Source organism: Pseudarthrobacter sp. TAF60_1 (assembly GCF_052113505.1).
GTDB lineage: Bacteria > Actinomycetota > Actinomycetes > Actinomycetales > Micrococcaceae > Arthrobacter.
This window is the reverse complement of record NZ_JBFRDI010000006.1, coordinates 1-57,671: the sequence shown is the minus strand read 5'-3', so window position 1 is coordinate 57,671 and position 57,671 is coordinate 1. Positions and strand designations below refer to the sequence as shown.

Here is a 57,671-nt window from a genome sequence, read left to right as displayed (position 1 = left end):
GACAGTTTGCCCGGCATGCCGAAGGACTCCAGCGGGCTCTTGCGGCGGGCATTGTCGCGGGCCTTGCGGGCGGCCATCCGGGCCTGGGCGGCGGATATGGCTTTGCGGATCACGTCGCGGGCGGGGCCGGGGTTGCGTTCCAACCAGTCTCCCAGGCCGTCGGTGACGACGCGCTGCACAAAGCCCTTGACCTCGGAGTTGCCGAGCTTGGTTTTGGTCTGGCCCTCGAACTGCGGCTCGGCCAGTTTCACCGAGATGACTGCCGTCAGGCCTTCACGGATGTCATCACCGGTGAGGTTGTCATCCTTTTCCTTGATGATGCCTTTCTCCCGCGCGTAGCGGTTGACGAGCGATGTCATGGCTGCCCGGAAACCCTCTTCGTGGGTGCCGCCCTCATGGGTGTTGATGGTGTTGGCGTACGTGTGGACGCTTTCGGAGTACGCGCTGGTCCACTGCATTGCCATTTCCAGGGCAATCTTGCGGTCCTTGTCCTCGGTTTCAAAGGAAATGACATCCTCATGGACAACATCAACCTTTTTGCCCGAGTTCAGGTACTTTACGTAGTCGAGGAGACCGTCGTTGTACTGATACACCACCGTGCGGTGATCGGCGGTGACTTCCCCTTCGGTGGCAACGGCGTCGAGATCGAGGTCGTCCTCGGAGTCGGACTTCACGGCCACGGGGCGCTCGTCTGTCAGGGTGATACGCAAACCCTTGTTCAGGAAGGCCATTTGCTGGAAACGTGCCCGGAGCGTCTCGAAATCAAAGTCCGTTGATTCGAAAATGTCTGCGTCGGGGTAGAACGTCTGAGTGGTGCCGGTCTGGGTGGTTTCCTCACCCTGGACCAGGCTGCCCTGGGGTTTGCCGCCGTCGGCGAAGGACATCCGCCAGACGTTGCCCTGGCGGCGGACCTCCGTGTCCACGCGGCTGGAGAGGGCGTTCACTACGGAAATACCCACGCCGTGGAGGCCGCCGGAGACCGCGTATCCGCCGCCGCCGAACTTTCCGCCGGCGTGGAGGATGGTCATGACCACTTCAACAGTGGGCTTGTGCTCGGTGGGGTGCATGTCCACGGGGATTCCGCGGCCATCGTCTACAACCTTCACGCCGCCGTCGGCCTGCAAGACAACCTCGATGTGCGTGCAGTAGCCGGCCAATGCCTCATCGACCGAGTTGTCCACCACTTCATAGACGAGGTGGTGCAGGCCGCGGGGCCCGGTGGATCCGATGTACATGCCGGGGCGTTTCCGGACCGCCTCCAGGCCTTCAAGTACGGTAATATCGCTTGCGCCGTATTCCCGGGGTGTCGCAGCTTCCGCCGGCGTATCAGGGATGTCCGCCACTGCGCGTTCCACTGCCTGGGTATCTGTATTGTCGTTAGCCACAGGTGCTGTCGACTCCTCTTTTTCGATGATGGCCGGCGGCCGTCTTTCCCAGGGAAAAGCGGCCGCCAACAGGCACAAGCTGATGGCACTGACGAGTAGGTCGACCTGCAGAACCGATGTCCGCCTGCTGTGTGCGCGCGGAAAACGGACACAGTCAACGTTTTCGCCGGCGCCCAGTTATCTGTTGTGATTCTACCGTGAAATTGGCCGCAAACCCGCATTCAGGAGGCCATGCCGACCCCCGATGTGCCCGTGTGAGGCCGTTGACCGCGGCTAGGGCGCCCTCGCGGTCCAGCCCCCGGGTGCCTATACGCCCCTTGGTCCTTGGAGCGCCCTACACGCCGCCGGAACAATATTCAAGAGCCGGCGACGGCGGCTAGCCGTAGGTATCGCGGGGTCCGCGGCCGTTGACCGTGCGGCCGCCCTTGCGCCAGCTGGGTGCCGACGGTCCTAGGACCTGGATGCTGGTGACCACGCCGTCGCCGAGTTCAGTACGGAATTTCTCCAGCAGGCTGATGCTCAGCAGCCTCAACTGCGTGGCCCAGGCAGTCGAATCGCAGCGCACGTGCAGGGTGGTGTCAGTGAAGCTCTCCGGCGTGCAATGTGCGGATATTTCCGGGCCTACCAAGGTGGCCCATTCAGCCATGACCGAACCGACAGCCACCGGCGAGGTCCACCCGCGTTCCGCTACCAGGCGACCCACCACCTTGCCGAGTCCCAGGGGATCGCGCCCGGTGGCATGGAACTGGCTGAAGCCGCGGGTGTCCCTGATGCCGCGTTTGGTTTTGGCGGTCCCGTTGGGAGGGGATGATTTTCGGCGGATCTCGCCGCGTGCTGCGGCGGCCTCACGCATTCTGTTGAGTGCCGCCTGCGGGGCATCGATGTTGTCGGGATCCCGGCCGGGCTGCAGCCCGCCCTTGTCGTCCTTATTCATCGATACCTCCCGGGATAACCTTCACCCGCCGGCCGGACAGCTCGTCCGGGATATCGGCGTCGACGGCGGCGGTCACCAGGACCTGTTCCGCGCCGGAGACTATTGCGGCAAGTTTACGCCGCCGCTGTACGTCGAGCTCGGCGAAAACGTCGTCCAGGATGAGGATTGGTGCTGACCCGCCGGTCCGGGCATCATCCAGCATCACGTAATAGGAAGCGAGCCGCAACGACAGGCACATCGACCAGGTTTCGCCGTGTGAGGCGTAGCCCTTGGCGGGCGCCTCGCCGAGGATCAGTTCCAGCTCATCGCGGTGCGGCCCCACGAGGGAGATTCCGCGTTCCAGTTCTTTCCGGCGTGACCCGGCGAAAGCCTGGACGTAGCGGTCCGTGAGTTCTTCGACGGTCAGACGGTTGAGATCCTCAGCCCCGGCGGAACCGGACACGGCTGCCCCGGCCGCCTCGGAACCGCCGTTTGTACCCAAGGCTGCACCGCCGTCGTCGTCCATCAGGTTTTGGAGGGTGGACCGATACTGGGCCCCGGCTTCCTTTGAACCGTCCGTGAGCTGGGCATATGCCTTGGCCAGGTGCGGGCGTAGCCGCTCAACCAGTTCCAGCCTGGCGTGCAGCAACTCGGCGCCGGCCCGTGCCATGTGCTGGTCCCACACATCGAGGGTGGCTTCATGGGCGGGCGTGAATTTCCCTGTACGGGCGGACTTGAGCAGCGCATTGCGCTGTTTCAGGACCCTGTCGTAATCCGTGCGTGTTGCAGAGTGCCGCGGAATCAGGCTCACCAGCAGTTCATCGAGGAACCGGCGGCGGTTTGACGGATCACCCTTGACCAGTGCCAGGTCCTCCGGGGCAAAAAGCACTGTCTGGCAGATTCCCAGCAGATCCCTGGCCCTGACCGGGTTGCTCCGGTTAATCCGGCCTCGGTTGGCCCGGCTGGCATTGATTTCAAGTTCCAGCACCGTGGTCTGGCCGCCGCGGACCACGCGGGCGCGGACGAGTGAGCGGTCCGTGCCGAACCTCAGCAACGGACCGTCTGAACTGACCCGGTGCGAGCTCAGCGTGGCCAGATAACCGATGGCCTCCATGAGGTTGGTTTTACCGATTCCGTTGGATCCTACGAGCACGGTGACACCCGGCCCGAGGGCTAGGTCAACCTGGGCGTAGCTGCGGAAGTCGGTCAGGGAAAGGTGCTCTAGGTACACGCGGTCTTCAGAATTCTCGGAACCCCGCAGGGTCCCGGGTGGGGGCTACTTGGCGGGACGGGTGGCATGCCCGCCGAATTGGTGGCGCAGGGCCGAGACCATCTTCATGGCCGGCGAGTTATCCTCGCGGGATGAGAAGCGGGCGAACAGGGCGGCCGTGATGGCAGGTGCCGGTACGGCGTTGGCGATGGCCTCTTCGACGGTCCAGCGGCCTTCGCCCGAATCTTCGACGTAGTCATCGATGGAGGCCAGTCCCGGATCCTCCTCCAGGGCTTTAACCATAAGATCCAGCAGCCAGGACCGGACCACGGTGCCTTTTTGCCAGGCCCGGAACGTTCCGGGCAGGTCATCCACGATTTCCTTGGCGGCCAGCAGTTCATAGCCTTCGGCGTAGGCCTGCATCAGGCCGTACTCGATGCCGTTGTGGACCATTTTCGCGTAGTGGCCGGCACCGATTCCGCCTACATGGACGAAGCTGTCGGCACGTTCCCCATCGGGACGGAGGGCATCAAAAACCGGCAGCGCATACTCGATATCGGCCGCATCGCCACCAGCCATCAGACCGTAGCCGTTCTGGAGACCCCACACACCACCTGAAACACCGCAATCCGCGAACCGGACGCCTTTTTCGGCCAGCGCGGCACCATGTTTCTGATCCTCGGTGAAACGGGAGTTGCCGCCGTCGATCACCAGGTCACCGGCGTCGAGCTTGTTTCCGAGCTCGGAGATGACGGCGTCCGTGATCTCGCCGGATGGAACCATGACCCAGATGAGCCGCGGTGCAGGGACAGCTGCGATGAGCTCGTCCACCGTGGCGACGTCGGTTACTTCGGCGTTGCGGTCGAAGCCTGTGACCTCGATGCCACCCTTGCGCAGCCGCTCGCGCATGTTGAAACCCATTTTGCCAAGGCCGATCAGTCCGATGTGCACGATGCGGGTTCTCTTTCTACATTGGTTGTTGGGTGGCGGTGGGTACTAGTTGGGGAGGCGGACGGGCATGACAAGGTAGCGGTAGTCGTCCTGGTCCTCACCATCGGCGTCCACCTGGGCCGTGATCATGGCCGGCTTGGGCGCCGTGGTGAAGGAGAACCTGACGTACTTGGTCTCGATGACGGCCAGGCCCTCCACCAGATAGTGCGGGTTGAAAGCGACGGTAATGTCATCGCCTGAAAGCTGTGCCTCGAGTTCCTCGGAGGCTTGGGCGTCCTCGCCGGTGCCGGCATCCAGGTGTAGAAGTCCGTCGGTGAAAGCAAGACGCACCGGGGTGTTGCGTTCGGCCACGAGGGAAACACGCCGGACAGCCTCGACCAGTTCCTGGGTCTGCACCGTCGCATGGATGGGTGTGGAATCCGGGAACAGGGAGCGGATCTTGGGATAGTCGCCATCCACCAGCAGTGAGGTGGTAGTGCGTCCGCCGCTTTCGAAACCGATCAGGCGGCTGTCGTCATCAGCCAGGGCAAGGTTGATGTCGCCGCTGTTGCCGAGGGTTTTGGCCACTTCGTTGAGGGTTTTTGCCTTGACCAGCGCGCTGGTGGAAATTCCGGGAGTCGCCGGCTTCCAGGGGACTTCACGCATGGCCAGGCGGTAACGGTCCGTCGCGAGGAGGGTGATGAGATCGTCCTCGATCTCCATTCGCACGCCGGTAAGAATTGGCAGCGTGTCGTCCTTGCTGGCCGCAATGATGACCTGCGACACAGCCTGGGAGAACGCGTCACCAGGAACGGTGCCGCTGATGGCCGGTAGGGCCGGCAGTGGCGGGTACTCGGCCTCGGGCATGGTGGCCAAGTGGAAACTGCTGCGGCGGCAGGTGAGCGTGACTTTGTTGCCATCGGTTTCCACATCCACGGGGGCGGAGGGGAGACTGCGGCAAATGTCTGCAAGGAGGCGGCCGGAAACCAGGATGGTGCCTTCGGTGCTGATGTCAGCGGGAATTTCCAGTCGCGCCGAGGTTTCGTAGTCGAAACTCGACAGGCTCACTGTGCCTGCCTCAGCCTTCAGGAGCAAACCCGAAAGTACCGGAACCGGCGGCCGCGGAGACAACGACCGGGCTGTCCAGGTGACGGCTTCTGCCAAGACGTCCCGTTCGACTCTGAACTTCACGGAAGGGTGCCGCCTTTCATTGCTGCTGCCATATCTGAACCGGAAACTCCGCAAGGGAGCCCAAAAATAGTCGCGCCCCAACCACGGAACCTGCATGGTTCCCGGAGTGCTGAACCACAAAGAAACCCAAGGATGGGAGCGCTGCTGACAGCTTAGCCGGAAGATCGGGGATTAACCCATCCCCGGCCCCACCGCTTGGCATCCGGGGGCCCATCGGCCCCGACCCGTTCGGAGTGCGGATCGAGATTGTTGTTTGAGGGAAATCAATTTCTTGGGATTAGTAGTGTTAATAACCCCTGTGGAAACTGTGGATAACTCGATCCGGCCGCAGGATCCAGCGGTTAAGCCCTGTTCATCGATTGTGGGCGAGCCAGGTTTTAAACAGGTTGTGGATGGGGATAACAATTTTTGGGTTTTTCCTGATCCACAGGCGCCTTAAGGGTTTTAAGCCCATTAAGCGGGGTTGTCCCCTTAACTATCCACAGGGTTATCCACATGCGCCTGTTAATAAGGTATAGAGGCGGTGGGTCAGGAGTCGCGCTGCTGCTGTTTGATCCGGTTGGTGAGTTCGGTGACTTGGTTGTAGATCACACGGCGTTCAGCCATCAGCTCACGGATCTTGCGGTCCGCGTGGATCACGGTGGTGTGGTCCCGGCCGCCAAGTTCCTGGCCGATCTTGGGCAGCGACATGTCCGTCAGTTCACGGCAGAGGTACATAGCGATCTGGCGGGCGGTAACCAGGGTCCGGGTCCGGGACTTGCTGCAGAGCTCCTCCATGGTGAGCTTGAAGTAGTCAGCCGTCTGAATGAGGATCTGGCTCGACGTGATTTCCTGTGCGCCGTCGTCGGTGATGAGGTCTTTCAGGACCATCTCCGCGAGGGCAACGTCCACGGGCTGCCGGTTCAGGCTGGCGAACGCCGTGACGCGGATCAGTGCACCTTCAAGTTCGCGGATGTTGCTGGAGATCTTGGACGCGATGTACTCCAAAGCATCGTCCGGAGCGGAGAGCCCTTCGCTGAGGGCCTTCTTTCGCAGGATGGCGATGCGGGTTTCCAGTTCCGGCGGCTGGATGTCGGTGAGCAGGCCCCACTCGAAGCGGGACTTCATCCTGTCCTCGAAACCAGCGAGCTGCTTGGGCGGCAGGTCCGAGGTGATGACCACCTGCTTGTTGTTGTTATGCAGGGAATTGAATGTGTGGAAGAACTCCTCCAGGGTCCGGTCTTTGCCGGCGAGGAACTGGATGTCATCGATCAGCAGAACGTCCACGTTCCGGTATGTGGTCTTGAAGCTGGCGCCTTCATCGTCGCGGATGGAGTTGATGAAGTCATTGGTGAATTCCTCGGAATTCACATAGCGGACGCGGATGCCGCTGTACAGCCGCCGGGCATAGTGGCCGATTGCGTGCAGGAGGTGGGTTTTGCCCAGGCCCGAGTCACCGTAGATGAACAAGGGGTTGTATGCCTTGGCGGGGGCTTCGGCTACAGCCACGGCGGCGGCATGGGCGAAGCGGTTGGAGGAGCCGATCACGAAAGTATCAAAGACGTACTTGGGATTCAGCCGCCCGAATTCGTGGGACGTGCTGGGCAGCATGGGCTGTGGCTTCTGCTCGATCAGCTGATCTGCAGAATAGGAAGGTTCGACGACGGGTTCGGGTTCTTTGTGGATGGGCACAAGATCCGTATCGACGTCGATAGCGCACCGGATGTCCTCGGAGAAAACGTTGTGGAGGGCGTCGTCCAGGGCTTCCTTCACCTGGGTCTGGAGCACTTCGCGGGTCAGCTCATTGGGGACGGCCACCAGGAGGGTGGATCCGATCAGGCCCTGTGCCTGGGCCAGGATGACGAAACCCCGCTGCCGCGGCGAAACGCGGTCGTCCTGCTCGAGGAGGCTCACCACGCGTCGCCAGGAACTTCCGACAGTATTGGCGTGGTTGGCTTCGTCTACTGTCATCAATCGGTTCCTCAAAACTTGCGTGCCTGCATTACGTTGCAGCCCAAGTCCGGAACCAGGAGTTGTGGTTCAGCTTCATCCACAGGGTTATGCACAGTCCGTGGATAATCGGCTACTGAGCCACTCTAGGGGATCAAAACGCTAGAAGATAGCTGGGAAGTAGCTTGTGGATAATTACACCGGTGTGGTTCCAAAACGGGCCGTGTGAGCCACTTCATCCACAGGCTGTGGGGGCACGTTTGCCACAGGCCCGGAGAGGCACTGGGGGCTCCTTCGGTTTGACTCTCGCAGTCCGTTTGCCCTAGTGTTGTGAAGTCCTTTGTGTACGCTTTCTGTCCCCATCTGAATCTCTTCAACGCATTGCGTTTGAGCAGCCGGGGGAAGCGTGCATATACAAAACTTAGCGTCGGCCAGTTCTTCCCAATACTGATCGGGTGGGCGCACCTTTGATCCACTGGAGTAACTAACGTGAGCAAGCGGACTTTTCAGCCGAATAACCGCCGTCGAGCCAAGAAGCACGGCTTCCGCCTTCGTATGCGTACCCGTGCCGGCCGTGCCATCCTGGCAGCCCGTCGTGGCAAGGGCCGCACCGAACTGTCGGCCTAAATAACTGACTCGTCGGTTTACATTTCTTTGCGAGTTTAAGGTGCTGGCCACCCGTAACCGTTTGAGGACTGCAACTGATTTTTCAACAACCGTACGTTCCGGTGTCCGCAATGGACGCCGGAACGTAGTGTTATATGCGGCAGCCATCGCTGCCGACGAACCCAGCCGGATCGGGTTCATCGTTTCCAAGGGTGTCGGGAACGCTGTGGTCAGGAACCGCGTTAAGAGGAGACTGAGAGAAGCCGCCGCCGGCTCGCTGCGCGAGTACGGTACCGGGTTCGCCATAGTGGTCCGGGCACTGCCTGCGTCCGCGGACGCCAGCTGGAACCAACTGCTGGCGGACTATGGCTCTGCACTGGAGTCAACCACGAGCCGGTTGGGCAGCCGCCTTCCGCGGGCTGCTGTAAACGGTTCAACCGGTACAACACGGGAAGGGACACAGCGTGCATAACGTGACTGCTGCCGTCGTCCGCTACCTTCTTCCCGGAGTTGCCGCTGTGGGCAGGTTCATCTGGAATCTGCCCAAAAACATTCTTATCCTGCTGCTGATGGCCTACCGCAAGGTGATTTCACCCTTGTACGGTCAGGTATGCCGCTTCTTTCCTTCATGCTCGGCCTATGCGCTTGAGGCGATCACGGTCCACGGGGCAGTGAAGGGTACATGGCTCGCAGTCCGGCGTTTGGCCCGCTGCCATCCGTGGAATGCCGGTGGAGTGGACCATGTCCCCGCCGGCCACCACCACTGGCCCGAAAACCGGACCCCCAGAATTGTTGTCCTGAACAACCCGGACAAGTACTTGGCTGCTCAGACTGATGGAGAAGGCCGCGCTGCGGCCTGACGAATAGGGATATCGTATGGACTTCTTTGGAACAATAATGGCCCCGTTCAAGTGGCTGGTCTCCATCATCATGATCGGATTCCATGATGGCTTGAGCAGCATTGGCCTTCCTGCCGCCAACGGTTGGACCTGGACGCTGTCCATCATCGGGCTGGTGCTGGTGATCCGTGCCGCCCTGATCCCGGTGTTCGTCAAGCAGATCAAGGCCCAGCGGGGCATGCAGCTGCTGCAGCCTGACCTGAAGAAGCTCCAGGACAAGTACAAGGGCAAAACCGACCAACTCTCCCGCCAGGCCATGGCGCAAGAGCAGATGGCCATGTACAAGAAGCACGGCACCAACCCGTTCTCTGCCTGCTTGCCCATGCTGATCCAGATGCCGTTCTTCTTCGCCCTGTTCCAAGTGCTGTCCGGAATCTCCCAGGCTAAAGACCAGGGGGCAGGAATCGGCGCGATGAGCCATGAGCAGGTCGTGGAGTTCGACGCTTCCAGCATCTTCGGCGCGCCGTTGTCCTCCGCACTGCTGCACGGCGGTGCCACCAACGTCTCCGTTGTTGTCCTCAGCATCGTGATGATCCTGGCCATGACGGCCTCGCAGTTCATCACTCAGAAGCAGATCATGGCGAAGAACATGTCCGAAGAGGCCATGGCCAGCCCGTTCATGCGCCAGCAGAAGATGATGCTTTACATCCTGCCCGTCGTGTTCGGCGTTGGCGGCATCAACTTCCCCATCGGTGTCCTCATCTACTGGACCACCACCAACCTCTGGACCATGGCGCAGCAGTTCTTCGTTATCCGCCGCATGCCGACGCCGGGATCCCCCGCTGCCAAGGCTCTCGCCGAGCGCCGGGCTGCCAAGGGCCTGCCGGCCCTGCCCATTCTGGGCGGAAAAAAGGCCGACGCCGCAGCGGAAGCAGCTGCCGCCGCAGCGGTTATCGAGCAAAAGGCACAGCGCGTCCAGCCCCAGCGTAAGAACAGGAAGAAGAAGTAATGTCAGCCGAAAGCACCGAAAACGCCCTCTCCGACGAGATCATTGCCGATCAGGACGAAGCCTCGACGGACACCGAAAGCAACCCCAAGGGCACTGCTGCCAGCCGCCTGGAAGAGGAAGGCGACGTCGCTGCGGATTACCTGGAAGAGCTCCTGGACATCGCAGACATCGACGGCGACATTGACATCGAAGTCCGCAATGGACGTACCTACATCTCCATCGTCGCCGAGGAAGAGACCGATAGTCTCGACAGTCTGGTGGGCGAGGACGGCGAAGTCCTCGAAGCTCTTCAGGAGCTCACCCGGCTTTCCGTGCTCTCAGCGACCGAAAACCGTTCCCGGCTGGTGCTGGACATCAACGGTTACCGTCAACAGCGCGCGGGTCACCTGCAGAAGATTGCCGAGGATGCGGCAGCAACAGTGAAGGAGACCGGCGAAGCGGTGGCGCTGGAACCCATGAGCGCTTACGAACGCAAGATTGTTCATGACGCCGTTGCTGACCTTGGACTGGTCAGTGAGTCCGAAGGCGAAGGCGCCGGCCGCCACATCGTCGTATCCGCTGACTAGAGAATTGCTGACCCGTTAACCATGGTTGATATCACGGCAGCTGAACTGCTGGCGGCTGAGAAGATCTTCGGCGACCGACTGGACCTGGCTAAGCGCTACGTTGAACACCTCGCAACGTCGGGGACCGAACGCGGACTCATTGGCCCGCGCGAGATTCCGCGTTTGTGGAGCCGGCACGTACTCAACTGTGCCGTCATCGAAAGCGAGATCCCTCATGGCAGTCGTGTCGCCGACGTCGGAAGCGGTGCGGGCCTCCCGGGGCTCTGCCTTGCCATTGCACGGCCGGATCTGGAACTCACTTTGATAGAGCCGCTGGAGCGCCGGGTCATCTGGCTCCAGGAAGTAGTGGACGACCTTGGACTCACCAATGTCACCGTGATGAGGACTCGGGCGGAACTTGCGGTGGGCATGGTCGACGCCGATGTGGTCACCGCGCGCGCGGTGTCTGCGCTGACCAACCTGGCCGGCCTCACGATTCCGCTGCTCGCTGGCAAGGGTGAGGTTGTGGCCATCAAGGGCCGCAGTGCCGGTGAAGAGATTGAAAAGGCCGCAAAGGTGATCCGTAAACTCGGCGGTGTGCAGACGAGCGTGGTCACCGTTGGCGAAAGCCTGTTGGAAGAACCCACCACTGTGGTGCGGATCGTAGTGAACAAGTCCCGAAAGATTGCCTAGTCCTGGCCCGGTAACCTAGGTCTGCAGGGCGAAGCGGTTAGGCTAGACAACGGCAGGAACAGCAGAACGAGAGTGAGTGTGTCCCAGTGACCAGTAGCGAAGCCCACACACAACGGATCCCCCCGTTTGTGTCCTTGGGGTCAGCACGTTCATTTGCTGGCATGGGTTCCGCACCGCTGCGGGGCGACAATCATCCTAACCCGGTTGCAGGCGCAGCATCTTTTGCCTCTGTTTCACGTGAAACCTCAGTTGGCAAGACGAATGTCATCGACACCATGGACGACTCCAGCCCGATTGCCCGTGAGCTTGCGCATGAGACCAAACGCCGGGAACGGCTGGTCGGCAGGGAACTGCCTAAGCCGGACAAGACCCGCGTCTTCACCGTCTCCAACCAGAAGGGCGGAGTGGGTAAGACAACCACTACCGTGAACATTGCCGCGGCCCTTGCTGCCGCAGGCTTAAATGTGCTGGTTATCGACATTGACCCCCAGGGCAACGCCTCCACCGCTCTCGGCGTGGAACACCATGCCGACGTGGACAGCATCTATGACGTCCTGATCAACGACTTCCCGCTGGCTGACGTTGTGGCACCTTGCCCGGATATCGGCAACCTGATTTGTGCGCCTGCGACCATTCATCTGGCCGGTGCCGAGATTGAGCTAGTTTCCTTGGTGGCTCGTGAGCAGCGGTTGCGCCGGGCCATCGACGTGTATGCCAAGACCCGTGCCAAGAATGGCGAAGAGCGTCTGGACTACATCTTCATCGACTGCCCGCCGAGCCTGGGCCTGCTGACGGTCAATGCCTTCTGTGCCGCCGGTGAGGTCCTGATCCCCATCCAGTGTGAGTACTACGCCCTCGAGGGCCTGAGCCAGCTGCTGAAGAACATCGAGATGATCCAGAAGCACCTCAACGCTGATCTGGTCGTGTCCACGATTCTCCTGACGATGTACGACGGCCGGACCAACCTCGCAGCACAGGTTGCGGCCGAGGTTCGCCAGCACTTCCCGGACCAGGTACTGGGTGCCGTGGTCCCCCGCTCGGTGCGTATCTCGGAGGCCCCGAGCTACCAGCAGACTGTGATGACGTACGATCCTTCCTCCAGTGGAGCCCTGTCCTATTTGGAAGCCGCAGCGGAAATCGCTGAGCGCTAGAATCTTCAAAAACTGCAACAACCGGAGTACGGCAGTGCCGAACTCTTCCATCGGAGGGATTTATCCATGAGCGAGAAGCGACGCGGCCTGGGCCGCGGTCTTGGCGCACTCATTCCAAGTTCCGCCGCTGGTAATGGGTCGGGTAACGGGACACCTGCATCACGGCCCGTGGACCTCTTCTTTCCTGAAGGCCGAAAGAAGGTTGACTCCTCCGCGGAGTCCGCCGAAGAGTCGCCCTCTTCGTCAACGCGTTCTCCCGTGGCTTTGGTGAAGCAGCGCTCCGAGGATGTTCAGGTGACGAACGATGAGGCTGTCCCGAAGGGTGCCTCTCCCGCGAAACCGAGCACCAAGGCTGCAGAGCGGACTGCTCCTGCGAAGGCTCCGGCCACGACCTCGGCCAAGACCCGGCCGGCCGCTAAGTCGGAAGAAACCGCACCGGATCCGTCAGAACTGAACGGGGGCACTGGGGAGGGCGCGGCGCTTCCTGCTGCTGAAAAGCAAAGCGAGGTCGAAGACAACGGCGTTGACCTGGTAGAGGTCCCAGGCGTGCGGTTTGCCGAGATTCCGGTCACTGACATCCATCCGAACCGCAAACAGCCCCGCTCGGTCTTCGATGAAGATGACATGGCGGAGCTGATCCACTCTGTGCGGGAAATCGGCGTCCTCCAGCCAATTGTTGTGCGGACTTCAACCGAAAAAGGTGGTGAACCCTATGAGTTGGTCATGGGTGAGCGCCGCTGGCGGGCGGTGCAGGCCGCAGGCTTGGAAACCATTCCTGCCATTGTGCGGGACACCACTGATGATGACCTTCTCAGGGATGCCCTCCTGGAGAACCTGCACCGCAGCCAGCTAAACCCCCTGGAAGAAGCGGCCGCGTATCAGCAACTCCTCGAAGATTTTGGAACTACGCACGAACAGCTCGCTGATCGTATTGGTCGATCGCGCCCGCAGGTTTCCAACACTCTGCGCCTGCTGAAGCTTCCGCCCTTGGTTCAGCGCCGAGTCGCGGCAAGCGTTCTTTCCGCGGGCCACGCCCGTGCACTGCTCGCCCTGCCGGACGCTGCCGCAATGGAACGGCTCGCTCAGAAAATTGTGGCCGAGGGTATGTCCGTTCGGGCAACCGAAGAGGCCGTGACGCTTTACCAGGATCCGGCCAAGCCGGCCAAGAACAACATCCCCCGTCCCGGTGCCAGGCATGAACGGCTAGACTACTTGGCATCTTCCCTGTCCGACCGGTTGGATACCAATGTGAAGATTTCCCTTGGCGTCCGAAAAGGCCGGGTCAGCATCGAATTCGCAAGTGTTGAGGACCTGAACCGGATCATGGACGTTCTTGCTCCGGGGTCGGAAAACTAGGACCACCCGTTACGGAATCTAATTGAGGGCCTGTTTCACGTGAAACAGGCCCTCTTTCTTGTCCCAATATCATTGAGGCCGGTCGTAAAAACCTCCGGCACCTTGGATATCGTGGCGTCAACAGCGCGGTGGGGGCCAGGCGTCGGGAATTGGGTCGCCTAGGGAGTTCAAAGGACCCTTCTGAGGTGAAATCTTGCCTGGCGGGCTCTCGGTTCGTGTGTGATGTCGATCGGGCGTAACTCGGGCTGGAGGGGCGGATATGGGGGTCACTTTACGGTTCGCGTAGGCCGCGGAATGCTTCAAGGTGTGTTAGGGACTTCATGATTGGCAAGCCGGTGGGCTCGCCACCGGAATCCGAGCTGTCCGTTGTCGCGACTCGTCCACTAACAGCATGTCGGGCGTCTCCATTTCTGGGCGGAGTTAGGGGTAGCAGCTGCGGTCATCCCAGAGGGTAGTAAATCAGCCTGTCTACGATGGCAGACTAGGCTAAGCGCCCATGCCTTTTTGCCGTCGCGGGCTGACTGGACTGCTCAAAGTGGCCCAGTTCTATGGCCGGGTACGAATGCGACGGTGTGGTTTACGAACGGGCGTCCGTGCGACACGTCGTCTTTGTATATCGAGTTGGGTTTCTTCCCTCGGCTAGAGGGTCCTCGGATGGTGCGGTGTTGACATGTCTGGTTTCACGTGAGACAAAGGCGACTACACCCTTCCCCTTTCCGTGGGTACCCGCTGCGGTCCGGTCCGCCGCAGATATGGCGTCAAACGTTTTGCGCGCCGGCCTAGCAGAATCGGCCAGTCGCGCGTCTGGGGTCGCACCGTCCCCGAGTACATACGGTGGTCCTTGGACCCTAAGTCTGTGGTGTCACTGCTGGGGTGGAATTGCGGGGTGTTTAGACCCGACGGAGGAAGTGAGAATGCACCAGAGCGACCAGGGTTGGTCGGAACGAAATCTGGACGGCTGATCGGATTATTGAGGGCCGACATTTCGCCGGTGAACTAGGCGGTTCCAACACAGGACTTTCGGGATGTTTCACGTGAAACAGGAGCATAAGACGCGGCACTGACGCCGGGCGACCCGGGTCCGAGGCCAAGCGACGCGCAGATTCGGTTGATATTACAGTCCGAGCCTCCAACTTGAGCCAGTTGCGGCCGGGCCTGCCAAAACGCGGCGGGTCCTCCGTTGGAATAGGGAGGACTCCCCCGGTTAGGGTCGGCGCCCCAAGCCTCGGCCCTGTCCGCGCATGCGAATGAAGTGGTCAGCGCCGGCGGTAGGCATTGAGCTGTCTCTGTCTGTTCCCGCTTCCATATTCGTGTTCACGAGTTTCCTCGATGTTCGTGTTCGCGAACTTCCAGGGCCCTCTATAGGTGCGCCGGCCCCTTAGTTGTGGAGGAGTTCTATTCCGCCGTTTAAAACAGAGGAGTACATGTGGCAAAGCTAGACTCGCCCTAGATGGGGTGGCAGATGGTGTCCTGGGTGCGGCCGCTGCGAATGATGGCTGCGCAGAGATCCGCTGTGAGTTAGTGGGCCGCTGGACCCCATATTCGAGGGAAGCTAGGCCTTTGTGGCTTCGAATGTCTCATAGCTGACTATTGAGGTTCTCGGCCATGGGTACTTGCCCACCCACTAGTAGCAGCTACGCATCCATGAGGCTGATGGCAGATCGTGGATGACTGGCTGCCAAAGGCCTCTGATTGGAAGTATCGTTCTGCCACTGTGCATGAACATCCATAAATATAGGAGGGGTACAGAACCACGCACTGTTGTTCTGACGTTCAAGCGTGGACGCGAATGCGTCGTGGCAATGGTGGAAGAGTCCGGGAGTCGAGCCCGGCCCGCGCTCCGGCGGAGGTTCCGATTCTGCCAGAGTTCGGCCAGCTGTCGTATATGAGCGTGCGCCAGTGCGTCCCGTTCGTATGCATCGCAGTCACGACTCCGCAGGTAATGTACGGGGATCAGTGTGATCACCTGCTGGTCTGTGTTGATGTGCTTGATCGCGCGAAGTCGGTCAAGCTCGCAGGGTCTCTCCGCTGCATTTGTGTGTGACGCCCTGACGGGGCGCTTCCATTTCTCTGGCGCGATAATCACAACATCCACCCAGCTTGGCGTCGACTTTTCAGTGCAAGAATGCGGGTAGGGTCTGGGTTGTTACGAACCCTTCTGGGTGGGGCGGCGACTTGCTGACGCTGTTCCAATGGGGCGCTGCGGCGGTTCGTGGTCATGATGACCACCATTGCTGTTGGTCGGTACTGCGTTTTGTGCGGTGGATAGTGCTGTGGATAACTCTGTGGAAAGAAGCGACGATAGACGTGGATAACCTGTGAGTTTGATCGCCTTCAGCAAATGCTGATCTTCGGTCAGTGTCAGAGACAAATGTTGATCAGGTGACGGTTTCACGTGAAACAGTACCGATGCTCACTCTCACTGTGCTGGTTGCGACGAATCGCTAGAAATTGGCTGATTTTCAGTTGATTCAATAGCAACAGCAAGCGTTGTACACCGCGGGCGCCATCATCATTGGGCTGGGCTGCGATCGTCGACCGTTCTGATGAACCCTGCGAACTCACGGCGAACGTTTTTGTTCTGCCTTCCGGGTTTGGTATCGGTGGATAACTCTGTGGAAACGCCTGTGGATAGGACTGTGGATAACTTCTGGGGATAAGGCTAAGTGGTTGGGACGTCTGGCTGCTCGGTCCGCGCATAAGTGTCGTCCGACCAGCTGCGGACGCTCTCATCCTTGCAGCTTACGATAGTCAAACGAGGGTCCGTGGTGTCCTTGTTCTGGGCGGTTGGTAGGAGCCAGAGGGGGCGTTAGCGGCGAGTCCCCAGCCAGGCGCACGCGCACATTTCGCAGGCATGCCATGTTGTGGGCTGGTGACAATCCGCTGGGGTGTTGACCCACCCGCTCGCGGCGTCCAGTTCGCGACACTCGGCAACCCACCCGCCTCAGGGGTAAAAGGCCGTGTGTACAGGTCATGCCCTAAGAGAGATGGTCGACTAGGACTCCTCGCCCCGCGGCGCCGTTGTTCTCCAGAGCGAGGCCAGCCGCGGCCACTAAGACACGGAACGTAGTGCCCTTCATTGACTCTGTTGGTCATGATGGACACGCTGTCCCAGGCTGCTTCTTCGAGCATGGAAATTGGTCTCTGCACCACTCGGGTCAAGCTGACAAGCTCAGCTCTCAGCCGTGGTTCGCCGAACGGTGCGAGCCGGCTGGTAGCACACGTCAATGCATCCTTCAGCCGCCATCGGGTTGCCGATGTTTCACGTGAAACGCCGGAGTGGTGGGACTTCGGATCAGGGGTCGCTGCTCGAGTCAGGGCCTGCGCCTGTGGATCGTCGTGGTCACTGGCGCCCAGGCAGCCACTCAGGACGTTTCACGTGAAACATCGAGCCATGATGCTCTGGCGTGCGGTGGGCGTTGATAGTGCAACTTGGCGTGGAACGCGGACGTCGCGTCTACGCCCTGTTAATTCTGCAGCACGGAAGTGTCTCCATCGCATCGCGGATGGAGCGACATCGAGCAGGATAGAACTCAGAATCCTGCCAGCGGCATAGGGTTGGAACGCCGCCGCCGGTTGTGCCTAGTGAAATGAATCGTGTTGTCGTGTGGCGCTCGTCCCCCAATTTCAGCAGCCGAAGATGGTGCAGTGTGCAGCACATCAGATCCAGGGGTCGTGGCTTTCCAGGATGGCAATATTATGTTGCCCCGTCCGGCGGAACTATAGACAGTGTTTGGCCTATCAGTGCCTGTGTTACACATCCGGAGCGCGCTTGGAGGCGTCTAGTTGTTGTCGGGCTGCCGCGCGGGCTCCCCCCGAAGGCCGTGGCCCTGGGGCAAGAGGCGTTGTTGAAACATGGTGTGCGTCGGTGAGAATCCGAAGGTGCGAACAGATCTGCGCATGGGCTACGCCTTGGTTCAAGCGGACTATCCTGCAGCTCGGCGCGTCCGCCCTTTCATGCCTCGACGTGGGTGTCCTCCACTCGCGTGCGGTCCGGTCCTGAGCACTGGCACTTCGGTAATTTGGCTTGTAGAAGGGGTCTCTCTTGCGCACTTGGCGAAGGTCGTGGCGAGTCTCCCACTCAATCTCGGCATGGCTGCACTGGTCAATAATCGGGCTCACTGTTTTGCATCCCGCTTGGTGGGGCACCCTGAGGCGGTTCCGACGGTGCGTGCCGCTGTTTGGTCGAGTACGTATATGCAAATCTACGATTACTGCAGCAGAATCGACGGTCCGCCGGCACGTGCGGTCTGCGTCGTTGGCCGTAAGGATGAGCAGTATGGGTTGTCACGTCCGCCAGTTTTGTGACGGCACGGCAACATCCCACTCATGGGGTTGCATAGATACGTCAACTGCTCCGTTTCCCGAACCGCCTGGCTGGGCGCACGATTGACGCATGAAGTAGTTCTTACTGGTAATTCCGATCCGGCCCGCCCGAAGGGAGTGTGGAAGGCCGTTCAGGGATCACCGACCACCTCCGGCGGTGCAGTCGATGAGCTCGCGGATGTTTCACGTGAAACGTCCGTTCGAACTGCGACGTTTCACGTGAAACATTGCAGCGGTGTCGGTGCAGTGCTCTGGGAACAAAGTACGAGCGGACCGCACTCGGATGAGACGCTCCCAGACATCGGAGGCGGTCGAGTACTCAGTGTCCTCTTTTTGAGGTAACGGTTAGTGCGAAATCGGCGTGGCACGGAGACAAGGGGCCGTGTGTTGCAACCTACCTGCCAAGGTCATCAACGGAGTGGGTATCGCCCATTGCGGCGTTCGGTTATTTCTGTCCACGAGGAAGACTTTCGAGGAGAACGACCGCCGAATGCTGCCCTGGCGGGTTCCGATGCCGCCGTTAGGGCAAATGAGTGAGATTTATGAGTCCGTCTGCTGTCGGTCGTTTAGACGGAGACCCCACATGTCATCCTCCGGTTTTCACGATGGAGGCTCACAGGAGCCAAGCAAGTGGGCGCAGCATTGCCGGGCTGTCATGGCTGGCTGTTGGCTGGTAAGCCACAGCCGCCCTGTGTCCGGGCAACGCATCGCGCAATCGGTAGAAGACGCGGACGGACTGTACGTATCATCTGCTATCGGCTGTGATCACAGGCCTCTAAGTGCCCTAGTACGGATTGCGCTGATCCGGGCGGAAGGTCTGCTGCGCGTTTCAGCAATCGTGGATCTAAGGAAGGCTCCTCCTCCCCCGGAGTAGCGGCCGCGGCAGGGGCCCGCTGCCCGTCAGTGCCGGCAACGTGAGTTGAGGCAGTGCGTCCCTGGTGTCTCGTCCCAGAGAGTCCAATGACTTTGATGTTTCACGTGAAACACGCCGCGCGCTCGCGCCCCTGATCTTTATCCTCGCTCCAGCGGCTTTTGAAATGCTCAGCATTCCAAAGCAGCGAACGAACACGGGTGACCCTATGTCGCGGCTCACTGAACTGTCCATGGTCCCTGCGGTGCCGACCTGGCCAAGTCGCCAAAACAATCCAACCGATTACGCTTGAACAAGCCGATATTGGCAATTGCCATTAAATAACTGTGGCCACTGCCTCAGGGGAAGCAGCGGCCACAGGTGCCATAACGGCTATTTCACTTAGGAAAGAACGTCAGCAAATTCTTTTTCGAAGTACTGCTTGGGCCGGGCTCCGATGACAGTGCTCTTAACCTCGCCACCCTGGAAGAGGTACACCGCGGGAATGGATGTGATGCCGTACTCGGCAGCGATGCCCGGGTTGTCGTCGACGTTGACCTTTACCACGTCGACCTTCTCGCTGTACTCAACGGAGATCTCATCGAGGATGGGTCCGAGCTTACGGCAGGGGCCACACCATTCGGCCCAGAAGTCCACGATTACGGGCTTGTCAGCTGACAGGACGTCTGTGCCGAAGCTTGCGTCTGTTACGTCTTTAGCGTTGCTCATAGCGTTGTCTTTCTCTTCGTATGCGGTGCGGCTGATTAAGCGTGCAGGTCTGCGAGGTAATGCTCTACGTCGATGGCTGCGACACAGCCGGATCCCGACGCGGTGATGGCCTGGCGGTAGGTGGGGTCCACAACGTCGCCAGCGGCGAAGACGCCCGGGACGCTCGTCCGGGAACTCCGGCCGTCAACGGCGATGGTGCCCTCAGCCGTGAGCTTAAGCGTGTCCTTGACGAGGTCGGTACGGGGATCGTTCCCGATGGCTACGAACACGCCGGTAACAGCGAGGTCTGAAACGGTGCCGTCCTGGAGGTTCTTGATCTTGAGGCCGGTGACCTTGTCCTGGCCGATGACGTCGTCCACGGTGCTGTTCCAGATGAACGAAATCTTGTCATGGGCCAAAGCTCGGTCGGCCATGATTTTGGAGGCCTTGAGCGAGTCACGGCGGTGCACCACGGTGACGGACTTAGCAAACTTCGTCAGGAACAGCGCTTCCTCCATGGCAGAGTCTCCCCCACCGATGACTGCGATGTCCTGGCCCTTGAAAAAGAAACCGTCGCAGGTTGCACACCAGCTGACACCGTGACCGGAAAGGCGCTTTTCGTTGGGCAGGCCCAGCTCCCGGTAAGCGGATCCGGTGGACAGGATGATGGCCCGCGCCTGGAAGGTTTCGCCCGTACCTATGGTGACGGTCTTGATGTCTCCTTCGAGGTCCAGCGCTGTGACGTCCTCAAACTGGATCTCCGTCCCGAACCGTGCCGCCTGCTTTTCGAAGTTCTCCATGAGGTCAGGCCCCATGATCCCATCCGGGAAACCTGGGTAGTTCTCGACGTCGGTAGTGTTCATCAGTTCGCCGCCGGCGGTGACTGAACCCGCCAACAGAAGGGGCTTCAGGTTGGCCCGGGCCGTATAGACCGCGGCCGTGTATCCAGCCGGACCCGAGCCGACGATGATGACATCACGTACTTCGGACGCGGTGTTTTCTGCGTTGCTCACTGAACGGTGAACCTCTTCCTTAGTCGATGCGCCGGGTATCTCGACCGGCCACATGGCACAACTGAATCTTGGTGGTGAATATTCCGGAGACCGCATTGCGGCGGCACTGAAGCTACTGGATGCAACAGATCAGGCCGAGAAGCGGGCTCCAGCTACTGGACTTTGACTTCCGCCAGCCGGATCCCGTAGCCGTAGCGCGTCTTCGGGGCGGCCAGCTTTGGCAGTGCCTTGATGGACACAATCACGTACTGGGCCTTTACCGGTTCTGCCAAGGGCATGGTGAGGTCGGTTGACGTGAAGCTGTTGGTTCCCACCAGCTTGGCACCGTCCAATGACGGACGATCATTGGTGTAGACACTGATGTTGCCGCCCGAGGCTCCCAGCTGGGTCAGGGTGATGGAAGAAACCGTGGCGGGGCTCTTCAGCTTCACGAACAGTGGCACACCGTCAGGGGCAAGTCCGCCCCAGGCTTCGGTAGCGAACTCCATGTCAGACCAGTAGCTGGCAGCGTTGCCGTCAAATGCCTTCACAAGGTCCACGTCGTAGGTGGCTGCGAAATCAAAATTGCCCTGACGGGTGATGTTTTCGATGGCGGGCGGTACCGCCGGAGGCGCTGCCGAACTCGCGTTCGGCGTGGGGGTTCCCGTGGCAGGACCCGGGGTACCGGTCGCGGCGGTGGTCGGGTTGGCCTGGGGACCTCCATTGAAAAGGCTGCCCAGGTTGGTGAGGGCGAATACCAGTCCGGCGATCAGAACCACGGCCAGCAGGCCACCCACGAGCCATCGCATGGACCGGGGCTCGCGCTCCGGCTCATCCTCGTAGTAGTCGCTGGAATCGCCAGCCGGCGGTGCGGCCGCTGCGGAAGGAGACGTTTTCCGTGCAAGCGAAGGGAAGGCCGCCGCCGAACGGTTGGATTGCTTCACCGGTTGGGATTCCGCGGCTTCGCTACGATTGGCGTTGTGACCGTTAGAGGAGTAGTCGTCCTCGGACCACAGGGACACCTTTGGTGTATCCGCGCCCGGACGGTGATCCGGCTGGTTGCCACCAGCACCAGCACCAGCACCGGCGCCAGCTCCACGTACCGGTCCGGAAACAGGCTGGCGGTCGGTCGGTTGCACCTGCTGGGGGGCGGTTGCCTGCTGGCGCGCAGCGGCCGCGCCGCTGACCATTCCGGCAGCAGCGCCGGCACCCGCCGCCGCACCAACACCGGCACCGCGAGCTGCGCCCGCGGCAGGACGTGTGGCCGGCCGGACCGGAGGCCGGGGCGGAACTACGGGCGGAACGGTGGGTGCCGCACGGCGAGGGTCAACCTGACCGGGGTGGGTGTCCGCGTAATTGATGTAGCCGGCGTCGACATTTTCTTCGTCGTCGTACGGTTCCGGCTCGTGCGAACGTGCCTGCCCGAAAATCTCACTGCCCAGGGTGTCCGTGAAGAAAGGTTCAACATAGGGGGCGTCAGAGGCCACGACCAGGTCGAGCAGATCCGCCGCAGAGGTGTGGTTGGTAATGAGGTATGTGGCGGCTTCGGTGACTCCGAGGTCAAGGACCTGCACGCTGCCGGGACGCTCGCCCGTGGCCACCTCGCGGGCGCTCTGGGCAACCTGCTCGGTGTTGTGCGGGCCTGCGACCAGAATGCTGACCGGACGGTTGAGCACCTGGTCCACCCCGTCCAGCACCAGATCCTGGTCGTGTGAGGTCAGTACCGTGGCTGTGACCTTGTAGCGGCCGCCGAGTACTGATCCAACGTCGATCGGGTGGGACACGTGTTCCTCCTAGACTGTCCGGGCGTTGTCGGCGTCGACGAGTCCATTGCCGGCCGGAACCGGACAAAAGCCGGCCGGCTAGCCGGTTTGCGCCTGGCTGCAACTACCCCTGTTCAGGTTCGATCCTAGCCGATTGGCCATGTCCGCCGTGGGCGACAGGCAGCCTGTGACTCCGTAGAGGTTACTTTTTACGGGGCCGTCGGGGCCTGAAATGCGGGTTCCTTCCGGGCTGCCCCTGGAACGTGCGCCGGCCGGGAAGCGGAATCTCTTCGCGCAGCAGCCCTCCGCGCGCGGTGGCGGGAACATCTTCAGCTGCCAGATATTCACCAGCGGGTTGAGCGCCGTCCTCCGATGGGGCCGCCGCGGGCGCCGCGGGAGCATGGCGTTCGGGCGCAGGTCCCGCGCGGAAGGATGTTGCGTCGAACTCGCCCGAGATGCGCGGAATGAGACCGGTGTCCACCGAGACCGTGGCGCGTTCCGGCGTCGGACGTTCCGCTCCGGAACGGGAACCAGAGGCCGAAGCCGACGACGGCGTTCCCCCCGTCGCGTCCGACGGTCCGGCGCCGCCGCGCCCCAGCCGCCCGAGGAGGGGGCGCAGCAGGTCGCGGAGTTCCGTGACGTGGAAAATCTTGAGCAGGAAGACGTAGACCACCAGCATGATGGGTCCGACGACGATCAGGGTCACCAGGGCGGCAATCCGGTCGCTCCAGGCGAAGCCGTTGGGGCTGTAGCTGCCCATCAGCCATAGGGCGCCGGCACCGGCTACAGCGGAGCCGAGCGCCGCGTAGCCCATCCGGATGTAGGAGTTGGCGATCCGTGGACCGTCGAGGTGGCCGAGCAGCCGGCGCAGGAAGAAGGCGCTGATGACTACCGAGAGGATGTTCCCCACCATGTACAGGATGGCGATCGCGTAGATGATCTGGCCCACGGGCATGAACTGGATGGTAAAGGCGCCGGCCACGTAGACGACGGCCAGCAGGAGTTGGACGTAGAACGGGGTGCGGGCGTCCTCGTTGGCATAAAAAACGCGCGACATCATGAAGTTTGCGCTCATGAACGGCGTGCTGAGCGCCAGGATGGTGAGCGTCTGGGCGAGCATCACGCCGTCCTGCCGAAGGCCGCCCGAGAAGAACATTCCCAGCGGTCCGGCCAGGGCAAAAAGGGCCAGTGCACCAAAGACGGTTGCCACGGCCATGGTGCGGAGCCCGTGCGAGAGCGCGTCCCGCAGTTCGTTTCGGTTGCCGTCCTGGGAGGCACGGGTCATCCGGTTAAAGAGGACAGTGGCGAGTGAAAGCGCAATGATCGAGTGCGGCAGCAGGTACAGCTGGCTGGCCACCTCGAGGACGGCGTTGCCGGGCAGTATTTCGGCCGCCGGGTCGCCGGCCTCCTTCAGCCGCAGGCGCTCGGCACCGGGAATGGTGGCAATGCGCATGACGTACAGGAAGGCCAACTGCCCGACGGCGGCAGTCAGGAGCGTCCACACACTCAGCTTTGCTGCCTGGCCAAGTCCCACTCCGCGCCACCCGAACCTGGGTCGAAGGCCAAGTTTCAGGCGGAACACGGGGATCAGCAGGATGGCAGTCTGGGCCACCACGCCGATGGTGGAGAACCCGGCCACGAGCAGGGTCTGGGTGGAACCCCAGTTGTCCAGGGTGTGCGGGTTGACGGCGTTCTGGCCGAAAATCCAGATGAACATGCCCAGGCCGGCGATGGCCACCACGTTGTTCATGATGGGCGCCCACATGGCCGGTCCAAACGCGCCGTTGGCGTTCAGGACCTGCGTGAGCAGGGCGTACAGGCCGTAGAAGAAGATCTGTGGCAGGCACCAGAAGGCAAAGGACACGGCGAGGGCCTGCTGCTGGGGTGAGTAGCCCTGGGTGGTCAGTTCAATGACCGAGGGCGCGGCAAGCGTGACCAATGCCGTGAGGCCCAGCAGCAGCAGGACAGCCAGCGTCAGGAGCCGGCTGATGTAGTCCGCTCCCCTGTCCGGGGCCTTGCTGGCCTTGATGATCTGCGGCACCAGCACGGCGTTGAACACGCCGCCGGCCACCAGCAGGAAGATCAGGTTGGGCAGGTTGTTGGCGTTGATAAACGTGTCGTTGACCGTGGAGCCAAGGCCGAGGGCGGCACCCAGCATCCAGGTCTTGCCGAAGCCGAGGAAGCGCGAGACCAGCGTGCCGGCGGCCATGATGGCGCTGGAGCGCGTTTCGCTCGCGCCGGTGGGGGCGCCCGGTTCGGTGGGGACGCTTGGTTCGGCAGGAGCGCCCGGTTCGGTGGGGGCGCTTGGTTCGGAAGGAGCGCCCGGTTCGGCGGCAGGCACGTTTGGACCGGCGCGGCCCGCGCTATTGGAGGGAGGATTGGAAGCTGACATCGAGTTCATCGTCTCACCCGGACACTGTTTGTTCGGCACTGGACCGTTGCGCTCCAAGGCATTGCCCGGCCCTGGCCTGCGTCAACAGGCTCAGAGGTGTTCGGGCAGGACGTCCCGGGCAAGGTCCGCGATGCGGCGCTCGTTGGGAAAGGAAAGTTTCCGGGCGAGCTCCCGGAGGGGCACCCATGCCACATCCACGGCTTCATGGTCGGGATCGTTTTCAATGGTGAGCTCCCCGCCTGTGGCACGCAGCAGGTAATGGTGGACTGTCTTGTGCACTCGGTGCCCGCTGACGGTGAACCAGTAGTCAATGCTGCCCAGCGGGGCAAGGATGTCGCCCTCGATGCCGGTTTCCTCGGCAATTTCGCGGACTGCAGCCTGCTCGTTGTTTTCTTCGCCCTCCGGATGGCCCTTCGGCAGGCACCACTCCAACCGTCCGCCCCTGTTAAGGCGCGCGATGATCGCAACCCTGAGTTCGGCGTCGGACGTGTCCACCACCACGCCACCGGCCGAGATTTCCTCCACAGTGGGAAGCGAGGCCGGTGCCGAGTGCAGGGCAGGCGCGACGTGGGCACCGATTGCCGACGGCAACGGTGCGTTTGTCCTCCTGCCGGGAGCGCTCGGTACGGGATGGGCCATGCAGTCCACTCTAACGACTCTTGCCCGTTCTTGATGACTGGAACATGACATCAAGATGGACTGCACATGACTCACTTTGTGGGCTCACCGGGGGAATAGGCGTGATCTTGAGCAGATTTTGGCCTGCCAAGCCGCTGGTTTCTGACAAGCTTAAGTAACTATGGCGCATGCACATCACAAGACTGATTCCCACACCGTCGATTTCCAGGTGGACCCGGTGGTCCTGGAGCTCGGCCAGCGCTTTGTCGATGCCGGCCACGAACTGTCCCTTGTGGGCGGTCCGGTGCGGGACCTGTTCCTGGGGCGCGCCTCACTGGACCTGGACTTCACCACAGACGCCACGCCGGACCAGACAGTTGCCCTGATCAAAAAGTGGGCCGACAACTTTTGGGAAATTGGCCGCGCCTTCGGGACCATCGGCATGCGCAAAGCGGGCTTTCAGATTGAGATCACCACGTACCGGGCCGAGGCCTACGATCCCGAGTCACGCAAACCCGTAGTGGCTTTCGGCACCTCGCTCACGGACGACCTGCTGCGCCGCGATTTCACCATCAACGCGATGGCCCTGCGCCTACCGTCCCTTGAACTCGTTGACCCGTTCGGCGGCGTCCGGGACCTCCACGCCTCGGTGCTGGCCACACCGGGTTCCCCTGAGGACTCCTTCTCCGACGATCCCCTCCGCATGATGCGCGCCGCCCGGTTCGCCTCCCAGCTGGGCATCTCGGTGCACCCCGACGTCCGCCAGGCCATGAGCGGGATGGCGGAACGCATCACCATCATCTCCGCCGAACGCATCCGGGACGAGCTGGTCAAACTCATTTGCGGTGCGCGACCGCGGACGGGCGTGGACCTGCTGGTGGAAACCGGGTTGGCCGAGTTCGTGCTGCCGGAGGTGTCCGCCCTGCGCCTCGAATCCGACGAGCACCACCGCCACAAGGACGTCTACCAACATTCCCTGCAGGTGCTGGAGCAGGCGGCCGCCCTGGAAACAGAACCCGACGGCGCGGTGCCGGGTCCCGACTTCGTGCTGCGGTTCGCAGCGTTAATGCACGACGTCGGCAAGCCGGCCACGCGCCGCTTCGAACCGGGCGGCGCGGTCAGCTTCCGCCACCACGACATGGTGGGATCCAAACTCACCGCAAAGAGGATGAAGACGCTGCGCTTCGACAACGAGACCATCAAGGCCGTGGCCCGGCTGGTGGAACTGCACATGCGCTTCTACGGTTACGGCGATGCCGGCTGGAGTGACTCTGCTGTCCGGCGCTACGTCACGGACGCCGGCCCCCTGCTGGAACGGCTGCACCGGCTGACGCGATCGGACGTCACCACCCGCAACCAGCGAAAGGCCGAACGGCTCGCCTTCGCCTACGACGACCTGGAAGACCGGATCGCCGCCCTGCGTGAACAGGAATCCCTTGACGCGGTCCGCCCTGACCTGGATGGTGCCCAGATCATGGCCCTCCTTGAGCTCAAACCCGGTCCCGTGGTGGGCCGTGCCTATAAGTTCCTGCTGGAGGAACGGATGGAGCATGGCCCGCTGCAGCCGGACGACGCCGAAGCCAGGCTGCTCGCCTGGTGGGCACAGCAGCCCGAGGCGGCACCCCCGGCACCGGAAACACCGGAGCCAGCCGCCGTCGTCGAACTTTCCACGAATGAGGAGTCCAAATGACAGTCTCGAGCACTGCGCCCCGCCCCCAGCTCTGGATCCTGCGCCACGGCGAGACCGAATGGTCCAAGAGCGGGCAATACACCGGCCTTACTGACCTGCCCCTGACCGTCGAAGGCGAGCAGCAGGCCGTGGAAGCCCGGAAGATCCTGGACCAGGTTGACTTTGACCTCGTCCTGACCTCACCCCTGCGCCGGGCCCGGCGGACGGCGGAACTGGCTGGCTTTCCCGATGCGCAGCACGAACCCCTGGCCGTGGAATGGAACTACGGCGACTACGAGGGCATCAGCTCGGACCTGATCCGTAAGGACAACCCCGACTACCTGATCTGGACCCACGGCGTGCCCAACGGCGAATCCCTCGACGAGGTGGCGGCCCGCGCGGACAAGATCGTGGCCCGCGTGCTGGAATCCGGGCTGGACAACGTGCTGATCGTGGCCCACGGACACTTCTCCCGGATCCTCACGGCACGCTGGCTTGACTTGGCCCCCACGGAAGGACGCCACTTTATTCTGGGCACGGCAAAAGTCTGCACCCTTGGATGGGACAAAAAGACGCCAGCCATTGTGCGCTGGGGACTGTAAAGAGGTTTTATATAATTTCTTTAGAATCTTCTTAATTTTAACTAGCGGACCGCTGCATTTGTAAGGTACTTTTATTCCTAACCCCAGAGCGTCTCTGCCGGGGTCACGGCGCCCGTTGCCAGCCAGTCTGCTGGTGCAATGGCTGACAGAAAAGGAGGTTGGGAGAAATGAATACTTTGACTAGCGGATGGAAGATGACCATCACCGCCAACCCGGCCTTCGCTGCTTCTGCGCGCCATTTTCGTGGAGTGTCCGCCTCCTAGCCCCGCCTGATCCCGCCCCAGGGCGGCATTCCGGGAGCAGGGCACATGCCTACCCTCTTGGCTCGCACTGGCGAAGCCCTACCGTCGGGCCACGCTGTGACAACAAGACACCCCGACGCGGAACCTGTTCCCGCCTAGGTGTGTTCCACGGCAATTTTGGGCCCCGTGTTCGCATTTGCGAAGCCACACATAAACTCCGCCCATTTCTATGCCTAATTTCGGCCATTATTGTTCCGACATTAATTGGCCCTATTTGCTATGCCCAATTCATTTAGAAAGGAGGTGACTACCTTGATAAAAAAGATCAAGAAGGCGCTGTTCCTGATACGCTTCCCTGCCCGCGCCGGGCGACGCGAATTCAACGTTGAACTGTTGGACCAACACCGGGAAGATGCCTATGCACTAATGCATCAGCAGATGACCGGACTGCGCTGAAGCCGGGGTGGCCGGACCAAAATAGTGCGGCCCGGCCGGGGCCGTCCCGGTAAGCTCAGGGACATGCAGGAGACGAAGCCGCCGGTGCGCCCACAGCGTGCCCGCCTGGTTGTTCCCAGCCGCAGTGACCTGCTACTGAAGAACTTCACGGAACTGATTGGCGGGCCGATGGGTGCCCGGTCGGCGCCTGGCATTGTCTCCCCCGGTGTGTTTACCGTGGAACGGGTCCTGATCATCCTGACGGTCCTGGCTGCGCTCGGCGCCCTCGCGGTCAAGAATTATTGCCGTGCCAACGGCTGGCAGACCCCGGGACAGTTCTATTCCACCTGCTACTCAGATTTCCCCGACTTCTTCCGGAACCGGAGCCTGGGAGAGGACCCATTCGCGTTCCTCAACCAAGGCAATATGTTCGAGTACCCGGTCCTGACGGGATTCCTTGCCGGGGTCACTGCCTGGCTCACCCCCGGTGACGGCCTCTCAGGTGGACGCATCCTGGGCTATTTCGACATCAACGCCACCTTGATAGCCGCCGTCTGGATTGTCACCGTCCTTGCCACGGCCCGGATGTCACAACGGCGCCCCTGGGACGCGGCCATGGTTGCACTCGCACCCGGCATCGTCCTGGCCGGCACCATTAACTGGGACCTTTGGGCGGTGGGACTGCTGGCCCTGGGAATGCTGTGTTTCGCGCGTGAGCGGCTGGCGCTGGCCGGCGTTCTGATCGGTCTCGCCGCAGCGACCAAACCCTATGCAGCCCTTTTCCTTGCCGCCGTTTTTCTGCTCTCACTCCGCACTGGGCAGCTCCGGGTGTTCCTCCTAACCGCCGGAGCGGCCGCGGCAGCCTGGGTAACCGTCAACGCTCCCGTGGCGGTTGCCAATCCGGCTGGCTGGGCACATTCCCTGGGATTCACCGAGTCCCGGGAAGCAGGCTACGGTTCGGCGTGGTTTGCCTACAACCTGGTGGCCCGGCGCCTGCGTTGGCAGGTTCTTGATCCGGGGGTCATCAACGTGCTGGCCCTGGCCTTCTTCCTGCTGGCGTGCGCGGCAGTCGCCTACATTGCCCTGACGGCCACCAGGCGGCCGCGGCTGGCCCAGCTCATGTTCCTGCTGGTCGCCGCCCTCATCCTGACGAACAAGGTCTACTCCCCGCAGTATGTGCTCTGGCTCATTCCGCTGGTGGCGCTGGCCAGGCCACGGTGGCGCGACTTCCTCGTGTGGCAAGGAGTCGAGGGTCTCTACTGGGCTGCCGTCTGGATGTACCTGGCCCAAGTGTCAAGTCAGGGCCCGACGCAGCACAATATTGATATGCCCTACTACGTTCTGGCGGTGACAGCCCATATGCTCGTAACGGCATATTTGATGGTGCGGGTGGTTTGGGACATTTATGATCCGAACTACGATCCCGTGCGCAGGCACCATCTCGATGACCCGCAGGGAGGGTCTTTCAACGGTTTGCCCGATTGGCTGCGCCTCAGTCAGGATCGATCACAGGCAGTCCTCCCTTGGCGGGCGAAGCACCATGCCTGATGTCGCTGTCGTAGGCTCCGGGCCCAACGGGCTGGCCGCAGCTGCAGTGATGGCCCGCGCCGGGTTGTCCGTGGAAGTCCATGAAGCGGCGGGGACCATCGGCGGAGGGACGCGCACAGCTGAACTGATGCAGCCTGGGCATCTCCATGACATCTGCTCGGCCGTGCATCCCATGGCCCTGGCATCGCCCTTCTTCCGCGCCTTCGAACTGGAGCGCAGGATCGACCTGGTGGTTCCGGAGCTTGGGTTTGCTTCGCCGCTCGACGGCGGGCGGGCTGCACTCGGCTATCACTCGCTTGAGCGGACCGTCGAGGCACTCGGCCGGGACGGCGCGGCGTACCGAAAGCTCCTGGGTCCCCTGGTAAGCCGCATCGACGGCGTCATGGACCTCACCCAGCACCAGTTGCTGAGGATCCCCCGGTCGCCTGTGGCGGCTGCTCTTTTTGGGTTGCGCACGTTCGAACAAGGCACTCCGCTGTGGAACGCACGGTTCCAGGAGGACCTCGCGCCGGCCCTGCTGAGTGGCGTGGCAGCGCACGCCGTTTCGCACTTGCCCTCGCTGGCGGCAGCGGGGGCCGGCCTGATGCTGACCGCCCTGGCCCACGCACAAGGATGGCCCATCCCCCAAGGTGGGTCGGTGGCCATCGCCGAGGCCCTGGCGGCCGACATTCGTGCCCACGGTGGCGTTGTCCGTACCGGCGAGCCGATCGACAACCTCCGGCAACTCGGCAATGCGCGTGCAATGCTGCTGGACGTCGCGCCCCGGGGTCTACTGGATATCGCCGGTGACAACATGCCCGCCAAATACCGTCGCTCCCTCGAGACATACCGCTACGGGAATGGTTCCTGCAAGGTGGATTACATCCTCTCCGGGCCGGTTCCGTGGGCAGCCTCCGAGCTCGCGAACGCCGGGACGGTGCACGTGGGCGGCACACGGAAGGAAATGGCACGGGTCGAGAACGAGGTCTCCGCCGGCAAGCATCCTGAACGCCCCTACGTCCTGGTGGCGCAGCCCTCGCGGTTTGACCGTGGCCGGGCCCCGGCCGGGCGCCACATCCTGTGGGCTTATTGCCATGTCCCCGCCGGATCGACGCAGGACATGGGCGAGGCCGTGACCGCGCAGCTCGAACGTTTCGCACCCGGGTTCCGGGACGTTGTGGTGCAGACCCACGTGACCACCGCAGCGGAACTGGCCAGCTACAACCGTAACTACATCGGCGGCGACTTCAGCGCGGGCATCATGGACGTTCGCGGGCTGGTGCAGCGGCCCGTCGTGTCCCCCATTCCGTGGCGGACGCCCGTTCGTGGGGTTTACCTGTGCTCGTCCTCCACGCCGCCGGGCCCCGGAGTGACAGGCATGCCCGGATTCTTCGCCGCCAAGCATGCTTTGAAGGACATGTTCGGCCTCGACGTTCCGGCGCTCGGCCTCTAGCCCGGCCGGGCTCCAGCCCAGCGGGGACTTAGCCCAGCCCGGACTCGAGCCAGTGGCTCGCCACTAGCTAATGCAAAACGGGGCATAATAACGCCGTGGGGAACTCAAAGAAACTTTCACTTGCCATAGCTGGTCTCATACTCGGCGCCTCCTTGGTGGCCTGCGACGACGGCAGAGGGGGAGCCGAGAGCGCCGCCAAACAGTTCGCCGCCGCGGTGTCCGCCCTCGACGTCGGCACTGTTGCCTTTGACGGCAAGGACTCTGCCGTGGCCAAACAGCAGGTCCAGGACGTGTTCAAGGCCCTCGACCCGGACAAGCCCGCGGTGGAAAGCGGTGAACTGTCGCTGAAGGGCCAAACTGCCACCGTTCCCCTCAACTACACCTGGAAAATCGGCTCGGGTGAGTGGAAATACACCACCTACGCCGAGTTCACGAAGTCCGGGGACAAGTGGCTGACCGTCTGGAACCCTGCCTCCCTGGTTCCCGAACTCGCAGAAAACGAAATCCTCACCAAGGGCACCCAATCTCCCCCGCGCGCCGACATCCTCGGTGCCGGCGACGCGAAGCTGGTCACCTACCGCCCCGTGGTGAAAGTGGGCATCGACAAACCACTGCTCGGCTCAGCTGACCCGGCCGCATCCGCCACCAAGCTGGCTGAACTGGTGGGCGTGGATGGCGCGGCCTACGTGCAGCAGGTTTCGGCGTCGGGCGCGCAGGCTTTTGTCGCTGCCATCACCCTCCGTGAAGAAGGCCGCACCATTACCGACGAGCAAATCTCGGCCATCCCCGGCGGCCGCGCCATCAAGGAAAGCCAGCCCTTGGCTCCCAGCCGCACCTTCGCCCGGGCAGTCCTCGGTTCCGTCGGCGAAGCCAGTGCCGAACAGATCGAAGCCTCGGCGGGGGCGCTGAGCGCCGGCGATGTGACGGGCGTCGGCGGGCTCCAGCAGCAGTATGACGCCCAGCTCCGCGGCACCGACGCAGTGGTGATCCGTGCGCACCGGGCAGACCTCACCCGCGAACAGATCAACGCCGCCGGGACTGATCCGCGCCGTGTGGTCTTCGAAACCGCACCCAAGCCCGGCACTCCGCTGAAAACCACCCTCGACCCGAACCTCCAATCCCTGGCAGAGAGCACTTTGGCCGGCGTGGGGCCTGCCTCGGCCATCGTGGCGATCCGGCCCTCCACGGGCGCGGTGCTCGCAGCTGCTTCGGGGCCGGGAAGCAACGGCTACAACACCGCCATGCTGGGCCAGTACGCACCGGGATCCATCTTCAAGATGATCGACTCGCTGGCGATGTTCCGCAACGGGCTGACCCCCGATTCGAAGGTGGAATGCACCCCCACCCTCGAGGTGGACGGCCGGACCTTCAAGAACTCGGAAGGCTACCCGGAAAGTTCCCTCGGATCGGTAACTCTCCGGGATGCGTTCGCCCACTCCTGCAACACGGCGTTCATCGCCGCCAGGGACAAAGTCACCCAGGCCCAGCTTGAGGCCGCCGCGGGGGCCATGGGCGTTGCCGTCGAAGCCCCGTCACTGGGTGCCGCAGCCTTCCTCGGTTCTGTCCCCGGCGAGGCCGCCGGCACCGAACACGCGGCGTCCATGATCGGCCAGGGCAAGGTGCTGATGTCCCCGCTGGCTGCGGCCATGATGGCAGGTTCCGTTGCCAAGGGCTCCCCCGTCTCACCGCAGCTGGTCCTGAACCCCGACGCCGGCGCCCAGGGAGGCACCCCCGGCAAGCCGACGGCGGAGGCTGCCTCGCCGTCGTCGACCGTTACGCCCGAAGCACCCGCCCAGGCGTCCGGCCAGCCGATCACGGCAGCGGAAGCCGCGGCCCTGTCCGACATGATGCGTGCGGTGGTTACATCCGGGCATGCTGGTTTCCTGGCCAGCGTGCCGGGGTCACCGGTGGGCGCCAAGACCGGAACGGCCGAGTACGGCAAGGAAACGCCGCCCAAAACGCACGCATGGATTGTGGCAGTCCATGGTGACCTGGCCGTGGCCGTGTTCGTCGAGGACGGCGGACTCGGTGCCACAACCTCGGGTCCGCTGCTCAAACAGTTCCTGACCGCCGCCGGCTGACCGCTTGCGAGGCCCGCCCCGGGCCGCCCGGGCAGGCATGGGAAGATTGATGGCGTGGCTCATATTGACGTTTCCGGCATCGACTACTTCCTTTCCGACGGCACCCAGCTCCTGAACGGCGTGACCTTCAAGGTCCCGGACGGCACCAAAACCGCCCTGATCGGACCTAACGGCACGGGCAAGACCACGCTGTTCCGCATCATCTCCGGCGACCTTGTTCCGGACGAAGGGGTCATTGGACGCTCCGGAAACATGGGCATCATGCGCCAGTTCGTCGGCCAGGTCCGGGACGATTCCACGGTCCGGGACCTGCTGGTCTCCGCCGCGCCGCCTGCCCTGGCCGCCGCCGCCCGCGAGGTGGACGAGGCCGAACTCGCCATGCTGGAGCACGACGACGAGCCCTCCCAGATGCGTTACGCCCAGGCCATCGTGGATTGGGGAGATGCCGGCGGCTACGACGTGGAGACCGTCTGGGACGAGGTCTGCATGGCCGCGCTGGGACTGCCCTTTGACCGCGCACAGCATCGCCCGGCGTCGAGCCTTTCCGGCGGTGAGCAGAAACGCCTGGTCCTCGAGGCACTGTTCGCCGGCCCCGACGAACTCCTGCTCCTGGACGAACCGGACAACTACCTCGACGTGCCCGGCAAGCGCTGGCTTGAGGACAAGCTGAACGAGTCCAAGAAGACAGTCTTCTTCATCAGCCACGACCGCGAACTCCTCAACAACGCCGCCGGACGCATCGTGACCCTCGAACCGGGCATCAACGGTGCCGGTGCGTGGGTGCACGGCGGCGGCTTCGGCTCCTACGTGGACGCCCGCGCCGACCGGAACGCGCGCTTCGAGGAGCTGCGCAAACGCTGGGACGAGGAGCACGTGAAGCTCAAGGAACTCGTCAATATGTACAAAAACAAGGCTGCCTTCCGCTCCGACATGGCCAACCGGTACCACGCAGCGCAGACCCGGCTCGCCAAATTCCTGGAGGTGGGTCCGCCCGAGGCTCTGCCCATCGAACAGAACGTGCAGATGCGGCTCAAGGGCGGGCGGACCGCCAAACGGGCCATCGTGGCGGAACAGCTTGAACTCACCGGACTGATGAAGCCGTTCTCCACCGAGGTCTGGTTCGGCGACCGCGTTGGCGTGCTGGGCTCAAACGGGTCCGGCAAGAGCCACTTCCTGCGGCTGCTCGCCACCGGCGGGACCGACCCTGAGCGGGAGCACCTGCCGGTGTCCGACGTCGACATCGCCGAAGTCCCGCACGAGGGCACCGTAAAACTTGGCGCCCGCATCCGGCCCGGGTTCTTCGCCCAGACCCACGTCAGGCCCGACCTGCTCGGCAAGACCCTGCTGGAAATCCTGCACCGCGGCGACGAACACCGCTCCGGGCTGGGCCGCGAGGCGGCCGCCGGGGCGTTGGACGGTTACGGCCTGGCCGGGCAGTCAGAGCAGAAGTACGAGTCGCTGTCCGGTGGGCAGCAGGCGCGGTTCCAGATCCTGCTCCTCCAGCTCTCCGGTGCCACGCTCCTGCTGCTGGACGAACCCACGGACAACCTGGACCTGCACTCGGCCGAGGCACTGGAGAAGGCGATCGACCACTTCGAGGGGACCGTCCTTGCCGTGACCCACGACCGCTGGTTCGCCCGCACCTTCGACCGCTTCCTGGTGTTCGGCTCCGACGGCAAGGTCTACGAATCCGCCGAACCCGTCTGGGACGAAAAGCGCGTCGAGCGCGCCCGCTAACCCCGGACCCTCTGACCCTTTGACCCCGGACGCTCTCTCACTTAATGTGGGGTTCTTCCGGATGCTGCTCTCTCACTTTCCTAAAGAAAGTGAGAGAGCATCGGTCGTTTAAGCCCATTAAGTGAGAGAGCGTCCGGCCAAGGGCGCGCTTGGCATTGGCCCGCGCACGGAGAAGCGGCTGCGGTTGCTAGTCTTCCAGCATGAAGACCGACATCTCCCGTACCTCGGCCGGCCCCTCCCTCAAGGCAGCGGCGGCCGCTACTTTTGTGGTCTTCGGCGTCAACGGCTTTGTTTTTGCCAGCTGGGCGGCACGGATTCCCGCGGTCACCGAGACGCTGCACCTCACGTCCGGGCAGATGGGCACCCTGCTGCTGTGCACGGCCGTCGGTTCGCTGCTGGCGCTCCCGACGGCGGGGCTGGTGGTTGGGAGGATCGGCACGGCCAACACCGTGCGCTCCGCCGGGGTCCTGGCAGCACTGGCTGGTGTCGGGATTGCACTCTCCCTGTCGGCCGAATCGGTGGCGGGTACTGCCGTTTCCCTGTTCTTCTTCGGTATCGGCATCGGGCTGTGGGACGTATCCCAGAACATCGAGGGGGCGGACGTTGAGCACAAACTGCGGCGGACCATCATGCCCCAGTTCCACGCCGCCTTCAGCGGTGGAGCGTTTCTTGGCGCCCTGATCGGTGCAGGGTTGTCGACCCTCGGCATCGGTCTGCCCGAACACCTGCTGGTCATCGCAACGGTTGTGGTGGTGGTGGCACTGGTCACCCCCCGCTATTTCCTCCCCCACGAAGCCCATGCGGCTCCCCTCGATGGTGAACCGCAGGCCGTGAAGGGCCCGTCCCCCTGGCGCGACAGCCGAACCCTGCTGATCGGCGTGGTGGTCCTCGGGGCCACCCTCACCGAGGGTGCCGGAAACGACTGGATCGCCAAGGCCACGGTGGACGGTCTGGGCACGTCAGAATCAACCGGTGCGCTGATGTTTGCCTTGTTTGTCCTGGCGATGACAGCCATGCGTTTCTTCGGCGGCCGCGTGATTGACGCTTACGGCCGCGTCGCCGTGCTCCGTGCCAGCATGGGCGCCGCAGCTGCAGGACTTGGCTTGTTTGTGCTCGCCGGGAACGTGTGGCTGGCCGGCTTTGGTGCCGCCCTCTGGGGCGTCGGTGCGGCCCTGGCCTTCCCGATGGGAATGTCCGCCGCCGCTGACGATCCAAAGCACGCCGCCGCGAGGGTGTCAGTCGTATCCACGGTGGGCTATGTTGCATTCCTGGCCGGCCCACCCCTGCTGGGGTACCTGGGTGACCTCACCGGAATCCACCTTGCCCTGCTTGCCATCCTCGTGCCCATCATGGTGGCCCTGGTCCTCGCCGGAGCCGCAAAGCCCTTGGTCCCCGAGCTCAGTCCGGCCCGGGATTAGGGTAGGGACATGCACACCAAATGGCGCCCGGGACCGGGGCGGCTCAGCCGTCTTGACCGGTATCTCGTCCGGAGGGTTTCGTCGTTCCCCGGGGGGACCTACGACACGTTCTTCCGCCGGCTCTCCGCCTCCGCCGATAACGGCAAGCTCTGGATGGGAGCCGCCGCGATCATGGCACTGTTCCCGGGAAAGACGCGCCGGGCTGCTGTGCACGGGTTGATTGCCCAGGCCGTGGCATCAGCGGTGACCAACGCCGTCTTCAAAACCCTGCTGCCCCGAGCGCGGCCCTTGCCGGAGCACCTGCCGGTGTTCCGGTTTGTGCATCCGCAGCCCACCAGCTCCTCCATGCCGTCCGGGCACTCCGCGTCCGCCATCGCCTTCGCTGTAGGCACAGGGCTGGTCCGTCCGGCCCTCGGCGCAGCGCTGGCGCCGGCGGCGGTGGGGGTTGCCTATTCACGCGTCCATACCGGGGCCCACTGGCCTTCGGATGTGGTTTTCGGTTCGGCCATCGGTGCGGCGGCGGCCTTGATCACCCGCAAGTGGTGGCCCGTCCGGCCCCCGTTTCCAGAGGTCGCTCGAGCCGAGACAGATGCTCCTGAACTGCCCGGTGGCGCCGGCCTCAGCATCGTGGTGAACACTCTGGGTGGGTCCTACAAGGAAGAAACCGCCGCCGCCCTACAGGAAGTATTCCCTGAGGCGTATGTAAAAACAGTGGATCCCGATGAAAACCTTGTCGACGCGATTCGGGCCACTGCCGAGCGCCCAGGCACCGTGGCCCTCGGTGTGTGGGGTGGTGACGGTACTGTAGGCGCAGCGGCCGCGGCCGCCGTCGAGCATTCCCTTCCGTTGCTGGTGCTGCCTGGCGGCACGTTGAACCACTTTGCCCGCGACACAGGCACCGGAAGCCTGAAGGAGGCCGTCGCGGCGGCGACGAAGGGTGAGGCCGCACAGTCGGACGTGGGAATGGTGACAGTCGAACGCGGGCTGGCAGGAAACCCGGAAACGGCCGAACTCATCATGGTGAACACCGCCAGCGTGGGACTCTACCCCAACCTGGTGCGGCGCCGCGAACACCTGCAGCCTGCCCTCGGCAAACCGCTGGCCGGAGTGGTGGCCATGTTCCGGACGTTCGCGGTGGGAACGCCCACCACCCTGACGGTGGACGGCGTGCGCCACAAGGTCTGGATCGCCTACCTTGGGCGCGGCCGTTACTATCCCCGGGACCACGCGCCCCTGGTCCGGCCCGTGCTGGACGACGGCGTCCTGGACGTCCGCATGATCACCGCCGACGAACACTTCGCCAGGTTGCGGCTCCTGTGGGCCGTGCTGACCGGCACAGTGGCAACCTCCAGGATCACGCACCTGAGAGAGGCCACGGAGGTCCTCATCGAGTCGGCGGGTTCGCCCATGGCACTGGCAGTGGACGGTGAAGCGCTGGCAGGCGTTCGCAGTGCCCGGTTCCGGGTTGAGCCCCGGGCGCTGACGTACTACTCGCCCCGGCGGTGACCCTGCCCACTCCGGTGTGAAACGGCCCTGATCATCCGTCGGGATTACCCTGATTCGACCCTGAATCATCCCTGAGACAGGCGAAACGGGCCGGGGGCGTGGGTAGCGTGGACAGTGCACACCAAACGTCCGCGGCCGCCAGGCTGCCGTTCTAAGGAACCCGTCCATGATTGAGGCACAAGGCCTGACAAAGGTTTACGGCGAGAAGACCGCCGTCGCCGGAGTCAACTTCACTGTGGAGGCCGGCCGGGTCACCGGATTCCTCGGTCCCAACGGCGCCGGCAAATCCACCACCATGCGCATGATCATGGGCCTGGACCGGCCGACGTCGGGCACCGTCACCGTCAACGGTGCACCGTTCGATCGGCACCACGCCCCGCTGCGGGACGTCGGCGCGCTGCTGGATGCCAAGGCCGTCCACACCAGCCGCTCCGCCTACAACCACCTCCGGGCCATGGCCGCCACGCACAGCATTCCGAAGAAGCGCGTCCACGAAGTCATTGAAATGACTGGCCTGGGCGAAGTGGCCAAGAAGAAGGTGGGCGGCTTTTCGCTCGGCATGGGACAGCGGCTGGGCATTGCCGCTGCGCTGCTCGGCAACCCGCAGACCATCATCCTGGACGAACCGGTCAACGGCCTGGACCCCGAAGGTGTTGTCTGGGTCCGCAACCTGGTCAAGTACCTGGCGTCCGAGGGGCGCACAGTGTTCCTCTCGAGCCACCTCATGAGCGAGATGGCACTCACCGCGGACCACCTGATCGTCATCGGCCGCGGCAGGATCATCGCCGATGCTCCCATCAAGGACATCATCAACGGCAAGGGCAGCGCACGCACCCGGGTCCGCACCGACCAGCCGGATCAGCTCATGCGGCTGCTGGCCGGGAACGGCGTCTCCGTGGAGCTGCAGGACAACGAGCTGCTTGAGGTCAGTGGCCTTGACCCGCGCCAGATCGCCCGGGCCGCCCTCGACAGCCACACGATGATCTACGAACTCACTCCGCTGCAGGCAAGCCTCGAGGAGGCTTACATGGAGCTGACCAAGGACGAGGTCGAATACCACTCGCTGATTACCGCAGGCGCCGCCGAGGCTCCCGCCCAGTCCGGAGGCAACTAAGCCATGAGCTCAACCACCCTCGACCCCAACCCGTCCCGCCGTGGCGCGCACGCCGGCGCGGCACCCGCCGGGCCCCTCTCCGGTGATGCCACCAGCACCGGCCCGGGACCGTCGTTTCCCCGTGTGCTCAACTCGGAGTTCATCAAGTTCCGCACGCTTCTCTCCACGCTGATCCTCCTCGCCTGCACAGCCTTGGTGGTGGTGGGCTTCGGCGCGCTTTCCGCCTGGGGCACGGGCTCCTTCGCCGAGCAAGCCCTCAAGGACCCCGAGGCTGCAGCCGCGTTCGCCGCTCAGGGCGGCAACCTTGCCATTGGTGTGCCCACGTCAGGCATTGCCTTCGCGCAGCTCATCCTGGGCTCCCTCGGCGTGCTGCTGATGAGCTCGGAGTTCACCACAGGAATGGCCCGCTCAACGTTCGCAGCCGTACCCAGACGGACGCCGGCTTTTGTAGCCAAGCTGCTGGTGGTGATGGTGACGGCGTTCATTGTTACCGGCGTCTCCGTGTTCATCGCAGGCCTCGTGGCCGTGCCGATCCTGGACAACTACAACCTTGATTTGGACCTCGCCAGCTCGCAGTCGGTGAAGATGCTCCTGGTCAACAGCGTCTACGTGGCGGCCGTCGCCGCCATTGGCATGGCCCTGGGCTCCCTGCTGAGGAATTCGGCGGGTGGCATCATGAGCCTCGTGGGCCTGTTCTTCGTGGCTCCCATCGCTTTCCAGCTGATCCCGGGCGATTTCTTCGTACAGGCCCGCAAGTACCTTCCGGGTAACACTGTGGAGCCGATGACGGCAGTGAACCACTTGCCGGACACCCTTGAAGTCTGGCAGGCCGCACTTGTCCTCGGCGCCTGGGTGGTTATCCCGGTAGTGCTCGCCGCCGTCGTCCTCAAAAAACGCGACGTCTGAGCCGAGGCTAGGCTCACAGCATGAATGAAGCAGTACAGGTGAAGGACGCTTCGGCCGGACAGGCCCAGGCGTCCTTTGCCGAAATCACGGCCAAGCGCCGCGGCCGGCTCCGGCGGTACCTTTACCAGCACCCGCGCATCATGGACGCGGTGGTAGTGGGCGCCTACACGGTGCTGGTTGCCCCCACCATGGTGGATGCCGTCCCGCAGGGCTCGTGGCTCGCGGCGGCGCTCCTTGCTGCCGTGGCATGTGCGCTCTTCCTTCGACGCGCATACCCGGTGGCATTGGCAGCGTTCGTTGCGGTGATGGAAGTGGCCGTCACCCTTCTCCACCCGTGGGGCTCCAACGTCTCTGCCGGGCTGTGGTTCTCGCTGTATGCCGTAGCGGTGGTGCACACGCGCCGGTTCGCCCTGGTGGCCATGGCCGCGGCCACTGCCCCGCTGGCCCTGTTGTATCTTCTGGCCGCGGTGGGTCCCATGAAGAATTCCCTCGTCCACACGGCGGGCAATCCCGAGGACTTCCACCTCCTGACGAGCATCGCCACCGGCGCCACCATCGCCTTGTCCAACGTCATCGCCACCCAAATCGGTATTTCGGTGCGGCAACGCCGCGAACACGAGCAGGAGGTTGCCGCGTGGGCATCGCGCACGGCCAGCCTGGCCTCCGTCAACGAACGGACCCGGATCGCCCGGGAAATGCACGACGTCGTAGCCCACTCCTTGACGGTCATGATCAGTCTGTCCGACGGTGCCGCAGTTGTGGCCAGGAAGAGTCCCGAACGTGCGGCCGAGGTGCTGGGCGAGGTATCGCGCACGGGCCGGACTGCGCTGGCGGACATGCGCCGCGTCCTGGGTGTGCTCAGGGATCACAACGGCGCCCTCGCACCGCGGGCACCCCTCGAATCCGGCGAAGGCCTCGCCACGCTGTTGGAAGGGTTCCGAACAGCCGGCCTGCCGTTGCATTATTCGCATAGCGGACCGTCGCTCCCCCGGGATCCGTCCTTCCAGCTGACCGTCTACCGGATCGTGCAGGAATCACTCACCAACGTCCTCCGTTACAGCCGCGGCCACCGCCGGGTGGATGTGAGCATTCTCCGCTCCGGCTCCATCGTCACCATTGAAGTACTCGACGACGGGAAGGAATTTCCCGGCCAGGCTTCGGCTGATCCCGGCGCACCTGGACCCGCGCAGGTGCTGGGGTCGGGACAGGGCCTCCTGGGGATGGCCGAACGTGCCCGGATCTATGGCGGCACCGTGGAAGCGGGCCCCACAGCCCGTGGTTGGCGGGTGCGGGCAGTCCTGAGCTGGCCCGATGATGACCTTCCCGATCCTGACCCCGTTCCCCAACTGCAAGGCAGAGCATGACTCAGACACCACCGATCACCGTCCTGCTGGTGGATGACCAGCCGCTGTTGAGGATGGGGTTCCGCCTGATCCTGGAGGGTGAGGACGACCTCAGGATTGTGGGAGAAGCGTCCGACGGCGCCGAAGCGGTGAGGCAGGTTCGGGAGTTGAAGCCCGACGTGGTGCTGATGGACGTCCGGATGCCCGTGCTGGACGGCATCGAGGCAACGCGTGCCATCACCGCCGCCGGGGCCACTGCGCGTGTCATCATCCTCACCACCTTCGATGTGGATGAATACGCGTTCGCAGGCCTCCAGGCCGGGGCGTCCGCGTTCCTGCTCAAGGACGTGGCGCCGTCGGAACTTATTCAGGCCGTCCGGGTGGTGGCCAGCGGCGATGCCGTGGTGGCGCCGCGGGTTACCCAGCGGCTCCTCGAAACGTATGTCCGCGGTGCTGCCCGGCCGGCCGCCTCGACCCAGCGCGATCCGCTGCTTGAGGACCTGACACCGCGCGAAACCGAGATGCTCGAAGCCATGGCCGAGGGCTTGTCCAACGCCGAGATCGCGCACCGGTACTTCCTGTCCGAAGCCACCGTGAAGACCCATATCCGCCGGATTCTCACCAAGCTTCACCTGCGCGACAGGGTCCAGGCCGTGGTCTATGCGTACGAAACCGGCCTGGTGGTTCCCAGTAACCCTGATTACTGACGTGGGCGCGGAAGCCTGACGCACAGTTGCGGCACAGCCTCACCCTATGCAGGCGACAGGCGCGGCGGGTTGGATGGAGGCATGAGCAATCACGTTCCCCATCCCAACCACGACCGCGGACTCGAGTTCGATCTTTCCACCCTTATGAGCCGCCGCTCCCTTGGCATGTTCTTCGGCGCCGGAGGTGCGGCAGCGGCCTTGGCGGCGTGCACCCCGGGCGGATCGGGCAGTGGCGGGTCGGGCACCATAGCCGGCACGTCGACGTCGACCGCCACCCAAAGTGCCGCGGCTTCTGTTGCGGCGAGCGCGACGGCGTCGCCCTCCGCTTCCCCGACGCTCACCCGGGCGATCGCTGAGTGCGGCGTGGAGATTCCCAAGGAAACGGCGGGTCCGTTCCCGGGTGACGGTTCGAACGGGCCTAACGTCCTGGCTGCGTCGGGCGTGGTGCGGCAGGACATCACCGTCAGCTTCGGATCCGGCAGCGCGAAGGCAGAGGGTGTGCCGCTCACGTTCACGATCACGCTGCTGGACAACGCCAACGGCTGCGTTCCCTTGGTCGGTGCGGCCGTCTATGCCTGGCACTGCGACCGCGAGGGCAGGTATTCGCTCTACGATTCGGGCCTGGCCAAAGAGAACTACCTCCGCGGCGTCCAGGAAGCAGACGCGAACGGCCAGGTCACATTCACCTCCATCTTCCCCGGCGCCTATTCCGGACGGTGGCCGCACATCCACTTTGAGGTCTTCGAATCCATGAGCAATGCGACGGCTGCTGGACAGGTGCTGGCGGTCTCCCAGATCGCGCTGACCAAGGCTGCCTGCGACGACGCCTACGCCACGCCGGGCTACGAGTCCAGCGTGGCGAACATGAAACGGACCACCCTGCAGAATGACAACGTCTTCCGGGACGACGGTGCCATCTATCAGCTGGCAACCATGACCGGCTCAGCGGCCACGGGCTACACGGCTGGCCTGAACGTCACTTTGTAGGCGTGCGGGCACGGGGTTCGCCCGCGGGCGCGGCGTTAGACTCGGAACCATGCCTTTACCTTCCGCAGCCGCAGACCATATCCAGGACCTCGGCGCGTATGTCAGCGCATCGCCGTCGAGCTTTCACGCCGTCCACGAGGCCGCACGCCGGCTGGACGAGGCAGGGTTTAACGGCCTGGACGAGCGGGAGCCCTGGACCGGCGGCGCGGGTTCGTTCTACCTCATCCGCGACGGCGCACTGATCGCCTGGGTGGTGCCGGAGAGCGCGGGACCCACCACCGGTTTCAATATCCTGGGTGCGCACACGGATTCGCCGTCCTTCAAGCTGAAGCCCAAGCCCACCACGGGTGCGTTCGGCTGGCTGCAGGCCGGCGTGGAAGTGTACGGCGGCCCGCTCCTGAACTCCTGGCTGGACCGTGAGCTGCGGCTGGCGGGGCGGCTGGTCATGCTGGACGGAACCCAGCACCTCACAGCCACCGGCCCGCTGCTCCGCTTCCCGCAGCTGGCCATCCACCTGGACCGTGCGGTGAACGACGGGCTGACGCTGGACAAGCAGCGGCACATGAATCCCGTCTGGGGGCTGGGGAATCCTTCCGATTTCGACCTGCTGGGTGTTCTGGCGTCCCATGTGGCGGGCGCTTCGGTTGATGCGGCTGAGATCGGCGGGTACGACGTCGTCATAGCGGACACGCAGGCACCTGCGGTATTCGGGGCCAACAGTGAGTTCTTCGCGTCCGGGCGGCTGGACAACCTTTCCGCGACGCATGCCGGGTTGGCGGCGCTGATCGCGCACGCTTCTTCTCCGTCTGCGGGTGGGCCTATTGCTGTCCTGGCGGCCTTCGACCACGAGGAAATCGGCTCCAACTCGCGGTCCGGGGCCTGTGGGCCCATCCTCGAGGACGTGCTGGTACGGATTTCCGACGGCCTCGGCGCCACGGTGAGCCAGCGGCGGCAGGCGCTGTCCGCGTCGTTCTGCGTGTCCGCGGACGCCGGCCACGCCGTGCACCCCAACTATCCCGAACGGCATGATCCGGCCAACCACCCGGTACTGAACGGCGGCCCGCTGCTGAAAATCAACGCCAACCAACGCTACGCTACGGACGCGGCCGGTGCGGCGCTGTGGGCGGGGCTTTGCGGTGAGGCGAAGGTGCCGTACCAGGAATTTGTGTCCAACAACGTGATGCCGTGCGGTTCGACGATTGGGCCTCTGACCGCCACGCGCCTGGGAATCCGGACGGTCGACGTCGGGGTGCCGCTGCTCTCCATGCACTCCGCGCGGGAGCTGTGCGGCGTGGCGGACCCGCACCGGCTGGCTGTTGTCACGGAGCTGTTCTTCCGGACTGCGGTTTAGAACTCGAAGCTAGTAGTTTTGGCCGCTCCCGAGCGTCAATGTCCGTGCCCTCGACTGAAGTGGATCCCATCGTGATCTATTTCGCGGGCGGGGACGCCCACCCAGGTTTCGCCGTCGGGCACGTTGCTGAAAACGGCGGCTCCCATCCCCACCGTGGCATACGCTCCCACCGACGTCCGTCCCCTTACGCTGGAATTCATCCCGAGGTAGGCCGCCCGGCCTATCCGGACGCCTCCGCCCATGGACGCTCCGGCGGCGAACGTCGCGAAGTCCGCCACGTCGTCGTCGTGCGTGAACGTCACCGACGGCATTGCCACCACATGCGAGCCCAGGGTGACGGAGGCTGTCAGCGTGACGTTGCGCAGCAGGATGCTGCCCCGGCCGATACGGCACCCCTCCGGGTACTGCACGGACGGGTCGATTGCCGTGGCGTAGCGAGACTCGTGCAGACCCATGGCACTAAGCCGTCCCACCACAGCCTCCCGCGACCTCCCCAGCTCTAAGCAGACCAGGAAAAACGCGTGCGTGTAACTCGGTGCGTCGTCGATTGTACCGAGGACCGCCTGCGCCTTCAATGGTGGCCCCCGCCATCTCCTTGGCTTCATCAAGCACACCCAGGACGTCGTACTGGCCGCTGCTTCGCACCATCGCCAGAACCTCGCGGGCCAGGCCGGTGGCGGCAATCAGGATCACCTCACTCACGGGGCACTCCCACCGCCGGCGGTCTGGATCGTGTTGATAATGCGGTGAATGCTTACCGTATCTAGCTCGTGGAACAGGGGCAGAATGAGGGAGCTGTCAGTAAGACGGTCGGTGTGCTGTAGCCGAGCGTGTCCTGTCTCGCGCCAACGGTAAGCCGGTTGCCGGTGAGTCGCCATGGTGCCGCAGGTGGCCGAGATGCCGGCGTCGGCGAGACGGGAGAGCAGCCCTTCGCGGCTGGTGGCGAAACAGGGTTGGACCTCAACCCAGAAGGACTGGAAGTTCGTGGTGCCGTACGGCGGATCCACAACCAAACGCAGTCCCTTCAGGCCTGCCAGCCCGGCAACATACATTCCGGCAATTTCCCGGCGCCGCGCGACCACCTGCGCAAGCCGCCCCAGTTGGACGGTCCCTACCGCAGCCTGCAGGTCCGTCATGCAGTAGTTGAACCCGATCTCGAGAGAGACGTCCTGGCGGGGCTGCACTGACCCCTGCCCATCGGTCGGGGAAGGGCCCCTGGAATGCTCCCGGAGCGTCCGGGCCCGCGCCGCCCAATCAGCCCGGTGGATGGTGAGCATCCCGCCTTCGCCCGTTGTAACGACTTTGTCAGAGTGGAAAGACCACACCGTCATGTCCGCGTCTGTGCCTACCGGCCGGCCCTTGTAAAGGGAGCCTACAGCGGATCCTGCGTCCTCGATTACCGTGATCTCGTGGCGGTCGCAGAGCTCCCGTATGGGATCCAGGTCCACCGGCATCCCGCAATGGTCAACGACGATGACGGCGCGGGTATCCAGGGTCAGCGCCGCGCGGATGGTCTCGGCCGTGATGTCACCGGTGGCCGGGTCAACGTCGCAAAACACCGGTCGTGCACCCACGTATGTCACCGAGTTTGCGGTGGCTATGTGGGACAGCGACGGAACGACTACGTCGTCGCCGGGACCGATGCCGGCAGCAACCAGAGCAAGGTGCAGGGCAGCGGTGCAGCTGGATGTGGCGATGGCATGGCGCACCTCCTGCCTGGCACTGAATCCGGCCTCGAACTCCTTGACCTTGGGTCCTTGCCCTATCAGGCCGGAGGCGACCACCTCCGCCAGTGCCTCGGTTTCCTCAGCACCGAGCCACGGCTTCGTGAGGCTGACCCGGGCAAGGACGATTTCCGCCGTCATGGGGCACCAACTTTCCTTGTCTCGGCATCCTGGTGGGCTTAAAGCTAGTCATCAACTGGTGCTTCTTACTGGTAAATCCCGGGCTATGTTGACGTACGGGTGTGGAGATTGCGGAGCTTCATTGACTGTCATAGCAAGGGCAGGACGTAGGGTTCCCGGGTGGCAACCGGCTTTCCGGCTGCCAGGGCGGTCAGCTGCGCCCGGGACTCCACGCCAAGCTTCCGGTAGATGCTGGTGAGGCGTACTTCAACGGTGCGGACCGAGACGAAGAGGGTGCTGGCAATTTCTTTGTTCCGCATGCCGCGGGCCACCATCTGGGCCAGCGTACGTTCGTGGTCGGTGAGCATCAGTATGGCCGGGTTTGCAGGCACGCGGGCGGGCCGGATCCGATCGTCAAGGAGGAGGAAATCGACGTGCTGTGTCCAGGCGTCGGCCCCGATTTCGTCGAACAGGACCTTCGCGCTCAGTAGGCCTTCCCGGGCTTCGCGGAGCCGCCCCAGGGCGCCGAGCCGTTCTGCGTAGCAGAGAAGGGTCCTGCCTCGTTCAAGGAGTGACTCCTGGGCGTTCCTGCCCTCCAGTGCGAGGCTGAACAGCCGTAGCGATTCCTCACCGTCGGCAAGCATGGCACGGCTCCGCGCTACAGCTGTCACGAGCCAGGGTGATCGCAGCCCCATCGTACGACTCTCCAACCGCGAGAAGGTCTGGATGGCTTTGCTGTGCCGTCCCAGCCGGACCAGGACCTCCACCAGGTCTGCTTCGCAGCGGAGCAGCGTGGGGTTGGCGAAGCCCATTCCGATCTCGGCGGCTCGCGACAACTGGGCGAGGGCCGCGGCCAGATTGCCGCGCATCAACTCGAACTGCCCCTGCCAGGCCGCCAACTGCGCCGTGAAGGCCGGGTGGCTGTCCTCGCCGGCGAAATGCCGGGCCTCGGCAACCAGCGTCCGGGCAAAGGCCTCATCGCCCAGGGATTCGGCCCGCCAAACCTGGAAAATGTGCCGCATCCCGCGGTGATATTTCGATTCAGGGTCGGTGTGCTCTAAGCGGTCAATAAGCAGGACGGCTTTGCGGATGTTTCCGGCGCGGATCTCGTTGTCCACGGCAAGGTACTCGGCGGTTTGCCGCCAATTGAAGTCGCCGGCTTCAGAAGAGTTCCGCACAATCGCGTACGCCTCCTGGGCCGCACCGTGGTGCCCGGCGTAGCTCAACGCACGGCCCTCCAGCAGTACGGTGGCCAGCCTGGCGCCGGTGGCCTCCCGCCGCCCTGGAAGATGCGCCGTGTGGCCCTTGATCGCGTCGATGAGTCGGGCTGCGGATTCGGCGACGGCAAGGCAGTCGCTGGAGGCGGCGTCCCGGAAGTCCTGCACCTGCCGCAGCAGGGTGAGGGCGTCGTCCAGTTCCCACCGCTCGGCGTAATACAGCGAACCGGCAGCCAGCAGCCTGGCCGCATAGGCGGGGTCGTGCTGCCCGAACTCGATTACCAGGCGCAGTACCATGCCGGATCGGACGGCGGTGCCCTGGATGAAGTGGAGTTCGACGGCGAGCCCGGCCAGCTGCAGAACCAGGGCCGGGTTGCAGGTCACCCGCTGCGCCCATTCCAGGTAGCGCCTCGCATAGACGAACTCCCCCCTGCTAAACAAGAGCTCTGCCACAGTGGCCAGCCGCGCCGCCGTCTCCGCCTCGCGGGGACTGATGGTGAGCGCACGCTCGATGTATTCCACGGCAAAGAGGACCTCCCCGCCGCGGATCAGGTCAATTGCGAACCGGAGGAGGTCTAAGGGCGTCTGGCGCTCCGGCGCGCAGAAGCTCTGGTGCCACCGCTGCGCGCACGGGTCGTCGGCACTTGCCGCATCCGCGAGTTCGCGGTGGCTGTCGGTCCGGACGGCGGGCGGCATGGTGGCGAAAACGTAGCCCCGCAGCAGCTGGTCCAGGATCCGCACGTGGGGACCGGAACGGCTGGCCAGGCCATTTTCAAGGAGCTCATCCAGACCTGCCCAGAGCTCGCCGCACACTTTTTCCAAGGTGGCGAGGTCGCTTCGGTAGGAGAGGGACATGAGGTTCAGTACCTGCCGGGCGGCCGGACCCAGCGATCCCACTGCCGCGGCGAACTCTGAGTCAAACCTGCCTCTGCAGGCCAGTGGAACGGGAAGGGCGTGCTTTCCTTCCGACTGCCATTCCAGAATGCGGGCGTAAAGCTCGACAGCGGCGAGCGGGTTTCCCTGGGTGGCCGCGGCTACTGCATGGATCGCCGCAGTCGCGGTCTGCCTGGCCGGAATCGACTCGAGAACGCGGACGGTGTCCTTATAGTCAAGTGCCTGCAGACGCAGGACCGGGTTTCCGTGGAACGGGCTTTCCGGGGTTTGTTCGCGCCAGCTGGTGAACAGTGCAACGTCTGTTCCGGCCAGGCGGCGCGAGAGGAACCCGAGGACGGCCTGGGTGCTCGAATCCAGTTGGTCAGCATCATCGACCACAATGACGGTCCTCGCTGATGAGCGCTGGTGGAGTCCGTTGAGGAGCATGGTGGAAACGGTGGGGACATCCATTTCGGCCGTGGAGGCCCGCAGAAGTTGGTCTGCGAACCGGCTCAGCACGGGATCGTCGATGCCGTTGAGGAGCGCCGTGAGGCCGGAAAATGGCCAGCCCGACTCCGCTGAGGTTGCCCGCAGGAAAAAGGTACGGTAGTCGGACAGACGCGGGATCTCGGACAGCAGCGCGGACTTGCCCAATCCCCGCCGGCCGACAATCGACAGGGCAGACTCCTTGGACGCCCGGATCACTGACCGGATCCGGTCCAACTCGCTGGTCCGTCCAATTAAGGCCATGCGGTCCCCGTTCTTCGATGAAGGAGACCCGGTCGTGTAGCGTGCCAGTTCATATACAACGAGGCCCATACAGCCATCTGCATGACCGTGCGGGCCAACTCCCTGTCCGCGCTTCACCACGTCCAGTACGGTACCCAGCCGATGGGTGCAAATATAGCGGCGATGCCTGCCCTGCACCAGCGAAATCGAGCCCTCCCGGTACTCGCTTTTCAGCCTCTATGGCACCTACTTGGAACCAGTGTACGGAGGCAGGGCACGGGGCTGGGCCGGCGAAGCTTGCGGCCTTCTTTATTGGAGCGCTGGACTCGTCCCACCGTCAGGGTTTTCCACATAGCCGCGGTCCGGCTTCCGCGCAGGAACTGCGGCGCCTAGCCTAGAGTCAAGCGCGAATCGCCTATCCGGTCCAAATGCACTAAGATATTGAAGTCTGTGCTGCGCCCTGCCTCCGTTCCGTTGGCGGGGCTCGCATGGCATCGCAAATGAACCTCCTGTTACGGAAATGCCGTAACCGCTTAGCCCAAAGGAGGTGGGTTCACATATGCGTCCTTACGAATTGATGGTAATCATCGACCCCGAGGTCGAAGAGCGTACCGTTGAGCCGTCGCTTCAGAAGTTCCTGAACGTCATCACGACCGATGGTGGAACCATCGAAAAGGTTGACATCTGGGGCCGTCGCCGTCTGGCTTACGAAATCAAGAAGAAGTCTGAAGGTATCTACGCCGTGGTGAACTTCACCGCCAAGCCGGAAACCGCCAAGGAACTTGACCGCCAGCTGTCTCTTAACGAGACCATCATGCGCACCAAGATCACCCGCCCCGAAGAGCAGAAGGTTGTTGCTGAGTAATTTCAGCTCCGATTTTCATTCTTCACCCCGCAAGATCGAACTCTTCATCCAGGATCGAACAAGGAGGCAGTAGATGGCAGGCGAGACCACCATTACGGTCATCGGTAATCTCACCAATGACCCGGAATTGCGGTTCACACCGTCAGGTTCGGCAGTAGCGAACTTCACCATCGCTTCCACCCCACGCACCTTTGACCGCCAGTCCAATGAGTGGAAGGACGGGGAAACCCTGTTCCTCCGCGCTGCGGTATGGCGTGAAGCAGCCGAGAACGTCGCCGAGTCCCTGACCAAGGGCATGCGCGTTATTGTTTCCGGCCGTTTGAAGAGCCGCTCTTACGAAACAAAAGAAGGCGAAAAGCGCACCGTTATCGAGCTCGAAGTCGATGAAATCGGCCCGAGCCTGCGCTACGCCAACGCCAAGGTCAACCGAACCCAGCGCTCCGGCGCTGGGGGTGCCGGAAACGGCGCGCAGGGCGGCTTCGGCGGCGGCAACAGCGGCGGTGGCTTCGGAGGCGGCAACTCTGGTGGAAACCAGGGCGGCAACTCCGGCGGAAACTGGGGCGGCGGCAACCAGCAGGCTGCACAGGAAGATCCTTGGGCAACGCCCGGTGTCTCCAACGCAGGCGGCTGGGGCAACGGCCCCGATTCCGAACCTCCCTTCTAAACCAAACTCCAGGCCCGATGCCGGGAACGCCCGGGTGCCGCAACGCACCAGGTGACTGCCGCCATCGGACCACCACCATCCCGTGGATCAACGTCCACGGGCTCCAAAGAATAGGAGCTCCACGATGGCTAAGGCTGAACTCCGTAAGCCCAAACCAAAGTCCAACCCCTTGAAGGCCGCTGACATCACTGTCATCGACTACAAGGACGTAGCATTGCTGCGCAAGTTCATCTCCGACCGCGGAAAGATCCGCGCCCGTCGCGTCACTGGCGTCACGGTGCAGGAACAGCGCAAGATCGCCCAGGCAATCAAGAACGCCCGCGAAGTTGCTCTGCTGCCTTACTCCGGCGCTGGCCGCGGCTAAGGAAGGGATTAACTAACATGGCAAAGCTCATTCTGACCCACGAAGTAACCGGTCTCGGTGCTGCTGGCGACGTTGTCGAGGTCAAGGACGGTTACGCCCGTAACTACCTGCTGCCCCGCAACTTCGCCCTGACCTGGTCGAAGGGTGGCGAGAAGCAGGTTGAGTCCATCAAGGCTGCCCGCGCCGCCCGCGAGCACGCTTCCCTGGAAGATGCTCAGAAGCAGGCCGCTGCACTCTCCTCGAAGCCGGTCAAGCTCGTCGTCAAGGCTGGCGAGACCGGACGCCTGTTCGGCACCGTCAAGCAGGCCGACGTCGCCGACGCTGTTGAGGCCGCTGGCCTTGGCAAAATCGACAAGCGCAAGGTTGAACTGCCGGCACACATCAAGTCGGTTGGTTCCTACCAGGCCAACGTCCGTCTGCACGACGACGTTGCTGCTGTGATCGAACTCGACGTAGTCAGCGGCAAGTAGTCTTTCCGGCTACGCGTTCCTGAACTGCGAGAAACCCCCGTTGCCTTCACTGGCAGCGGGGGTTTTCTGTGCCTTCGCTCCGCCGGGTGATAGCCTGCGGCGGTGAGCCAGAACCCGTCCCCAGCGCCCCGTCGTCGTCCGTTCACCCAACTGGACGTGTTCTCGGACGAACCGTACCGGGGCAATCCGCTGGCGGTAGTTGTCGAAGGGGCGGACCTCACCACAGCGCAGATGCAGCAGTTCGCCAACTGGACCAACCTCTCAGAGACCACGTTCCTGCTTCCGCCCACGCACCCGGATGCGGACTACCGGGTCCGGATCTTCACTGGCAGCGAGGAGTTTCCTTTTGCGGGCCATCCCACGCTGGGATCGGCGCAGGCCTGGCTGGACGCCGGCGGCGTCCCGAAGCAGGACGGCGTGCTGGTTCAGGAATGCGCGGCCGGCCTGGTGCGTGTGAAGCGCGACGGCGGACGGTTGGCGTTCGCTGCGCCGCCGCTGACGCGGTTCGAAGCGGTGGCCGAAGCGGACATGGCCCAGATCGCGGACGGACTTCGCCTGCCCCGCCAGGCGCTGCTGGACGGCTCCTGGCTGGTCAACGGCCCCGAATGGATCGGCGTGCTGCTGGCGTCCGCCGGGGAGGTACTGGCCATCAGGCCGGACTTCACGGCACTGGGTGACCTGAATGTCGGTGTGATCGGCCCCCATGCGGCGGACGCCGCAGCGGACTTCGAGGTGCGAACCTTCATTCCTGGCGAGGCAGCAACTGAAGATCCCGTCACGGGCAGCTTCAACGCCGGTGCCGCACAATGGCTCATCGGCAGTGGCCGCGCGCCGTCGTCGTACGTGGCCGCGCAGGGTACGGCACTGGGCCGGGCGGGACGGATTTATGTGGACGCCATGGACAGCGACATCTGGGTGGGCGGCAGTTCCACCGCGCGCATCAGTGGAGCGGTACTGCTGTAGCCCGGGTGGAATAAACGCGGGTCGCCTCCGGTTACCCAGATACATGCATACACATGTAGCCTAGTTTGAATCGAACCTGAGGAGTCCATGGTGGAAACCCGCCGCATCACTGTATTGTCCGCCGGCTTGGGTGTGCCGTCCTCGAGCCGGCTGCTCGCTGACCAGCTCGCCGCCGGCGCGGAGCGCGAGCTGACGGACGCCGGCTACCCGGTGACGGTGGACGTCGTTGAGCTTCGCGACCTCGCGGTGGACATCGCCAACAACTTCGTCACCGGCTACGCGGCTCCCCGTCTTGCCGAGGTCATCGCCGGCGTGGAGGCCTCTGACGGCGTCATCGCCGTGAGTCCCGTGTTCAGCGCGTCCTACAGCGGCCTGTTCAAATCCTTCATCGACGTCCTGGACCCCAAGTCCCTGGAAGGCAAAGCTGTCCTGCTGGGCGCCACCGGCGGCACTGACCGCCATCAGATGGTGCTGGACTATGCCATGCGTCCGCTGTTCACGTACCTGCGTACCCGGATGGCCGCCACTGCGGTTTTCGCCGGACCGCAGGATTGGGGAAACGCCGACGACGGCGCGTCGCCCCTCTCCGATCGGGTGCAGCGGGCGGCCTCAGAGTTCGCCGCCCTGCTGAAGGGTGCGCAGCCGGGCCGGAAGCCTGCCGTGGCGGAGTCCCTGCCGTTTGAGCAGCTGCTCGCAGGCATCTCCGGCGGAAGGTAGCACCTGTCCCTTGGCGCTCGATTTCGTGACTGCCGAACTACCAACCGCCCCGGGAAAACGAAGAGTCGCTACCTGTTCGTCGCCTAGTCGTCCAGGAGGGCGATGAACTCGCGGGCCTGCTTCATGGAAATATCGGAGTGCTTGGTAAGCGCCGTCGCCGCGCCCTCGACGTCGCCACTGCGCGCCAGCGTGCGGATCCGCCCGTAGATTTCATCGTTGAGCATGTTGCTGCTGACCTCCCGCGTGACGTCGCCCTTGCTCGCAATGGCGCGGTAGCGGTAGGCGAACCGCTGGGGGGTGTCGTCCTCGGCCTCAAGGTCGGCCGCCTGCGCCTGCGGGCCGCGGTAGGGCTGTGGGTGGGCGGCCAGGGCCCCTACGGCGTCCCGGGAGGCCCGCAAGCCATCCCCTGTGGACTCGTAGTAGAACTTGATGGCCGCCATGGCCTGCCCCTGTGCAATCAGTGCATACAGCTTCTGGTGCTGCTCTTCGTTAAGCTTCCCGGCGGCCACGCGGGCCACCTCGGACGCATCCGGTACCGGGACCATCCGGGCCTCCCTGGCGGATGCCTGCCTCTTGCCAATTGCGCGGGCTGCCAGCGCAACGCCTGCGGCCACGACCGCGAGGATGATTACGGGGATCACGAGCGATTCCATTTCTAAAGCCGATCTATGTACTTCTTGGCGGTGGCCAGGTCGGTGTGGGTTGCTTGGCGCAGTAGCTTGATGGCCTGGATCCTGTGCCCGTCCCGGGCCATCGTCTGGAGCTGCATGACAAGCTGCGGATCGAACAGTCCGCCAGGCAGAGAATGGCCGTTCGCTCCGGCGCCTGGCCCGGAGTGCGCCAGGGCGGCGCGGGCGTGATCCGCCTGCTGCGACTGCTGCTGTTCGTTTTGACTTGGGCGGGTATTCGCTTCGAGCCGGGCGCGCACGGCAGTTGCCAACCGCACCTGCTCAGCGTAGTGGGCAGCCGAGCGCCTGGCGAGGTCCTGCTGATACTTTTCGGCTTCGGAGGTCCCGGTGTCCCGCGGCCTCAGTGCCGTTGTGAGCGTCCATAGAACTGCCACCAGGATCCCGGCCGGCAGTAACACCATCAGTATGTCGCCCATGTTTAGAGCTTATGCCAGATGACCGTTATCCACAGCACATTCCGTCAGCTGCATACAGCAGGTCGGCTCCGGTGGTCAAGAATTGGAGTCAGTGTATTTTTCATCACCAGCGCAGCATGAATGGCAGCGAACCAACCCACAAAACACTCCCAGTTTCAACCGCGCCGAACCCCAAGCTGTGGATGAACGTTTCGCAAAAGAATATTTCGTCCACATCCGCCCGCAAGCGTTTCCGCAGGTCAGAGGCGGATCAAGGGGCAAAGTTTTTTTGTATCCACAGGTTCATGCACAGACTGTGCACAAGCTATGCCTCGTACTGCACAGGTTATCCACAGGCGGGAGCGGGGGCTGGCTTGGAGGCTGGAGCGCTGGCGGCTACCGTTGCGGGATACCTGTATTTGGGAGTGATCGAACGCGCCGCCAGCGGTGGCGCCACCCGCCGCGGGCAACCCTCGTGGGGCTTAATCGTCTGTGGATAACCTGTGGATTGTGGGGATAACTCCTGCGCGCCCTGCGGGGACTCCACTGGGAGCGGCGCGGTCTATGTTTGTCAGTGGCCGCTGGTAAACCTGAAGGTACGCCGTCCTGTTGAGGTTCAGCAGCTCGGCTCCCGGCAGGAAAAATGGCTTACGTGCCGCGCATTGCGGCACACAACGGAGGACGGCAGCTTTGTCAGTAACGCACCTGGATTCCATCGAGGGTACTCGCGGATCGGAAACGAGCCGAAAGCCTCCCCAGGACATACCGGCAGAACAGTCCGTGCTTGGCGGCATGATGCTCTCCAAGGACGCCATTGCTGACGTTGTGGAAATCCTCCGCGGCCAGGACTTCTACCGGCCCGCGCACGAGACCATTTATGAAGCGATCATTGACCTCTACGGCCGGGGTGAGCCTGCCGATGCGGTGACTGTCTCGGACGAACTGACCAAGCGCGCCGAGATCAACAGGATCGGCGGACCCGCCTACCTGCACGAACTCATTCAGACCGTACCGACGGCCGCCAACGCCGGATACTACGCCGAGATCGTGGCCGAGCGCGCTGTCCTGCGCCGGTTGGTCAATGCCGGCACCAAGATCGTTCAGCTGGGCTACGGTTCCGACGGCGAGGTGGAGGATCTGGTCAATCAGGCCCAGGCCGAGGTCTATGCTGTCGCTGAGCGCCGCACCGCCGAGGACTACGTTGTCCTCAAGGACGTCATGGAATCCACGGTTGACGAGATCGAGGCCTCCGGACACCGCGGCGAAGGAATGACGGGGGTGCCCACGGGCTTTTATGAGCTGGACGAGCTCACCCACGGCCTGCACCCGGGCCAGATGATCGTCATCGCCGCCCGCCCCGCCGTTGGCAAGTCCACGTTCGCACTGGACTTCGCCCGGTCAGCGGCCATCAAGAACAACCTGGCAACCGTGATGTTCTCGCTCGAAATGGGCCGGAATGAGATCGCCATGCGTCTTCTTTCCGCGGAAGCGACCATCGGCCTGCAGGACCTCCGCAAGGGCACCATCAAAGACGAGCAATGGTCCAAGATCGCCACCACCATGGGCCGGATGAATGATGCCCCGCTCTTCATTGACGACAGCCCCAACATGTCGCTGATGGAAATCAGGGCGAAGTGCCGGCGCCTCAAGCAGCAGCATGACCTCAAACTGGTGATCCTGGACTACCTGCAGCTCATGAGCTCGGGTAAGAAGGTGGAATCACGCCAGCAGGAAGTCTCTGAGTTCTCCCGTGCTCTCAAGCTCCTGGCCAAGGAGCTCCAGGTGCCGGTCATTGCCCTCTCCCAGCTCAACCGCGGCTCGGAGCAGCGCCAGGACAAGCGGCCCATGGTCTCGGACCTGCGTGAATCAGGCTCCATCGAGCAGGACGCCGACATGGTCATCCTTCTGCACCGCGAAGACGTCTATGACAAGGAATCGCCGCGTGCAGGCGAGGCGGACATCCTGATCGCCAAGCACCGTAACGGCCCCACCAAGGACATTGTGGTTGCCTTCCAGGGCCACTATTCGCGCTTTGCCAACATGGCGGCCGACGCCGGCGGAGGCGGCTTCTAGGCCTGGTTCTGCCCGGAACCGGCGCCTGAACCCTGCTGCTGCAGCAGGTGGTTGGGCAGCCGGTTCCCTGGCGCCGTCCCGCGGATCTCGAGCAGTTCGCGGGCATGGGCGTGCAGGCGTTTGTCCTCTTCCGTTACCGGCACCCAGGCGGGGACGGGCACCGAGTTGCCGTCGGCGTCGCGCGCCACCATCACGGTGAGGCAATATGTGGTGAGGTTGAGCTCGGCGCCCTTCGGATCGCCCGAGCGGACATGTACGGCGATGTGCATGCCTTTGGTCCCGGTGTAGACCAGCCGGGCTTCGACTTCCACGATGTGACCGGTCAGCAGCGGCCGGTAGAAGCGGACGCCGCCGGAGAAGACCGCCACGGTGTCCATGCCGCAGTAGCGGGACGCGCAGACATAGGCCGCTTCGTCGATTCACTTCATCACGATGCCGCCGTGGACCTTGCCTCCCCAGTTCACATCTGTGGGGGCCGCCATGAACCGCAGCGTCACACGTTCGGCCGTTCCGGCGTCGGTATATTCCTGGGCGTTCATTGCTTCGACAATCTGTTCACGGATCTTGATCCGCGCCAGGGCGTGATCGCGCTCTTCGATCTCTGCCGGGGTGACAGGTTCGAACTGCTTCACGGGGATGGGTTTGCCGTCGCTGCCCACCGCCACGAAGATCACCATGCACTGGCTGCGCATCGTGGCCGGCCCGCCCTTGGGATCGCCCGATGAGACCACTGTCCGGATATGCATCGAGGAGCGGCCGGTGTACACGATGGTGGCCTCCACCTCCACCATGTCGCCGCTGTTTACCGGGTCTGCGAAGTGGATGTTACCCACGTAGGCGGTGACGCAGTAGGACTTCGCCCACCCCACCGCGGCGGCGTAGGCGGCCTTGTCCACCCACTCCAGGACGGTGCCGGCATCCACTGAACCGCTGTGGCCCACGTCAGTAGGGGCGGCCAGGAAGCGCAGGGTGACGGAATTTGCCGCGGTCTCAGTCATGCTGCCCACATTAGAGCGTGCGCCCCCGCCGCCCCACTTGTGACGCGGGCACCCGGACGCTCTCTCACTAGTCCGAAAATGGAGGGGACGTGACCGCGGTCGGTGCGCACTGGTTCACCCCGTGATGGTCTGCCGGGTGTTGGTGTGGGTATGAAGACGGGGTCAGGCTGCGGGTGYCAGGGTGACGGTGTAGCCGAGGGCTTCGAGCTGGCGGATGTGGCCTCGTTTTCTGCTCTCGGGGTCGGTGCGGCGGCTGAAGTGGTCCGCGCCTAGGTCTCGGAACCGGGCGTCCGGGTCTTGGAGCAGGTGCCAGATGATGATGAGGA

The 57,671-nt window shown here is 63.4% G+C and carries 45 protein-coding genes and 2 pseudogenes (1 of these 47 running past the window's edge); 30 read left to right on the top strand and 17 right to left on the bottom strand.

The genetic code is table 11. The annotated features are described in order from the left end of the window. The 6 genes from gyrB to dnaA form a co-directional block, all read right to left on the bottom strand. Positions 1 to 1,385: the 5' portion of a DNA topoisomerase (ATP-hydrolyzing) subunit B gene (gyrB, locus tag AB4Y73_RS08705; protein WP_441870993.1), read on the bottom strand. It extends 700 nt beyond the left edge of the window; only the first 1,385 of its 2,085 coding nucleotides appear in the window; its start codon is at positions 1,383 to 1,385; the stop codon falls past the left edge of the window. Positions 1,386 to 1,761: 376 nt separating this feature from the next. Continuing rightward, positions 1,762 to 2,319 carry a DUF721 domain-containing protein gene (locus AB4Y73_RS08700; protein WP_441870991.1) on the bottom strand — a complete coding sequence of 186 codons (558 nt, stop codon included), beginning with the start codon at positions 2,317 to 2,319 and terminating at the stop codon, positions 1,762 to 1,764. Beyond that, positions 2,312 to 3,529, bottom strand: a complete 1,218-nt coding sequence (gene recF, locus AB4Y73_RS08695) for a DNA replication/repair protein RecF (protein ID WP_441870989.1) — start codon at positions 3,527 to 3,529, stop codon at positions 2,312 to 2,314. Before recF ends, AB4Y73_RS08700 begins: the two co-directional genes overlap by 8 nt. Before the next feature lie 45 nt (positions 3,530 to 3,574). Next, positions 3,575 to 4,459, bottom strand: a complete 885-nt coding sequence (gnd, locus tag AB4Y73_RS08690) for a phosphogluconate dehydrogenase (NAD(+)-dependent, decarboxylating) (RefSeq protein WP_441870987.1) — start codon at positions 4,457 to 4,459, stop codon at positions 3,575 to 3,577. Between the two features lie 45 nt (positions 4,460 to 4,504). Next, entirely contained in the window at positions 4,505 to 5,629 is a 1,125-nt protein-coding gene (gene dnaN / locus AB4Y73_RS08685; protein WP_441870985.1) for a DNA polymerase III subunit beta, read from the bottom strand. Between the two features lie 528 nt (positions 5,630 to 6,157). Continuing rightward, positions 6,158 to 7,579 carry a chromosomal replication initiator protein DnaA gene (gene dnaA, locus AB4Y73_RS08680; RefSeq protein WP_190990522.1) on the bottom strand — a complete coding sequence of 474 codons (1,422 nt, stop codon included), beginning with the start codon at positions 7,577 to 7,579 and terminating at the stop codon, positions 6,158 to 6,160. A 468-nt stretch (positions 7,580 to 8,047) separates the two neighbouring features. Here dnaA and rpmH point away from each other — a divergent pair, with 468 nt between their 5' ends. The 8 genes from rpmH (at position 8,048) to AB4Y73_RS08640 (ending at position 13,757) form a co-directional block, all read left to right on the top strand. After that, a complete protein-coding gene (gene rpmH / locus AB4Y73_RS08675; protein WP_003800212.1) occupies positions 8,048 to 8,185 on the top strand; it encodes a 50S ribosomal protein L34 in 138 nt (45 codons plus the stop codon). A gap of 40 nt (positions 8,186 to 8,225) precedes the next feature. Then, the gene (gene rnpA / locus AB4Y73_RS08670; RefSeq protein ID WP_441870983.1) at positions 8,226 to 8,636 is read left to right on the top strand and encodes a ribonuclease P protein component; all 411 of its coding nucleotides are present in this window, start codon (positions 8,226 to 8,228) and stop codon (positions 8,634 to 8,636) included. Beyond that, on the top strand, positions 8,629 to 9,024 hold the full coding sequence (yidD, locus tag AB4Y73_RS08665; RefSeq protein ID WP_441870981.1) for a membrane protein insertion efficiency factor YidD: 396 nt from the start codon (positions 8,629 to 8,631) through the stop codon (positions 9,022 to 9,024). Before rnpA ends, yidD begins: the two co-directional genes overlap by 8 nt. Before the next feature lie 16 nt (positions 9,025 to 9,040). After that, the gene (gene yidC, locus AB4Y73_RS08660; RefSeq protein ID WP_441870979.1) at positions 9,041 to 10,012 is read left to right on the top strand and encodes a membrane protein insertase YidC; all 972 of its coding nucleotides are present in this window, start codon (positions 9,041 to 9,043) and stop codon (positions 10,010 to 10,012) included. Next, a complete protein-coding gene (locus tag AB4Y73_RS08655) occupies positions 10,012 to 10,578 on the top strand; it encodes a Jag family protein (RefSeq protein ID WP_441870977.1) in 567 nt (188 codons plus the stop codon). Before yidC ends, AB4Y73_RS08655 begins: the two co-directional genes overlap by 1 nt. Positions 10,579 to 10,599: 21 nt before the next feature. Beyond that, positions 10,600 to 11,250: a 16S rRNA (guanine(527)-N(7))-methyltransferase RsmG gene (rsmG, locus tag AB4Y73_RS08650; protein ID WP_441870975.1), complete on the top strand. Its 651-nt coding sequence runs from the start codon at positions 10,600 to 10,602 to the stop codon at positions 11,248 to 11,250. A gap of 86 nt (positions 11,251 to 11,336) precedes the next feature. Next, positions 11,337 to 12,401: a ParA family protein gene (locus tag AB4Y73_RS08645; protein WP_441870973.1), complete on the top strand. Its 1,065-nt coding sequence runs from the start codon at positions 11,337 to 11,339 to the stop codon at positions 12,399 to 12,401. A gap of 66 nt (positions 12,402 to 12,467) precedes the next feature. Continuing rightward, entirely contained in the window at positions 12,468 to 13,757 is a 1,290-nt protein-coding gene (locus AB4Y73_RS08640) for a ParB/RepB/Spo0J family partition protein (RefSeq protein WP_441870971.1), read from the top strand. A 5,578-nt stretch (positions 13,758 to 19,335) separates the two neighbouring features. Here AB4Y73_RS08640 and trxA read toward each other — a convergent pair. From trxA to AB4Y73_RS08615, 5 genes are all read right to left on the bottom strand, one after another. After that, entirely contained in the window at positions 19,336 to 19,662 is a 327-nt protein-coding gene (gene trxA / locus AB4Y73_RS08635) for a thioredoxin (RefSeq protein ID WP_441870969.1), read from the bottom strand. 35 nt (positions 19,663 to 19,697) lie between these two features. Further along, positions 19,698 to 20,654 (bottom strand): thioredoxin-disulfide reductase, encoded by a 957-nt coding sequence (gene trxB, locus AB4Y73_RS08630; RefSeq protein ID WP_441870966.1) that lies wholly within the window; start codon positions 20,652 to 20,654, stop codon positions 19,698 to 19,700. 152 nt (positions 20,655 to 20,806) lie between these two features. Further along, positions 20,807 to 22,417, bottom strand: coding sequence for an ABC transporter substrate-binding protein (locus AB4Y73_RS08625; protein ID WP_441870963.1), 1,611 nt, complete (start codon positions 22,415 to 22,417; stop codon positions 20,807 to 20,809). A gap of 181 nt (positions 22,418 to 22,598) precedes the next feature. Beyond that, on the bottom strand, positions 22,599 to 24,788 hold the full coding sequence (gene murJ / locus AB4Y73_RS08620) for a murein biosynthesis integral membrane protein MurJ (RefSeq protein ID WP_441870960.1): 2,190 nt from the start codon (positions 24,786 to 24,788) through the stop codon (positions 22,599 to 22,601). 90 nt (positions 24,789 to 24,878) lie between these two features. Next, positions 24,879 to 25,379, bottom strand: coding sequence for an NUDIX hydrolase (locus AB4Y73_RS08615; RefSeq protein WP_441871186.1), 501 nt, complete (start codon positions 25,377 to 25,379; stop codon positions 24,879 to 24,881). Positions 25,380 to 25,587: 208 nt separating this feature from the next. Here AB4Y73_RS08615 and AB4Y73_RS08610 point away from each other — a divergent pair, with 208 nt between their 5' ends. From AB4Y73_RS08610 to AB4Y73_RS08540, 15 genes are all read left to right on the top strand, one after another. Next, positions 25,588 to 27,096 (top strand): CCA tRNA nucleotidyltransferase, encoded by a 1,509-nt coding sequence (locus tag AB4Y73_RS08610; protein WP_441870957.1) that lies wholly within the window; start codon positions 25,588 to 25,590, stop codon positions 27,094 to 27,096. After that, the gene (locus AB4Y73_RS08605; RefSeq protein WP_441870954.1) at positions 27,093 to 27,677 is read left to right on the top strand and encodes a histidine phosphatase family protein; all 585 of its coding nucleotides are present in this window, start codon (positions 27,093 to 27,095) and stop codon (positions 27,675 to 27,677) included. Before AB4Y73_RS08610 ends, AB4Y73_RS08605 begins: the two co-directional genes overlap by 4 nt. 554 nt (positions 27,678 to 28,231) lie before the next feature. Next, positions 28,232 to 28,375, top strand: a complete 144-nt coding sequence (locus tag AB4Y73_RS08600) for a hypothetical protein (RefSeq protein ID WP_441870951.1) — start codon at positions 28,232 to 28,234, stop codon at positions 28,373 to 28,375. A 63-nt stretch (positions 28,376 to 28,438) separates the two neighbouring features. Beyond that, a complete protein-coding gene (locus AB4Y73_RS08595) occupies positions 28,439 to 29,902 on the top strand; it encodes a glycosyltransferase family 87 protein (protein WP_441870948.1) in 1,464 nt (487 codons plus the stop codon). Then, positions 29,895 to 31,334 (top strand): phytoene desaturase family protein, encoded by a 1,440-nt coding sequence (locus AB4Y73_RS08590; protein ID WP_441870945.1) that lies wholly within the window; start codon positions 29,895 to 29,897, stop codon positions 31,332 to 31,334. The genes AB4Y73_RS08595 and AB4Y73_RS08590 overlap by 8 nt, the downstream gene beginning before the upstream one ends. Before the next feature lie 95 nt (positions 31,335 to 31,429). Continuing rightward, positions 31,430 to 33,415: a penicillin-binding transpeptidase domain-containing protein gene (locus tag AB4Y73_RS08585; RefSeq protein WP_441870942.1), complete on the top strand. Its 1,986-nt coding sequence runs from the start codon at positions 31,430 to 31,432 to the stop codon at positions 33,413 to 33,415. A 54-nt stretch (positions 33,416 to 33,469) separates the two neighbouring features. Next, positions 33,470 to 35,152 (top strand): ABC-F family ATP-binding cassette domain-containing protein, encoded by a 1,683-nt coding sequence (locus AB4Y73_RS08580; protein WP_441870939.1) that lies wholly within the window; start codon positions 33,470 to 33,472, stop codon positions 35,150 to 35,152. A gap of 200 nt (positions 35,153 to 35,352) precedes the next feature. Beyond that, positions 35,353 to 36,570, top strand: coding sequence for an MFS transporter (locus AB4Y73_RS08575; RefSeq protein ID WP_441870936.1), 1,218 nt, complete (start codon positions 35,353 to 35,355; stop codon positions 36,568 to 36,570). Positions 36,571 to 36,579: 9 nt separating this feature from the next. Then, positions 36,580 to 38,076, top strand: coding sequence for a bifunctional phosphatase PAP2/diacylglycerol kinase family protein (locus AB4Y73_RS08570; RefSeq protein WP_441870933.1), 1,497 nt, complete (start codon positions 36,580 to 36,582; stop codon positions 38,074 to 38,076). Between the two features lie 166 nt (positions 38,077 to 38,242). After that, positions 38,243 to 39,190 carry an ABC transporter ATP-binding protein gene (locus tag AB4Y73_RS08565; protein ID WP_441870930.1) on the top strand — a complete coding sequence of 316 codons (948 nt, stop codon included), beginning with the start codon at positions 38,243 to 38,245 and terminating at the stop codon, positions 39,188 to 39,190. 3 nt (positions 39,191 to 39,193) lie between these two features. Continuing rightward, the gene (locus AB4Y73_RS08560) at positions 39,194 to 40,096 is read left to right on the top strand and encodes an ABC transporter permease (RefSeq protein WP_441870927.1); all 903 of its coding nucleotides are present in this window, start codon (positions 39,194 to 39,196) and stop codon (positions 40,094 to 40,096) included. 20 nt (positions 40,097 to 40,116) lie between these two features. Next, positions 40,117 to 41,460: a sensor histidine kinase gene (locus tag AB4Y73_RS08555; protein ID WP_441870924.1), complete on the top strand. Its 1,344-nt coding sequence runs from the start codon at positions 40,117 to 40,119 to the stop codon at positions 41,458 to 41,460. Next, positions 41,457 to 42,146, top strand: a complete 690-nt coding sequence (locus AB4Y73_RS08550; RefSeq protein ID WP_441870921.1) for a response regulator — start codon at positions 41,457 to 41,459, stop codon at positions 42,144 to 42,146. The genes AB4Y73_RS08555 and AB4Y73_RS08550 overlap by 4 nt, the downstream gene beginning before the upstream one ends. A gap of 81 nt (positions 42,147 to 42,227) precedes the next feature. After that, complete coding sequence (locus AB4Y73_RS08545) at positions 42,228 to 43,133, top strand: intradiol ring-cleavage dioxygenase (protein ID WP_441870918.1); 906 nt, start codon at positions 42,228 to 42,230, stop codon at positions 43,131 to 43,133. A gap of 49 nt (positions 43,134 to 43,182) precedes the next feature. Beyond that, entirely contained in the window at positions 43,183 to 44,484 is a 1,302-nt protein-coding gene (locus tag AB4Y73_RS08540; RefSeq protein ID WP_441870915.1) for a M18 family aminopeptidase, read from the top strand. Positions 44,485 to 44,519: 35 nt separating this feature from the next. Here the strand turns inward: AB4Y73_RS08540 and AB4Y73_RS08535 are convergent. The 3 genes and pseudogenes from AB4Y73_RS08535 to AB4Y73_RS08525 all read right to left on the bottom strand — a co-directional run bounded on the left by AB4Y73_RS08535 (position 44,520) and on the right by AB4Y73_RS08525 (position 49,168). Beyond that, positions 44,520 to 45,186 (bottom strand): annotated as a pseudogene (locus tag AB4Y73_RS08535) (acetyltransferase). Next, a complete protein-coding gene (locus AB4Y73_RS08530; protein WP_441870912.1) occupies positions 45,183 to 46,349 on the bottom strand; it encodes a DegT/DnrJ/EryC1/StrS family aminotransferase in 1,167 nt (388 codons plus the stop codon). The pseudogene AB4Y73_RS08535 and the gene AB4Y73_RS08530 overlap by 4 nt, the downstream one beginning before the upstream one ends. A 128-nt stretch (positions 46,350 to 46,477) precedes the next feature. Continuing rightward, complete coding sequence (locus AB4Y73_RS08525) at positions 46,478 to 49,168, bottom strand: LuxR C-terminal-related transcriptional regulator (protein WP_441870909.1); 2,691 nt, start codon at positions 49,166 to 49,168, stop codon at positions 46,478 to 46,480. Positions 49,169 to 49,706: 538 nt separating this feature from the next. On the opposite strand from AB4Y73_RS08525, the gene rpsF reads away from it, so the two are divergent. The 6 genes from rpsF to AB4Y73_RS08495 all read left to right on the top strand — a co-directional run bounded on the left by rpsF (position 49,707) and on the right by AB4Y73_RS08495 (position 53,190). Further along, a complete protein-coding gene (rpsF, locus tag AB4Y73_RS08520; protein ID WP_078107099.1) occupies positions 49,707 to 50,012 on the top strand; it encodes a 30S ribosomal protein S6 in 306 nt (101 codons plus the stop codon). A 73-nt stretch (positions 50,013 to 50,085) separates the two neighbouring features. Then, entirely contained in the window at positions 50,086 to 50,676 is a 591-nt protein-coding gene (locus tag AB4Y73_RS08515) for a single-stranded DNA-binding protein (RefSeq protein ID WP_441870906.1), read from the top strand. 124 nt (positions 50,677 to 50,800) lie between these two features. Continuing rightward, a complete protein-coding gene (gene rpsR, locus AB4Y73_RS08510) occupies positions 50,801 to 51,040 on the top strand; it encodes a 30S ribosomal protein S18 (protein WP_003800144.1) in 240 nt (79 codons plus the stop codon). Positions 51,041 to 51,057: 17 nt separating this feature from the next. Continuing rightward, positions 51,058 to 51,510, top strand: a complete 453-nt coding sequence (gene rplI, locus AB4Y73_RS08505; protein WP_441870903.1) for a 50S ribosomal protein L9 — start codon at positions 51,058 to 51,060, stop codon at positions 51,508 to 51,510. 102 nt (positions 51,511 to 51,612) lie between these two features. Beyond that, positions 51,613 to 52,473, top strand: a complete 861-nt coding sequence (locus AB4Y73_RS08500; protein ID WP_441870900.1) for a PhzF family phenazine biosynthesis protein — start codon at positions 51,613 to 51,615, stop codon at positions 52,471 to 52,473. A 90-nt stretch (positions 52,474 to 52,563) separates the two neighbouring features. Continuing rightward, positions 52,564 to 53,190 (top strand): FMN reductase, encoded by a 627-nt coding sequence (locus AB4Y73_RS08495; RefSeq protein WP_441871185.1) that lies wholly within the window; start codon positions 52,564 to 52,566, stop codon positions 53,188 to 53,190. Between the two features lie 83 nt (positions 53,191 to 53,273). Here the strand turns inward: AB4Y73_RS08495 and AB4Y73_RS08490 are convergent, their stop codons facing one another. Continuing rightward, the gene (locus AB4Y73_RS08490; RefSeq protein ID WP_441870897.1) at positions 53,274 to 53,843 is read right to left on the bottom strand and encodes a hypothetical protein; all 570 of its coding nucleotides are present in this window, start codon (positions 53,841 to 53,843) and stop codon (positions 53,274 to 53,276) included. 2 nt (positions 53,844 to 53,845) lie between these two features. Next, positions 53,846 to 54,295 carry a hypothetical protein gene (locus AB4Y73_RS08485; protein ID WP_441870894.1) on the bottom strand — a complete coding sequence of 150 codons (450 nt, stop codon included), beginning with the start codon at positions 54,293 to 54,295 and terminating at the stop codon, positions 53,846 to 53,848. A gap of 669 nt (positions 54,296 to 54,964) precedes the next feature. Here AB4Y73_RS08485 and dnaB point away from each other — a divergent pair. Beyond that, complete coding sequence (gene dnaB / locus AB4Y73_RS08480) at positions 54,965 to 56,347, top strand: replicative DNA helicase (protein WP_255769369.1); 1,383 nt, start codon at positions 54,965 to 54,967, stop codon at positions 56,345 to 56,347. On the opposite strand, the pseudogene AB4Y73_RS08475 reads toward dnaB, so the two are convergent. After that, a pseudogene (locus AB4Y73_RS08475) lies at positions 56,344 to 57,345 on the bottom strand (acyl-CoA thioesterase). The gene dnaB and the pseudogene AB4Y73_RS08475 overlap by 4 nt on opposite strands. Between the last annotated feature and the right edge of the window lie 326 nt (positions 57,346 to 57,671).

Excerpts from the sequence above, each read along its gene's own strand:
- AB4Y73_RS08700 (WP_441870991.1), bottom strand. The coding sequence starts at position 2,319 with ATGAATAAGGACGACAAGGGCGGGCTGCAGCCCGGCCGGGATCCCGAC.
- dnaA (WP_190990522.1), bottom strand. The coding sequence starts at position 7,579 with ATGACAGTAGACGAAGCCAACCACGCCAATACTGTCGGAAGTTCCTGG.
- yidC (WP_441870979.1), top strand. The coding sequence starts at position 9,041 with ATGGACTTCTTTGGAACAATAATGGCCCCGTTCAAGTGGCTGGTCTCC.
- AB4Y73_RS08655 (WP_441870977.1), top strand. The coding sequence starts at position 10,012 with ATGTCAGCCGAAAGCACCGAAAACGCCCTCTCCGACGAGATCATTGCC.
- rsmG (WP_441870975.1), top strand. The coding sequence starts at position 10,600 with ATGGTTGATATCACGGCAGCTGAACTGCTGGCGGCTGAGAAGATCTTC.
- AB4Y73_RS08640 (WP_441870971.1), top strand. The coding sequence starts at position 12,468 with ATGAGCGAGAAGCGACGCGGCCTGGGCCGCGGTCTTGGCGCACTCATT.
- trxA (WP_441870969.1), bottom strand. The coding sequence starts at position 19,662 with ATGAGCAACGCTAAAGACGTAACAGACGCAAGCTTCGGCACAGACGTC.
- murJ (WP_441870960.1), bottom strand. The coding sequence starts at position 24,788 with ATGTCAGCTTCCAATCCTCCCTCCAATAGCGCGGGCCGCGCCGGTCCA.
- AB4Y73_RS08610 (WP_441870957.1), top strand. The coding sequence starts at position 25,588 with ATGGCGCATGCACATCACAAGACTGATTCCCACACCGTCGATTTCCAG.
- AB4Y73_RS08605 (WP_441870954.1), top strand. The coding sequence starts at position 27,093 with ATGACAGTCTCGAGCACTGCGCCCCGCCCCCAGCTCTGGATCCTGCGC.
- AB4Y73_RS08595 (WP_441870948.1), top strand. The coding sequence starts at position 28,439 with ATGCAGGAGACGAAGCCGCCGGTGCGCCCACAGCGTGCCCGCCTGGTT.
- AB4Y73_RS08590 (WP_441870945.1), top strand. The coding sequence starts at position 29,895 with ATGCCTGATGTCGCTGTCGTAGGCTCCGGGCCCAACGGGCTGGCCGCA.
- AB4Y73_RS08575 (WP_441870936.1), top strand. The coding sequence starts at position 35,353 with ATGAAGACCGACATCTCCCGTACCTCGGCCGGCCCCTCCCTCAAGGCA.
- AB4Y73_RS08570 (WP_441870933.1), top strand. The coding sequence starts at position 36,580 with ATGCACACCAAATGGCGCCCGGGACCGGGGCGGCTCAGCCGTCTTGAC.
- AB4Y73_RS08565 (WP_441870930.1), top strand. The coding sequence starts at position 38,243 with ATGATTGAGGCACAAGGCCTGACAAAGGTTTACGGCGAGAAGACCGCC.
- AB4Y73_RS08560 (WP_441870927.1), top strand. The coding sequence starts at position 39,194 with ATGAGCTCAACCACCCTCGACCCCAACCCGTCCCGCCGTGGCGCGCAC.
- AB4Y73_RS08555 (WP_441870924.1), top strand. The coding sequence starts at position 40,117 with ATGAATGAAGCAGTACAGGTGAAGGACGCTTCGGCCGGACAGGCCCAG.
- AB4Y73_RS08550 (WP_441870921.1), top strand. The coding sequence starts at position 41,457 with ATGACTCAGACACCACCGATCACCGTCCTGCTGGTGGATGACCAGCCG.
- AB4Y73_RS08545 (WP_441870918.1), top strand. The coding sequence starts at position 42,228 with ATGAGCAATCACGTTCCCCATCCCAACCACGACCGCGGACTCGAGTTC.
- AB4Y73_RS08540 (WP_441870915.1), top strand. The coding sequence starts at position 43,183 with ATGCCTTTACCTTCCGCAGCCGCAGACCATATCCAGGACCTCGGCGCG.
- AB4Y73_RS08530 (WP_441870912.1), bottom strand. The coding sequence starts at position 46,349 with ATGACGGCGGAAATCGTCCTTGCCCGGGTCAGCCTCACGAAGCCGTGG.
- AB4Y73_RS08525 (WP_441870909.1), bottom strand. The coding sequence starts at position 49,168 with ATGGCCTTAATTGGACGGACCAGCGAGTTGGACCGGATCCGGTCAGTG.
- rpsF (WP_078107099.1), top strand. The coding sequence starts at position 49,707 with ATGCGTCCTTACGAATTGATGGTAATCATCGACCCCGAGGTCGAAGAG.
- AB4Y73_RS08515 (WP_441870906.1), top strand. The coding sequence starts at position 50,086 with ATGGCAGGCGAGACCACCATTACGGTCATCGGTAATCTCACCAATGAC.
- rpsR (WP_003800144.1), top strand. The coding sequence starts at position 50,801 with ATGGCTAAGGCTGAACTCCGTAAGCCCAAACCAAAGTCCAACCCCTTG.
- rplI (WP_441870903.1), top strand. The coding sequence starts at position 51,058 with ATGGCAAAGCTCATTCTGACCCACGAAGTAACCGGTCTCGGTGCTGCT.
- AB4Y73_RS08490 (WP_441870897.1), bottom strand. The coding sequence starts at position 53,843 with ATGGAATCGCTCGTGATCCCCGTAATCATCCTCGCGGTCGTGGCCGCA.
- AB4Y73_RS08485 (WP_441870894.1), bottom strand. The coding sequence starts at position 54,295 with ATGGGCGACATACTGATGGTGTTACTGCCGGCCGGGATCCTGGTGGCA.